Annotated in this window: 53 protein-coding genes and 1 riboswitch (2 of these 54 only partly in view); of the genes, 32 read left to right on the top strand and 21 right to left on the bottom strand. The window is 72.0% G+C overall.

What is annotated here, in order from left to right:
* A protein-coding gene (locus tag AB0I66_RS13335) for a hypothetical protein (RefSeq protein ID WP_363207952.1) crosses the window boundary here: on the bottom strand, positions 1-364 show its 5' portion. The gene continues 422 nt to the left of window position 1, outside the view; 364 of the gene's 786 nt are visible here — the first part of the coding sequence; it begins with the start codon at positions 362-364; its stop codon lies beyond the left edge, outside the window.
* A 265-nt stretch (positions 365-629) separates the two neighbouring features.
* Between AB0I66_RS13335 and AB0I66_RS13340 the strand changes: the two genes are divergently transcribed.
* Positions 630-1,520 carry a neutral zinc metallopeptidase gene (locus AB0I66_RS13340; protein WP_363207953.1) on the top strand — a complete coding sequence of 297 codons (891 nt, stop codon included), beginning with the start codon at positions 630-632 and terminating at the stop codon, positions 1,518-1,520.
* Positions 1,521-1,536: 16 nt separating this feature from the next.
* On the opposite strand, the gene AB0I66_RS13345 is transcribed toward AB0I66_RS13340, so the two are convergent.
* The 3 genes from AB0I66_RS13345 to AB0I66_RS13355 all read right to left on the bottom strand — a co-directional run bounded on the left by AB0I66_RS13345 (position 1,537) and on the right by AB0I66_RS13355 (position 4,982).
* Entirely contained in the window at positions 1,537-2,868 is a 1,332-nt protein-coding gene (locus AB0I66_RS13345; protein WP_363207954.1) for a hypothetical protein, read from the bottom strand.
* A 208-nt stretch (positions 2,869-3,076) separates the two neighbouring features.
* Positions 3,077-4,213, bottom strand: coding sequence for an alpha/beta fold hydrolase (locus AB0I66_RS13350; protein ID WP_363207955.1), 1,137 nt, complete (start codon positions 4,211-4,213; stop codon positions 3,077-3,079).
* A 91-nt stretch (positions 4,214-4,304) separates the two neighbouring features.
* Positions 4,305-4,982, bottom strand: a complete 678-nt coding sequence (locus tag AB0I66_RS13355) for a class II aldolase/adducin family protein (RefSeq protein ID WP_363207956.1) — start codon at positions 4,980-4,982, stop codon at positions 4,305-4,307.
* 116 nt (positions 4,983-5,098) lie between these two features.
* Here AB0I66_RS13355 and AB0I66_RS13360 point away from each other — a divergent pair, with 116 nt between their 5' ends.
* The 5 genes from AB0I66_RS13360 to AB0I66_RS13380 all read left to right on the top strand — a co-directional run bounded on the left by AB0I66_RS13360 (position 5,099) and on the right by AB0I66_RS13380 (position 9,211).
* A complete protein-coding gene (locus tag AB0I66_RS13360; protein ID WP_363207957.1) occupies positions 5,099-5,839 on the top strand; it encodes a lysozyme in 741 nt (246 codons plus the stop codon).
* Between the two features lie 191 nt (positions 5,840-6,030).
* Positions 6,031-7,305, top strand: coding sequence for an inorganic phosphate transporter (locus tag AB0I66_RS13365; protein ID WP_363207958.1), 1,275 nt, complete (start codon positions 6,031-6,033; stop codon positions 7,303-7,305).
* Positions 7,306-7,317: 12 nt separating this feature from the next.
* Positions 7,318-7,551 carry a hypothetical protein gene (locus AB0I66_RS13370; RefSeq protein ID WP_363207959.1) on the top strand — a complete coding sequence of 78 codons (234 nt, stop codon included), beginning with the start codon at positions 7,318-7,320 and terminating at the stop codon, positions 7,549-7,551.
* 227 nt (positions 7,552-7,778) lie between these two features.
* On the top strand, positions 7,779-8,633 hold the full coding sequence (locus AB0I66_RS13375) for a helix-turn-helix transcriptional regulator (RefSeq protein ID WP_363207960.1): 855 nt from the start codon (positions 7,779-7,781) through the stop codon (positions 8,631-8,633).
* 41 nt (positions 8,634-8,674) lie between these two features.
* On the top strand, positions 8,675-9,211 hold the full coding sequence (locus tag AB0I66_RS13380) for a hypothetical protein (protein ID WP_363207961.1): 537 nt from the start codon (positions 8,675-8,677) through the stop codon (positions 9,209-9,211).
* Between the two features lie 234 nt (positions 9,212-9,445).
* On the opposite strand, the gene AB0I66_RS13385 is transcribed toward AB0I66_RS13380, so the two are convergent.
* On the bottom strand, positions 9,446-9,787 hold the full coding sequence (locus AB0I66_RS13385) for a DUF397 domain-containing protein (protein WP_363207962.1): 342 nt from the start codon (positions 9,785-9,787) through the stop codon (positions 9,446-9,448).
* A gap of 151 nt (positions 9,788-9,938) precedes the next feature.
* Positions 9,939-10,082: riboswitch (cobalamin riboswitch) on the top strand.
* Positions 10,083-10,188: 106 nt separating this feature from the next.
* Between AB0I66_RS13385 and AB0I66_RS13390 the strand changes: the two genes are divergently transcribed.
* From AB0I66_RS13390 to cobI, 7 genes are read left to right on the top strand one after another with little or no spacing between them, the layout of a single operon-like run.
* On the top strand, positions 10,189-11,130 hold the full coding sequence (locus AB0I66_RS13390) for a cobalamin biosynthesis protein (protein WP_363207963.1): 942 nt from the start codon (positions 10,189-10,191) through the stop codon (positions 11,128-11,130).
* Complete coding sequence (locus AB0I66_RS13395; RefSeq protein WP_363207964.1) at positions 11,127-12,635, top strand: cobyric acid synthase; 1,509 nt, start codon at positions 11,127-11,129, stop codon at positions 12,633-12,635. The genes AB0I66_RS13390 and AB0I66_RS13395 overlap by 4 nt, the downstream gene beginning before the upstream one ends.
* On the top strand, positions 12,632-16,306 hold the full coding sequence (cobN, locus tag AB0I66_RS13400; RefSeq protein ID WP_363207965.1) for a cobaltochelatase subunit CobN: 3,675 nt from the start codon (positions 12,632-12,634) through the stop codon (positions 16,304-16,306). The genes AB0I66_RS13395 and cobN overlap by 4 nt, the downstream gene beginning before the upstream one ends.
* 46 nt (positions 16,307-16,352) lie before the next feature.
* Positions 16,353-18,413, top strand: coding sequence for a putative cobaltochelatase (locus AB0I66_RS13405; RefSeq protein WP_363207966.1), 2,061 nt, complete (start codon positions 16,353-16,355; stop codon positions 18,411-18,413).
* Entirely contained in the window at positions 18,413-19,021 is a 609-nt protein-coding gene (gene cobO, locus AB0I66_RS13410) for a cob(I)yrinic acid a,c-diamide adenosyltransferase (RefSeq protein WP_363207968.1), read from the top strand. The genes AB0I66_RS13405 and cobO overlap by 1 nt, the downstream gene beginning before the upstream one ends.
* On the top strand, positions 19,015-20,364 hold the full coding sequence (locus AB0I66_RS13415; RefSeq protein ID WP_363207969.1) for a cobyrinate a,c-diamide synthase: 1,350 nt from the start codon (positions 19,015-19,017) through the stop codon (positions 20,362-20,364). Before cobO ends, AB0I66_RS13415 begins: the two co-directional genes overlap by 7 nt.
* Positions 20,361-21,110: a precorrin-2 C(20)-methyltransferase gene (cobI, locus tag AB0I66_RS13420; protein WP_363207970.1), complete on the top strand. Its 750-nt coding sequence runs from the start codon at positions 20,361-20,363 to the stop codon at positions 21,108-21,110. The genes AB0I66_RS13415 and cobI overlap by 4 nt, the downstream gene beginning before the upstream one ends.
* Before the next feature lie 17 nt (positions 21,111-21,127).
* Here the strand turns inward: cobI and AB0I66_RS13425 are convergent, their stop codons facing one another.
* Positions 21,128-21,856 carry a ZIP family metal transporter gene (locus AB0I66_RS13425; protein WP_363207971.1) on the bottom strand — a complete coding sequence of 243 codons (729 nt, stop codon included), beginning with the start codon at positions 21,854-21,856 and terminating at the stop codon, positions 21,128-21,130.
* A gap of 91 nt (positions 21,857-21,947) precedes the next feature.
* Here AB0I66_RS13425 and cobM point away from each other — a divergent pair, with 91 nt between their 5' ends.
* The 5 genes from cobM to cobC are packed head-to-tail and all read left to right on the top strand — an operon-like array spanning position 21,948 to position 27,852.
* Positions 21,948-22,772 carry a precorrin-4 C(11)-methyltransferase gene (gene cobM / locus AB0I66_RS13430; RefSeq protein ID WP_363207972.1) on the top strand — a complete coding sequence of 275 codons (825 nt, stop codon included), beginning with the start codon at positions 21,948-21,950 and terminating at the stop codon, positions 22,770-22,772.
* A complete protein-coding gene (cbiE, locus tag AB0I66_RS13435) occupies positions 22,769-24,037 on the top strand; it encodes a precorrin-6y C5,15-methyltransferase (decarboxylating) subunit CbiE (protein ID WP_363207973.1) in 1,269 nt (422 codons plus the stop codon). The genes cobM and cbiE overlap by 4 nt, the downstream gene beginning before the upstream one ends.
* Positions 24,034-25,833 (top strand): precorrin-3B C(17)-methyltransferase, encoded by a 1,800-nt coding sequence (gene cobJ / locus AB0I66_RS13440; RefSeq protein ID WP_363207974.1) that lies wholly within the window; start codon positions 24,034-24,036, stop codon positions 25,831-25,833. Before cbiE ends, cobJ begins: the two co-directional genes overlap by 4 nt.
* The gene (locus tag AB0I66_RS13445) at positions 25,830-26,780 is read left to right on the top strand and encodes a sirohydrochlorin chelatase (RefSeq protein ID WP_363207975.1); all 951 of its coding nucleotides are present in this window, start codon (positions 25,830-25,832) and stop codon (positions 26,778-26,780) included. The genes cobJ and AB0I66_RS13445 overlap by 4 nt, the downstream gene beginning before the upstream one ends.
* On the top strand, positions 26,764-27,852 hold the full coding sequence (gene cobC, locus AB0I66_RS13450) for an Rv2231c family pyridoxal phosphate-dependent protein CobC (protein WP_363207976.1): 1,089 nt from the start codon (positions 26,764-26,766) through the stop codon (positions 27,850-27,852). Before AB0I66_RS13445 ends, cobC begins: the two co-directional genes overlap by 17 nt.
* A 177-nt stretch (positions 27,853-28,029) precedes the next feature.
* On the opposite strand, the gene AB0I66_RS13455 is transcribed toward cobC, so the two are convergent.
* Positions 28,030-28,968 (bottom strand): SCO1860 family LAETG-anchored protein, encoded by a 939-nt coding sequence (locus AB0I66_RS13455; protein ID WP_363207977.1) that lies wholly within the window; start codon positions 28,966-28,968, stop codon positions 28,030-28,032.
* A 319-nt stretch (positions 28,969-29,287) separates the two neighbouring features.
* Between AB0I66_RS13455 and AB0I66_RS13460 the strand changes: the two genes are divergently transcribed.
* Entirely contained in the window at positions 29,288-30,151 is an 864-nt protein-coding gene (locus tag AB0I66_RS13460) for a 2-phosphosulfolactate phosphatase (RefSeq protein ID WP_363207978.1), read from the top strand.
* Positions 30,152-30,187: 36 nt separating this feature from the next.
* Here the strand turns inward: AB0I66_RS13460 and AB0I66_RS13465 are convergent, their stop codons facing one another.
* Complete coding sequence (locus AB0I66_RS13465) at positions 30,188-31,279, bottom strand: amidohydrolase family protein (protein WP_363207979.1); 1,092 nt, start codon at positions 31,277-31,279, stop codon at positions 30,188-30,190.
* 100 nt (positions 31,280-31,379) lie between these two features.
* On the opposite strand from AB0I66_RS13465, the gene AB0I66_RS13470 reads away from it, so the two are divergent.
* From AB0I66_RS13470 to thpD, 5 genes are all read left to right on the top strand, one after another.
* Entirely contained in the window at positions 31,380-32,483 is a 1,104-nt protein-coding gene (locus AB0I66_RS13470) for an aminotransferase class V-fold PLP-dependent enzyme (protein ID WP_363207980.1), read from the top strand.
* A 466-nt stretch (positions 32,484-32,949) separates the two neighbouring features.
* Entirely contained in the window at positions 32,950-33,543 is a 594-nt protein-coding gene (gene ectA, locus AB0I66_RS13475) for a diaminobutyrate acetyltransferase (protein WP_363207981.1), read from the top strand.
* A gap of 74 nt (positions 33,544-33,617) precedes the next feature.
* Positions 33,618-34,889, top strand: coding sequence for a diaminobutyrate--2-oxoglutarate transaminase (gene ectB, locus AB0I66_RS13480; RefSeq protein ID WP_363207982.1), 1,272 nt, complete (start codon positions 33,618-33,620; stop codon positions 34,887-34,889).
* Positions 34,890-34,942: 53 nt separating this feature from the next.
* On the top strand, positions 34,943-35,347 hold the full coding sequence (locus AB0I66_RS13485; RefSeq protein WP_361826232.1) for an ectoine synthase: 405 nt from the start codon (positions 34,943-34,945) through the stop codon (positions 35,345-35,347).
* Between the two features lie 101 nt (positions 35,348-35,448).
* Positions 35,449-36,348, top strand: a complete 900-nt coding sequence (gene thpD, locus AB0I66_RS13490; RefSeq protein ID WP_363207983.1) for an ectoine hydroxylase — start codon at positions 35,449-35,451, stop codon at positions 36,346-36,348.
* Between the two features lie 102 nt (positions 36,349-36,450).
* Here the strand turns inward: thpD and AB0I66_RS13495 are convergent, their stop codons facing one another.
* The gene (locus AB0I66_RS13495; protein WP_363207984.1) at positions 36,451-37,518 is read right to left on the bottom strand and encodes an alkene reductase; all 1,068 of its coding nucleotides are present in this window, start codon (positions 37,516-37,518) and stop codon (positions 36,451-36,453) included.
* A gap of 126 nt (positions 37,519-37,644) precedes the next feature.
* On the opposite strand from AB0I66_RS13495, the gene AB0I66_RS13500 reads away from it, so the two are divergent.
* A complete protein-coding gene (locus tag AB0I66_RS13500; protein WP_363207985.1) occupies positions 37,645-38,148 on the top strand; it encodes a MarR family winged helix-turn-helix transcriptional regulator in 504 nt (167 codons plus the stop codon).
* An 89-nt stretch (positions 38,149-38,237) separates the two neighbouring features.
* Here AB0I66_RS13500 and AB0I66_RS13505 read toward each other — a convergent pair whose 3' ends face one another.
* From AB0I66_RS13505 to AB0I66_RS13530, 6 genes are all read right to left on the bottom strand, one after another.
* On the bottom strand, positions 38,238-39,257 hold the full coding sequence (locus tag AB0I66_RS13505; RefSeq protein WP_363207986.1) for a maleylpyruvate isomerase family mycothiol-dependent enzyme: 1,020 nt from the start codon (positions 39,255-39,257) through the stop codon (positions 38,238-38,240).
* Complete coding sequence (locus AB0I66_RS13510) at positions 39,257-39,928, bottom strand: sigma-70 family RNA polymerase sigma factor (RefSeq protein ID WP_363207987.1); 672 nt, start codon at positions 39,926-39,928, stop codon at positions 39,257-39,259. Before AB0I66_RS13510 ends, AB0I66_RS13505 begins: the two co-directional genes overlap by 1 nt.
* 36 nt (positions 39,929-39,964) lie before the next feature.
* A complete protein-coding gene (locus tag AB0I66_RS13515) occupies positions 39,965-41,011 on the bottom strand; it encodes an aminotransferase class V-fold PLP-dependent enzyme (RefSeq protein WP_363207988.1) in 1,047 nt (348 codons plus the stop codon).
* A 70-nt stretch (positions 41,012-41,081) separates the two neighbouring features.
* Positions 41,082-41,780 carry a DsbA family oxidoreductase gene (locus AB0I66_RS13520; RefSeq protein WP_363207989.1) on the bottom strand — a complete coding sequence of 233 codons (699 nt, stop codon included), beginning with the start codon at positions 41,778-41,780 and terminating at the stop codon, positions 41,082-41,084.
* A 77-nt stretch (positions 41,781-41,857) separates the two neighbouring features.
* Positions 41,858-42,337, bottom strand: coding sequence for a GNAT family N-acetyltransferase (locus tag AB0I66_RS13525; protein ID WP_363207990.1), 480 nt, complete (start codon positions 42,335-42,337; stop codon positions 41,858-41,860).
* Between the two features lie 35 nt (positions 42,338-42,372).
* On the bottom strand, positions 42,373-43,377 hold the full coding sequence (locus AB0I66_RS13530) for a helix-turn-helix domain-containing protein (RefSeq protein ID WP_363207991.1): 1,005 nt from the start codon (positions 43,375-43,377) through the stop codon (positions 42,373-42,375).
* Positions 43,378-43,448: 71 nt separating this feature from the next.
* Between AB0I66_RS13530 and AB0I66_RS13535 the strand changes: the two genes are divergently transcribed.
* Positions 43,449-44,816, top strand: coding sequence for an MFS transporter (locus AB0I66_RS13535; protein ID WP_363207992.1), 1,368 nt, complete (start codon positions 43,449-43,451; stop codon positions 44,814-44,816).
* A gap of 114 nt (positions 44,817-44,930) precedes the next feature.
* Here the strand turns inward: AB0I66_RS13535 and AB0I66_RS13540 are convergent, their stop codons facing one another.
* Both AB0I66_RS13540 and AB0I66_RS13545 read right to left on the bottom strand, forming a co-directional pair.
* Positions 44,931-45,539, bottom strand: coding sequence for a DUF1349 domain-containing protein (locus tag AB0I66_RS13540; protein ID WP_363207993.1), 609 nt, complete (start codon positions 45,537-45,539; stop codon positions 44,931-44,933).
* A 5-nt stretch (positions 45,540-45,544) separates the two neighbouring features.
* Positions 45,545-47,074: an aldehyde dehydrogenase (NADP(+)) gene (locus tag AB0I66_RS13545; protein WP_363207994.1), complete on the bottom strand. Its 1,530-nt coding sequence runs from the start codon at positions 47,072-47,074 to the stop codon at positions 45,545-45,547.
* 134 nt (positions 47,075-47,208) lie between these two features.
* On the opposite strand from AB0I66_RS13545, the gene AB0I66_RS13550 reads away from it, so the two are divergent.
* The 6 genes from AB0I66_RS13550 to AB0I66_RS13575 all read left to right on the top strand — a co-directional run bounded on the left by AB0I66_RS13550 (position 47,209) and on the right by AB0I66_RS13575 (position 53,033).
* Positions 47,209-47,979, top strand: coding sequence for an IclR family transcriptional regulator (locus tag AB0I66_RS13550; protein ID WP_160504308.1), 771 nt, complete (start codon positions 47,209-47,211; stop codon positions 47,977-47,979).
* Between the two features lie 20 nt (positions 47,980-47,999).
* Positions 48,000-48,470 carry a GNAT family N-acetyltransferase gene (locus AB0I66_RS13555; protein WP_363208661.1) on the top strand — a complete coding sequence of 157 codons (471 nt, stop codon included), beginning with the start codon at positions 48,000-48,002 and terminating at the stop codon, positions 48,468-48,470.
* A gap of 104 nt (positions 48,471-48,574) precedes the next feature.
* Positions 48,575-49,549, top strand: coding sequence for a hypothetical protein (locus AB0I66_RS13560; RefSeq protein WP_363207996.1), 975 nt, complete (start codon positions 48,575-48,577; stop codon positions 49,547-49,549).
* Positions 49,546-50,826 (top strand): histidine kinase, encoded by a 1,281-nt coding sequence (locus AB0I66_RS13565; RefSeq protein WP_363207997.1) that lies wholly within the window; start codon positions 49,546-49,548, stop codon positions 50,824-50,826. The genes AB0I66_RS13560 and AB0I66_RS13565 overlap by 4 nt, the downstream gene beginning before the upstream one ends.
* Positions 50,827-50,831: 5 nt before the next feature.
* On the top strand, positions 50,832-51,491 hold the full coding sequence (locus tag AB0I66_RS13570) for a response regulator transcription factor (RefSeq protein ID WP_363208662.1): 660 nt from the start codon (positions 50,832-50,834) through the stop codon (positions 51,489-51,491).
* A gap of 93 nt (positions 51,492-51,584) precedes the next feature.
* Positions 51,585-53,033 carry a penicillin-binding transpeptidase domain-containing protein gene (locus AB0I66_RS13575; RefSeq protein ID WP_363207998.1) on the top strand — a complete coding sequence of 483 codons (1,449 nt, stop codon included), beginning with the start codon at positions 51,585-51,587 and terminating at the stop codon, positions 53,031-53,033.
* Between the two features lie 47 nt (positions 53,034-53,080).
* On the opposite strand, the gene AB0I66_RS13580 is transcribed toward AB0I66_RS13575, so the two are convergent.
* From AB0I66_RS13580 to AB0I66_RS13595, 4 genes are all read right to left on the bottom strand, one after another.
* Positions 53,081-53,818 carry a hypothetical protein gene (locus AB0I66_RS13580; protein WP_363207999.1) on the bottom strand — a complete coding sequence of 246 codons (738 nt, stop codon included), beginning with the start codon at positions 53,816-53,818 and terminating at the stop codon, positions 53,081-53,083.
* Positions 53,815-54,177 (bottom strand): PadR family transcriptional regulator, encoded by a 363-nt coding sequence (locus tag AB0I66_RS13585; RefSeq protein ID WP_363208000.1) that lies wholly within the window; start codon positions 54,175-54,177, stop codon positions 53,815-53,817. Before AB0I66_RS13585 ends, AB0I66_RS13580 begins: the two co-directional genes overlap by 4 nt.
* 2 nt (positions 54,178-54,179) lie before the next feature.
* The gene (locus AB0I66_RS13590) at positions 54,180-54,938 is read right to left on the bottom strand and encodes a CPBP family intramembrane glutamic endopeptidase (protein WP_363208001.1); all 759 of its coding nucleotides are present in this window, start codon (positions 54,936-54,938) and stop codon (positions 54,180-54,182) included.
* Between the two features lie 154 nt (positions 54,939-55,092).
* Positions 55,093-55,493, bottom strand: partial view of an HAD family acid phosphatase gene (locus tag AB0I66_RS13595; protein ID WP_363208002.1) — the 3' end only. It continues 412 nt past the right edge of the window; only the last 401 of its 813 coding nucleotides appear in the window; its start codon lies beyond the right edge, outside the window; its stop codon occupies positions 55,093-55,095.

The following is a 55,493-nucleotide window of genomic DNA, read 5'->3' on the forward strand; positions in this document are numbered from 1 at the left end:
CGCGCACGGTGTCGGTGACCATGCCGTCGCTCCAGAGCGCCACGGCGTGCCCGGGGACGGGCAGCAGCGCGAGCGGGCGTTCTCCCGCACGGCTGTAGGTCCAGCGGGGGCGCCCGGTCGCCGGGTCGTACGCCTGGACGGCGCGGCCCCTGGTGCGGAGCTCGGGGGCCGGTGCGCCGCCGTCCACGCGCGCGTGGACGGTGAGGTGGTCTCCGTAGGGGGCGGGTCGCGAGTGGTGGGCCGCGGTGATGAGCGGCAGGGCCAGCAGGCCGAGGATCACCGGGAGGGCGAGGCGGGAGCCACGGCGGGCGGGCGCCGGTCTCACGGGCCCGCATCCGGACACCTCGAACGGCACTACGGACACGCACGCCCCCCTCTTCGGCACATCTGCCGCTCTTCGGCACATCCGCCGGTACCTCTGCCCGTGGGACAGGCGCAGAGCGTAGCGGCGGTGTCACCGTGCGGCCCCGGGCGACGGCCGCGACACGTCGCACCGGGCGGCGAGCGTCCCCCGTTCGGACCTCCGTCCGGCGCCGCGCAGGGTGGGGCATACCAGGATGAAGACGCCGACATCTCGGCACAGGGCGGCGCGACGCCGTCCCGGATGCGAGGCAGAGGGTGGTGCGCCCATGCAGTTCGACGACGACGCCGATCTGGACACGTCCGAGGTACAGGACGTGCGGGGCAGCCGGATCCCCGGCGGCAAGGCGACGGTCGGCGGCGGCGTCGCGGGCCTGATCGCGCTGCTCCTCGGCCTGTTCTTCGGTGTCGGACCCGACCAGCTCGGCCTCTCCTCCGGCGACGAGGAGCCGGCCGCCACCTCCTCGTCCCTCGCGCAGGTGCAGCAGAGCTGCCGTACGGGGGAGGACGCGAACGCCAAGGACGACTGCCGCATGGTCGCCGTGGTCAACAGCGTCCAGGACTACTGGCGCCCCGAGTTCCGCCGCAGGGAGGGGAGCTACTCCCCCGCGCCGACCGTCCTCTACTCCAGCCGGGTGGGCACGGCCTGCGGCGCCGCGTCGTCGGCGGTCGGCCCGTTCTACTGCCCCGGCGACCGGAAGGTCTATCTGGACCTGGGCTTCTTCGACGAGCTGCGGACCAAGTTCGGCTCCAGCGGCGGCCCCTTCGCGCAGGCCTACGTAGTGGCGCACGAGTACGGGCACCACGTGCAGAACCTGATGGGGACGCTGCAGCGCTCCCAGGACGGGCGCACGGGACAGAACAGCAACGCCGTGAAGGTGGAGCTGCAGGCCGACTGCTACGCGGGCGTCTGGGCGCGGCACGCGACCCGTACCCCCGACGACAGGACGGGCAAGCCGCTGATCACCAGCCTCACCGACGCCGACATCCGCGAGGGCCTGGACGCGGCGGCCGCCGTGGGCGACGACCGCATCCAGGAGAAGTTCCAGGGCCGGGTCACCCCCGAGTCCTGGACGCACGGCTCGGCCGAGCAGCGCCAGCAGTGGTTCTACCAGGGCTACCGGACCGGCGACATGGCGCAGTGCAACACCTTCCGGTGAGCCGCGGGCCCGGGTCTCAGGAGCCGCCGGTGTGCACCTGGAAGGCCGCCCTGCGCACGGCCTTGGCGAGCGCGGGGTCCGGGTGGGCCGCGGCGAGGGCGACCAGGACCTGGACCGTGCGGGGGTGGCCGATGCGGCGCACCTCGTCCAGGAGCGCGGGCACCGTGGGCTGCACCGCGGACTCCAGGTGGCGTACGAGGAGGTGGGTCTCCCCGTGGTCGGCGACGGCTGCGGCGGTGTCCACCCACAGCCACGTCGACTCGTCCCGCGTCAGGACGAGGTGGACGTCCTCGGGGTCGGCGCCCTCCTGCTCGGCCAGCCAGATCAGGGCGTAGGGCCGCAGCGGGGTCTCGTCCACGACGGCCCGCACCTCCGCCTCGGCCGGGGCGCCGACCACCCGCAGGGCCTCGAAGGCGAGGCCGCGCAGGAGGGCGTCCTCGCCACGGGCGGCGTCCAGGAGCTCGGTGACGGCGCTGCCGACGGGCCGGGCGGCGAGCCAGGCGCGGTACTCGGAGCGGGCCGCGTTCGGGCGCAGGCGCGCGCAGCCGCGGAGCATGTCCTCGGCGGCCTGCTCGATGTTGCCCGCCGGGCTCTGCGCGGCCACGCAGATCTGCTCCAGCTTGACCCAGACCGCCCAGCTGCCGAGCGGCGTGAGCGTGGCCTGCCCTTCGGCGTACGTCAGCGCGCCGACGGCGGCCAGGCCGCGCAGCGCCCAGTCCAGGAGGGTGGCCAGGGCCGGGGTCTCGGCCGGGTCGACCGGCTCCGGCTCGGGCTGCGGGCCGTAGGGGATCTCGCAGCGTTCCGTGCGCAGTTCGGTCACGCGCTGGTCGAGGAGGTCGAGGAGCTGCGGGACGGGCACGGGGCCCGCGGAGAGCTGCAGCAGGGTGAGGAGCTGCGGCATGGCCTCGACGGTCTCGGCCACGGTGGCGGGCGCCAGCTCGCGCGAGGCCGCGTGCGTGAGCGACCAGGCGTCGAAGAGGGCGACCCAGCCGCGCAGCACGGCGGCGTCGTCACGGTCCCAGGCACGCAGCCGCCAGCCGGGGCGCGCGCTGTCGCCGTGCACCTCGATGAGTCCCGCGAGCCGTGCGGTGTCCCAGTCGGCACGGACCTGATCCGGGGTCAGTGCCAGCTCGGCGGCGGCGCGTTCGGCGGTGGCGGCGGAGAGGGTGCCCTTGCCGTCGGGCGTCGGCCCTCCGCGGCTTGGCCCCGGGCGCAGGGACGCGTCGGCCCAGCGCGCGACCCGCACGGCGTCGGCGAGGCGCTTGCGTGCCATCCGGGCCAGCTCGCCGGGGGCGGGTGTGCCCTCGGGAGGCCGGGGCGCGGGACGGCGCGCACGCTGCTGCGTCATTGCGCCGGGGGCGGTCAGGGGTCGCGCTGTGCCCCGCTCCACCCCCGCTCGCCTCTCGGCCCTGGGGGACTGAGCGCGGACGAGTCGGAGCCTTGAGTCGCGCGGGATACGGGACGTCACGGGAGCAGTCTTCCTGTTGACGGTCCGAAAACCCAAACGGAATGCTTGCGCAAGGCTCCGGAGCGCTGCCCCAGGGGGCTTTCGCGCGCTACATGAGGGGCGTGAGGAAGCGCCGCAGCGCCTCTTCGTAGCCCGCGGGGTCGGCGTTCCACATGGCGCCGTGGGGTGCATCCGGAACGGTGTGGAGAGTGACCAGTTCGGGCCGCCTGTCGGCCAGTTGACGGGAGAGCCCCCAGGGGGCGATCACGTCGTCGGGGCCGTGGAAGAGGAGCGTGGGGACCTTGAGCACCCCGGGGTCGGCGGCCTCCAGAATGCGGTCGCCGCGCAGGCCCGTGCGGCCCTGGGCGGCGCGCACCGCGAGCGGCAGGAGGGCGCCCGGCGTGCGGCGGGCCGCGGCGAGCGCGCGCAGGGTGGTCTCCCAGTTCAGCACCGGGGAGTCGAGGACGAGTCCGCTGATCCGGTCGCGCAGGGCGGAGTACGCGGCGGCGTGCAGGGCCATGGCGCCGCCGGTGGACCAGCCGTGCAGGATCACGTTCCGGGCTCCGTTGCGCACGGCGTAGCGGATGGCGGCGTCCAGGTCGCGCCACTCGGTCTCGCCGAGGTGGCCGAGGCCGTCCGGGGAGCGGGGTGCGCCGAGGTCGCCCCGGTAGGCGAGGTCGAGCACCGGGAACTGCTGGTGGTGCAGGAAGTCCATGACGACCATGGGGTGCTCGCGGGTGGTCCCGAGGCCGTGCACGGTGATCACCCAGGTGTCCCGGATGCCCGGCACGAACCAGGCGGGCAGGCCGCCGAGTTCGCCGGGGATGTCGACGTCCGCGTGGTCGATGTCCAGGGCGGCGTGCGGGTCGCCGATGTGGACCTGCGGGGTGAGCCAGACCTTCGCCCCGGGTTCCAGGGAGCCGTGCGTGACGCGCTCGAGGCGGCGTACGACGGTGTCCGCCGCGTGCGGCGCGGCGTCCAGGACGGGGCCGATCACGGCATGGCTGCCGTTGCCGCTGAGGCCGTACGTGCCCGGGCGCAGGCTCGCGAGGGCACGGGTCAGGGTGATCTGGCCGGCGGCCGTGGAGTGGACCGTGAGGCGGGGCTCGGTCGGCAGCGGCCGGCCGGCCGGAGCCTTCAGGGCCGCGTTGCTGGCGAACCGGCCCGCGGCGACGGCGGCTGCGCCGCCCACGAGGGCGGTGGTGACGGCGGTGACGGCCGTTGCCGTCGCTTTGGCTTGGCGCACCTGCCCAGTGTCCGGCCCTGGCCCGCCTTGGGCCAGTGGGCGGGGCCCGCGGGGTGATGTCACTTGGCCCGCGGAGCCGCACGGCGATGCGTCACCGTTGGCCGTAGCCCCGCAGCCTGTCCTCGACTTCCCTCAGCTGGCCCGTGGACAGGAGGGTCGGGGCGTGGCCGGGGACGGAGCTCGCCGTGAGCCAGAGGCGTGCCATCCACTCCAGCTGCGCCGTGCGGTCGTACGCCTGGTCCAGGGTGTCCCCGTAGGTGACGGTCCCGTGGTTCTGCAGCAGGCAGCCCGAGCGGTCCCTGAGGGCCCGCAGCATGTTCTCGGCCAACTCGTCCGAGCCGTAGGGCGCGTACCGGGCGACGCGGACCGGGCCGCCGAGGGCGGCCGTCATGTAGTGGATGGGCGGGAGCTCCGGGACGAGGGTGGAGACGGCGGTCGCGTGCACCGCGTGGGTGTGGACCACGGCTCCGGCGTACGTGGTGCGGTAGACGGCGAGGTGCATGGGCAGTTCGCTGGTCGGGGTGAGGTCGCCGAAGAGCCGGTTGCCGTCCGTGTCGACGCCGATGGCGTCCCGCGGGGTCAGGCGGTCGTACGGCACGCCGCTCGGGGTGACCAGGATCGTGCCGCCGACGCGCACCGAGACGTTGCCCGACGTGCCGACGACCAGGCCGTCCGTCACCGTCCTGCGGGCCGTCGCCACCAGCTCGTCCCAGGCCCGCTCGATCGCGTCGTGCCGGACCTCGCCCCGCTCTTTCCGCTGCTCCGTCATGCCGTGATCCTGCCAGCAGCGGCGCCGACACGGGCCGGCCCGCGGTCGACCGGTGTGCGGCGGACTTCCACTAACCTCTGGGTGATTTGTCCCGCACGTCGCCATCCGGGGGAAATATGGCCCGTGACCGCACACCGTCCCACCGTCGCGCCCGCGTCATCGCGGCCTCCGTGACGGCTCTGGCCCTCGGGGCCGCCGCCCTCGCCGAGATTCCGGTTTCGGCTGCGGGCAAGCCGCGAGGACACGACGTCTCCTCGCACCAGAAGAACGTCGACTGGCAGCAGGCCAGGAGCAAGGGCGCGCAGTTCGTCTACGTGAAGGCCACCGAGTCCCACACGTACCGCAGCCCCTCCTTCCGGCGGCAGTACGACGGCTCCCGCGCGGCGGGCCTCCTCCGCGGCGCGTACCACTTCGCACTGCCGGACAAGTCCTCGGGCAGGAGGCAGGCCGCGTACTTCATGGAGCACGGAGGGCGCTGGCGGGCGGACGGCCGGACGCTGCCGCCCGCGCTCGACATCGAGCACAATCCGTACGGGCCACGAAAGTGCTACGGCCTCGGCAGCGCCCGCATGGTCGACTGGATCAAGGCCTTCAGCGGCGAGGTGAAGCGGCAGACGGGCCGGCGTCCGGTGATCTACACGACCACCAAGTGGTGGAACGCCTGCACGGGCGGCAGCCGGGTCTTCGGATCGGATCACGCGCTGTGGCTGGCGCGCTGGGCGTCGACGCCGGGAGCGCTGCCCAAGGGCTGGTCGCGCCTGACCGTCTGGCAGCACGACAACGCCGGCGCGCTGCCGGGTGATCAGAATCTCTTCAACGGCTCGGCGAACACGTTGCGGAGCTTCGCCCGTGGGTAGCCGGGTACCTCGGGGAGCCCTGATTCCGGGCCTTGTGACGCCCCTCAGGGCGATCGTCGCCGGCGCCCCGGAAGAACCGGAGTGGCGGTGCCCCGCATTGGGTCACCGCACGGCCCGACCCAGTTCACTTTCCGTTCACTCAGCTTGCCTACGTTCCACTTGCCACTGACGTCCAACAGAAGCCTGGGTAAATGGAACACATCACGCTTCTCCTCGGGATCGTGATCGTTACCGCTCTCGTGTTCGACTTCACGAACGGTTTCCACGACACGGCCAACGCGATGGCGACCACCATCTCGACTGGCGCTCTCAAGCCCAAGACGGCGGTGGCCATGTCCGCCGTGCTGAATCTCGTCGGCGCTTTCCTCTCCGTCGAGGTCGCCAAGACGATCTCCGGAGGGATCGTCAACGAGGACGGACTGAAGACAGAGGTGATCTTCGCGGCGCTCGTCGGCGCGATCCTCTGGAATCTGCTGACCTGGCTGGTGGGCCTGCCCTCCAGCTCCTCCCACGCACTCTTCGGCGGCCTCATCGGCGCCGCGGTCATGTCGATGGGCTGGTCGTCGATCGACGGCGGCACCGTCGTGACCAAGATCCTGCTCCCCGCGATCGCCGCGCCCCTGGTGGCCGGTCTCGCCGCGACGCTGGCCACGCGCCTGACGTACCGCATCGGGCGCAACACCGAGACCAAGGCGACCGCCAAGGGCTACCGCGTCGGCCAGATCGCCTCCGCGGGCCTCGTCTCGCTGGCCCACGGCACGAACGACGCGCAGAAGACCATGGGCATCATCACGCTCGCCCTGGTCACCGGCGGTGTCCTGAACCCGGGCGCCAACCCCCCGATGTGGGTCATCGTCTCGGCCGGTGTCGCCATCGCGCTCGGCACCTACCTCGGCGGCTGGCGCATCATCCGCACCATGGGCAAGGGCCTCACCGACCTCCAGCCGCAGCAGGGCTTCGCCGCCCAGACCAGCGCAGCGACGGTCATCCTGGCCTCCTCGCACCTGGGCTTCTCGCTCTCCACCACCCAGTCCTGCTCCGGCGCCGTGATGGGCGCGGGCCTCGGCCGCAAGGGCGGCGTCGTCCGCTGGTCCACGGCGACCCGCATGTTCGTCGCCTGGGGCCTGACGCTGCCGGCCGCCGGTCTGGTCGGCGCGGGCGCGGAGTTCCTCACCAAGCAGGGCCCCTGGGGCGTCGCGGTGACCGCCGCGCTCCTCGTGGCCGGCTCGGCCGTGATCTGGGTGCTCTCCCGGCGCAACGCCGTCGACCACACGAACGTCGCCGACGACGAGATCGGCGGCCCCGCCGCCGACGAGCCCGCCGGCGTCGTGACCACCGCGATGGCCGCCGTCACACCGCCCCCCACCGGGTCGGCCGTGGCGAACGCGGACGTCGACTTCGTCAAGGCCACCATCGCGGCCCCGACCAGCACCGTGGCGGACCCCGCCCGGCCCGCCACGGTGTAAGGAAGAGTCAGCATGGACATCGACTGGGCAGCCCTCGGCTCCGTCTTCGGAGTCAGCCTCGCGGTGACGGTGGCCCTGGTGGGCCTGTTCACCCTCGGCATCGTCGGCCTCTCCAAGCACGAGGCGGCCACGTCCGGCGCCTCATCGGCCACGGGCGGCGCCGCGGCGGCACGCACGGGCGCGTACGCGTGCTTCGCGCTCTGCGCGGCGGCCGTGGCGTACGGGATCTATCTGATCGTCGCCTGACGGCGAATCGAGCTGGCACATAAGCCGGGTGGGACGCACCTCATGGTGCGTCCCACCCGGCTTTTGCGTGTCCGCGCGCCCCCTCATTCACGCGAACGAGCGCATGCGATGCGGCGAAGTGACATATGGCATAATGGCATCAGGCTGTCTGCTAGCGTCGGCTGCACATATGGCTCTCTGCCTTATGTCATCAATCGAAACAGCCGCGACGACAGCGAGGAGCCACCATGCCGAGGGATGTCGACCCGAGCTTGAACCGCCGCAGGCTTCGCATCGCACTGCGCAAGGCGCGCGAGGCCGCGAAGCAGTCACAGGGCCATGCCGCCCAGGCCCTCGACTGGTCACTTTCAAAGATCATGAGGATCGAGCAGGGAACGGTGAGCCTCTCGGTCACCGACCTGCGCGCCCTGCTCCAGCAGTACGGGGTGACGGACCCGGCGCTCGCCGCGGAGCTCGAAGACGCCGCCCGCGGTTCCAAGGGGCCGAGCTGGTGGGCCCAGTACCACGACGTCATCGGCCCGCAGTTCAGTCAGTACTTGGGATACGAGAGCGCCGCCGCATCCTTTCGCACGTACAACCCGATCATCGTCCCCGGCCTTCTGCAGACGGACGATTACGCGATGGCGCTCCTCGCCCCACGCGTCGACGAGGCACGGGCGCGGCGGATCGTGGAGCTGCGGACAGCGCGCCAGGAGCGCGCTCTGGAAAGCGAGAACCCACCGTGGACGTTCTTCGTCATCGACGAGGCCGCACTGCACCGCCAGGTCGGCGGGTCACGCGTACAGCGCGCCCAGCTGCAGCACCTCATCACCATGTCCGAACGCCCGAAGGTGTCCCTGCAGGTACTGCCCTTCACCGCAGGCGCCCACTACTCCACCCTGAGCAGCTTCATCCTGCTCGGATTCTCGGACGACGAGGACCTGCTCTACCTGGAAGCCCAAGGAAACCAGTCAATCCGTGACGACCACGAGCTGATCGTGAGCCACCAGGAGTGCTTCGAGTCCCTCCGCGAGATCGCGTACAGCGGAGACAAGGCGATCTCCCTGATCCAGCGGATCAGGGAAGGCATCGACAGCAGCTGATCTGCCGGGCACGAGGAGCCCGGGGAGCGAGGAGGGGCCATATGCCCGCGTTGCGAGAGTGGTGGCGGGGGATCCTCACGGCCATCGGGCAGGCACCGTGGCGCAACACCGGCACGGCTGGTGCGCAGGGTGCGGGTGCGGGTGCGGCTCCTGTCGGACCCTCGGCGGGCGCCCCCGCCCCCGGCCGGTCACCGGCCGACGACCCCACGTACAACCAGCTCGTCCGCGAGGCGATGACCAACCCGTTCGGTGCGCTGGTGATGAACATGCTGGATCACAACCGCACGGAGGACCACGCCCGGCTGTACCGAACCAAGATCCGCAACTGCACCGGCTGCATAGTCGTCCTGCTGCTCGCGCTCGCCGGAATGCTCATCCTTCTGAGCGCCCTGAACCTGACGGGTTTCTGGACGGTCTTCTCGGTGATCAGCGGCGTCATGGCCCCCGTGGTCGCACTGAGCCGTCAGCTGTCCAAACTGCTCTCGGAGACCGGGACGGCCACGCCGACGCTCGGCGACGACCGCCGGGCCGTGGTGCCCGCCCAACGTCCCGAGCCTACGGCCGACGACCGTTCCTGAGATCGGCGGACCCCCACCACAACCCTACGGACACCGCGGTCACCGCAGCCGCGAAACCCCAGGTGGCAAGTCGCGCGGCCGTACTCTCCACCAGCAGGGAAACCACCGCACCCACCAGGGCCGCCGCCGCGCCGAGCAGCACACACACCACCGCGGCCACAACCGCCGGAGTCCTACGCCTCTCCCCGTGCCCGCCGCGCGCCAACTGCCGTAACTCGGCGAGATGATGCTCAGTCATCCTGCTCCCCTTCCCTCTCCCCCCGCGCCGACGAGGGCGCTCAGGAACGCCTGCCAGCGCTCAACGGAGAAGACGACGCGTGACCCTGACGGGTTCTGCGAATCACGGACGACCACCGCCTTCCGCACGAAAGCGACTTCGACGCAGTGTCCAGAATCCCCGCTGTAGCTGCTCCTGCGCCAGAGGCACCCAGATGAACTTCCATCGGCCACGCCGACCTCCCCCTGCCAGAAAGCCGGCGTCCCTCGACGCAAGTCCGTGTCGTCATTCTTCGCCCACGCCGCTGCACGATAGTGCCGTGATCTTGCGGGGCCCAGCGGACCCCCGTGAACCACCACAGCACGTCACGACCCGGGCCCAACCACTCGCGGACCGCTCTCTGGATGTCGTGTCCCAGTCTAGGAAAGTTCAATTTCGGAGCCTAGGGAAAAACCGGTCCCATGTGGGCCTCCGCACACTCTCCCGTCCCAGGTCAACGGCAAGTTGACGGGCGTTCGTGGGCGTGGTGGACTGCCGGAGCCAATACGGCAGCAGGAGAGGAAGCCGGTGTGAATCCGGCGCGGTCCCGCCACTGTCATCGAGGAGCTGACTCCTCGGAAGCCAGGAACTCTCGCCGCCGATCACGTCGAACCAGGGCGCGGACACCCTGAGTGAGGACATATCGCCATGCGCGGCCGCCCGTTGCCGGACCAGTTCCCGAGCGTGAGCTCACTTCTCGGCACAGCGACCGGCTGAAGCCATGCGTGCCGATCGCGACTTCGCGTACGGCGCCGCCGCCGGCCTTCTCGGTGATCTGTTCCTCGGCGATCCTCGTCGCGGGCATCCGGTCGCCGCGTTCGGGCGGGCTGCCGGTGCCGTCGAGCGTGTCCTGTGGCGTGACCACCGCGGGTGGGGTGCCCTGCACGCCGTGGTGTGCGTCGGGGGCGCGGCAGGCGCCGCCGCTCTGTTCTCTTCTCTTGTACGTGACTCACGCGCCGCGTCCGTCGCGCTGACCGCCGCCACCACCTGGGCCGTGCTCGGCGGGACCTCGCTCGGGCGTGAGGCGCGGGCCGTGGGCGGGGCGCTCGCCGCCGGGGACATCGAGGTGGCCCGGGAGCGGCTGCCGCATCTGTGCGGACGTGATCCGCAGGCCCTGGACGCCGACGGCATCGCGCGGGCCGTGGTGGAGTCCGTCGCCGAGAACACGTCCGACGCCGTGGTGGGCGCCCTGGTGTGGGGGGCCCTGGGCGGCGTGCCGGGGCTCGTCGCCTTCCGCGCCGTCAACACGCTCGACGCCATGGTCGGGCACAAGTCCGCGAAGTACCGGCGCTACGGGTGGGCTTCCGCCCGGCTCGACGACGTACTGGGGTGGCCGGGCGCACGGCTCACCGCCGTGCTCGCGGCGGCCGCCGGGGACGCGCCGCAGGGCGCCGTGCGCGCCTGGCGCCAGGACGCCGCCAAGCATCCGAGCCCCAACGCCGGGCCCGTCGAGGCCGCCTTCGCGGGGGCGTTGGGCGTACGGCTCGGGGGGACGCTCTCGTACGCGGGGCGCGTGGAGCACCGGCCGGTCCTGAACGGCGGCGGGCGGGGCGTGCAAGTCGCCGACATCGAGCGGGCCGTGAAGCTGTCGCGGCGGGTCGGTCTCCTTGCTCTCGGGGTCGCCGCGGCCGTGAGCACCATACGGAAAGGCAGGGCCTCATGAGTGGTGGACTCCTCGTCGCGGGAACCACGTCCGACGCGGGCAAGAGTGTCGTCACCGCGGGGATCTGCCGGTGGCTGGCCCGCAAGGGCGTCTCCGTCGCGCCCTTCAAGGCGCAGAACATGTCCCTCAACTCCTTCGTCACCCGCGAGGGCGCCGAGATCGGGCGCGCTCAGGCCATGCAGGCGCAGGCCGCCCGGGTCGAGCCGACCGCGCTGATGAATCCGGTGCTGCTCAAGCCGGGCAGCGACCGCAGCAGCCAGGTCGTCCTGATGGGCAAGCCCGTGGGCGAGATGAGCGCGCGCGGCTACCACGGAGGGCGGCAGCAAGCGTTGTTGTCGACCGTCGTGGGATGCCTGGAGGAACTTCGGGGCAGCTATGACGCCGTGATCTGCGAAGGCGCGGGCAGTCCCGCCGAGATCAATCTGCGGCGTACGGACATCGTGAACATGGGGATCGCGCGGGCCGCCCGCTTCCCCGTGGTCGTGGTGGGAGACATCGACCGCGGGGGCGTGTTCGCCTCCTTCTTCGGGACGACGGCGTTGCTGAGCGCCGAGGACCAGGAGCTGGTCGCCGGATATCTCGTGAACAAGTTCCGGGGCGACGTCTCGCTGCTCGAACCCGGGCTCGACATGCTCCACGGGCTCACCGGGCGGCGCACGTTCGGTGTGCTGCCGTTCCAGCACGGCCTCGGCATCGACGAGGAGGACGGCCTGCGGGTCTCCCTGCGGGGTGCCGTACGGGAGTCCGTCGTCGCTCCCCCGGTCGGTGAGGACGTGCTGCGGGTCGCTGTGTGCGCCATTCCGCTCATGTCGAACTTTACGGACGTGGACGCCCTGGCCGCCGAACCCGGCGTCGTCGTGCGGTTCGTGGACCGGGCCGAGGAACTCGTCGACGCCGATCTCGTGGTCGTGCCCGGCACGCGCGGCACCGTGCGCGCCCTGGAGTGGCTGCGCGAGCGCGGCCTCGCCGACGCCATCGCGCGGCGGGCCGCCGAGGGGCGGCCCGTCCTCGGGATCTGCGGCGGCTTCCAGGTGCTCGGGGAGCACATCGAGGACGACGTCGAGTCGCGGGCGGGAGCCGTGGACGGGCTCGGTCTGCTGCCCGTGCGCGTGCGCTTCGAGCGCGAGAAAACCCTCGCGCGGCCCGTCGGCACGGCCCTGGGCGAACCCGTCGAGGGGTACGAGATCCATCACGGTGTCGCTCAAGTCCTGGGCGGGGAAGCCTTCCTGGACGGCTGCCGCGTGGGCGAGGTGTGGGGCACGCACTGGCACGGCTCCCTGGAGTCCGACGCGTTCCGGCGCCGCTTCCTCACCGAGGTCGCCCGCGCCGCCGGGCGCCGCTTCGTGCCCGCGCCCGACACCAGTTTCGGCGTCCTGCGCGAGGAGCAGCTCGACCTGCTCGGCGACCTGATCGAAGAACACGCGGACACGGACGCGCTGCTCAGCCTGATCGAGACCGGCGCACCCGCCGGTCTCCCCTTCATCGCACCGGGGGCACCTTCATGACCGTTCTGCTTCTGTCCACCGCCGACACGGACCTTCTTGCCGCCCGTGCCTCCGGCGCCCCCTACCGCATCGGCAACCCGACCCGGGTCGACGCGCAGGCCGAGCTGCCCGCGCTGGTCGAGGGCGCGGACATCGCCGTCGTACGCCTGCTCGGCGGCAAGCGGGCGTGGGAGGACGGGCTCGCGGCGCTGAAGGCGGCCGGCATCCCGACGGTGCTGCTCGGCGGTGAATCCGTGCCGGACGCGGAGCTGATGGCGGAGTCGACCGTGCACGCGGGGTCCGTGGCGGAGGCGCTGCGGTACCTCGTCGAGGGCGGCACGGAGAACCTGCGTGAGCTGGCGCGGTTCCTCAAGGAGGACGTCCTCGCGGCAGGGCACGCGCGCTCCGGTGACGCCCACGAACGGCAGAGCGCCGAGCCGCGGAAGATGCCCGAGTACGGGGTGCACGGCACACGCGCGTACGTCGAGGGCCGGCCGACCGTGGGTGTGCTCTTCTACCGGGCGCACCAGCTCTCCGGCAACACCGGCTTCGTCGACACGCTGTGCGACGCGATCGAGGCGCGCGGCGCCAACGCCCTTGCCGTGTACTGCGGTTCGCTGCGCGGCGCCGACTCCGGCCTGTACGAGATCCTCGGGAAGGCGGACGCGCTGGTCGCCACCGTCCTCGCGGCGGGCGGCACGCACGCCTCGGGGGCGAGCGCGGGCGGTGACGAGGAGGCCTGGGACATCGGCGCCCTCGCCGACCTCAACATCCCTGTCCTGCAAGGACTTTGCCTGACCTCGTCGCGTGCCACGTGGGACGCGTCGGACGCCGCGCTCTCCCCCATGGACGCGGCCATGCAGGTCGCGATCCCCGAGTTCGACGGCCGCATCATCACCGTGCCGTTCTCCTTCAAGGAGCAGGGCCCCGACGACGTACCGGTGTACGTGGCCGACCCCGAGCGCGCCGCCCGCGTCGCCGGAATCGCCCTGCGCCACGCCCAGTTGAAGCACAAGCCGAACGCGGAGAAGAAGCTCGCCCTGGTCTTCACCGCGTACCCGACCAAGCACGCGCGCGTCGGCAACGCGGTCGGCCTGGACACCCCCGCGTCGGCAGTGCGTGTGCTCGACTCCCTGCGGGACGCCGGGTACGTCGTCGAGGGCCACCCGGACAACGGCGACGAACTGATCCACCGGCTCATCAACGCCGGTGGCCACGACGTCGAGTGGCTCACCGAGGAGCAGCTGGCCGCCGCCCCCGCGCGCGTGCCGCTCGCCGACTACCGGGCGTGGTTCGACACGCTGGACCCGGAGCTGCGCGACGGCATGCTGGAGGCGTGGGGCGAGCCGCCCGGCAACCTGTACGTGGACGGCGACGACATCGTGCTCGCCTCGCTGCGGTTCGGGAACGTCGTCGTGATGATCCAGCCGCCGCGCGGCTTCGGCGAGAACCCGATCGCGATCTACCACGACCCCGACATGCCGCCCTCGCACCACTACATGGCGGCCTACCGCTGGCTGGAGATGTCCTTCGGCGCCGACGCAGTCGTCCACATGGGCAAGCACGGCACGATGGAGTGGCTGCCGGGCAAGGGCCTCGGCCTGAGCGGTGGTTGCGCCCCGGACGCGGTGCTCGGCGAGCTGCCGCTGATCTACCCGTTCATCGTGAACGACCCCGGCGAGGGCACCCAGGCCAAGCGCCGCGGGCACGCCACGGTGGTGGACCACCTGGTGCCGCCGATGGCGCGCGCGGACACGTACGGGGACCTGGCGAAGCTGGAGCAGCTCCTCGACGAGTACGCGCTGGTCAGCGACCTGGACCCGACGAAGGCCCCCGCCGTGCGTGCGCAGATCTGGACGCTGGTGAAGGCCGCCGAGCTCCATCACGACCTGCACGTGGACGAGCAGCCCGACGACACCGCCTTCGACGAGTTCGTCATGCACATCGACGGCTATCTGTGCGAGATCAAGGACGTGCAGATCCGCGACGGCCTGCACATCCTGGGCGGTGGCCCCGAGGGCGAGGCGCGCGTCAATCTGGTGCTCGCCGTCCTGCGGGCCTCCCAGGTGTGGGGCGGTCAGGCCAACGCCCTGCCCGGCCTGCGGGCCTGCCTGGCCGAGCACTTCGGGCTCAGCGAGAAGGAGCTGCTCGCCGAGCCGGGCGCGGCGGTGAAGGTCGCGGACGGCCTGACGTCGCTGGTCGACGGGCCCGCCCGGACCGGCGCGGACGCACTGGACCTCCTTGAGCAGCTGTGCCGCCGCCTCGCCGAGGGCATGGAGGAGCGCGGCTGGGAGCTCGGCGCGGTGCGTGAGCTGGTGCGCGAGACCGTCGGTGTCGAACTGCCGCCCGCCGTGGCCGTGTTGGGCTTCGCCTGCGAGGAGGTCGTGCCGCGGCTCGCGCGGACGACCGACGAGATCGGGCACATCCTGCGGGCGCTCGACGGCGGCTATGTCCCGGCCGGGCCCTCCGGGTCGCCCACGCGCGGACTCGTGAACGTGCTGCCGACCGGCCGCAACTTCTACTCCGTCGACCCCAAGGCGATTCCCTCGCGGCTGTCCTGGGAGGTCGGCCAGGCGCTCGCCGACTCGCTGATCGCCCGCTATCTGGCGGACACCGGCGCCTACCCGAAGTCGGTCGGCCTGACCGTGTGGGGCACGTCGGCGATGCGCACGCAGGGCGACGACATCGCGGAGATCCTGGCGCTGCTCGGCTGCCGTCCCGTGTGGGACGACGCGTCCCGGCGCGTGACGGGCTTCGAGATCGTGCCGGTGGAGGAGCTCGGCCGGCCGCGCATCGACGTGACCGTACGGATCTCCGGGTTCTTCCGGGACGCGTTCCCGCACGTCGTCGGCCTGATCGACGACGCGGTGCGGGCCGTGGCCGAGCTGGACGAAGCCCCGGAGTCCAACTACGTGCGGGCGCACGCCGACGAGGACACCGCCGAGCACGGTGACCGGCGCCGGGCCACCTCCCGGATCTTCGGCTCGAAGCCCGGGGCCTACGGCGCGGGCCTCCTTCCGCTGATCGACGCGCGGAACTGGCGCAGCGACGCCGACCTCGCCGAGGTGTACGCGGTGTGGGGCGGCTACGCCTACGGGCGCGGGCTCGACGGCAAGGCCGCGCGCGGCGACATGGAGACCGCGTTCCGGCGCATCGCCGTCGCCGCGAAGAACGTGGACACGCGCGAACACGACCTGGTGGACGCCGACGACTACTTCCAGTACCACGGCGGCATGGTCGCCATGGTGCGGCACCTCACGGGCGAGTCCCCCGAGGCGTACGTCGGCGACTCGGCGACCCCCGACCAGGTGAAGACGCGGACCCTGGGCGAGGAGACCCACCGCGTCTTCCGGGCCCGCGTGGTCAACCCCCGCTGGATGGCGGCCATGCGGCGCCACGGCTACAAGGGCGCCTTCGAGATGGCCGCCACCGTGGACTACCTCTTCGGGTACGACGCGACCGCGGGCGTGGTCGACGACTGGATGTACGAGAAGCTCTCCGCCGAGTACGTCTTCGACCCCGAGAACCGGGAGTTCATGCAGAAGTCCAACCCCTGGGCGCTGCGCGGCATTTCGGAGCGACTGCTCGAAGCGGCCGAGCGTGGTCTGTGGGCCGAGCCGGACGCGGGGACGCTGGAGCGGCTGCGGGCCACCTACCTGGAGCTAGAGGGCGATCTTGAGGGGGACGGGTGAGGCCCGCCGCCCCCTGCCCCGCCCCGGAACACGCAATGGAGGCCTTGTGAGTACCCCCTATCCGTTCACCGCCCTCGTCGGCCAGGACGACCTGCGGCTCGCGCTGCTGCTCAACGCCGTGTCGCCCGCCGTCGGCGGTGTCCTCGTACGCGGCGAGAAGGGCACCGCCAAGTCCACCGCGGTGCGCGCCCTTTCGGCGCTGCTCCCGCAGGTGCCCGTCGTGGCCGGCTGCCGGTTCTCCTGTGACCCGGCCGCTCCCGACCCCGCCTGCCCCGACGGCCCGCATGACGCGGGCGGGGCCTCCGTGCGGGACGCGCGGATGGTCGAACTGCCCGTGGGCGCATCCGAGGACCGCCTGGTCGGGGCCCTCGACATCGAGCGGGCGCTCGCCGAGGGCGTCAAGGCCTTCGAGCCCGGCCTGCTCGCCGACGCCCACCGCGGCATCCTCTACGTCGACGAAGTGAACCTGCTGCACGACCACTTGGTGGACCTGCTGCTCGACGCCGCCGCCATGGGCGCCTCGTACGTCGAGCGCGAGGGCGTCTCCGTGCGCCATGCCGCGCGGTTCCTGCTCGTCGGCACCATGAACCCCGAAGAGGGCGAACTGCGGCCGCAGTTGCTCGACCGGTTCGGGCTCACCGTCGAGGTCGCCGCGTCGCGCGAGACCGATCAGCGGGTCGAGGTCGTACGGCGACGGCTCGCGTACGACGACGACGCGGAGAGGTTCGCCGCGCGGTGGCACGACGAGGAGGCCGCGCTGCGCGGCCGGATCGTCGCGGCGCGCGCGCTGCTCCCCCAAGTGCGGCTCGGCGACGGCGCGTTGCGGCAGATCGCCGCCACCTGCGCGGCCTTCGAGGTCGACGGGATGCGGGCCGACATCGTGATGGCGCGTACGGCGACCGCCCTTGCCGCGTGGGCGGGACGCGAGGACGTGCTCGCGGAGGACGTGCGCCAGGCCGCGCTCCTCGCGCTGCCGCACCGGCGCCGGCGCAACCCCTTCGACGCGCCGGGGCTCGACGAGGACAAGCTCGACGACACGCTGGAGCAGTCCGCGGGGGACGACGAGGGCGACGGCGGGGACGACGACCCCGACGGCGGCGGCCCTGACGGGGGCGGACAGCCGCCGCAGGACGGACCCGACGCGCCTGACACCCCTGAGTCGCCTGAGACCTCCGAGGCTCCTGAGACCCCTGAGGCTTCTGACGGCGAGGCCGGGCAGGACGACGACGCCTCCCCCGAGCAGTCTCCGGCAGCCGGCGGCGGCGAGCAGCAGCCCGTGCGGGCCGCGGAGCCGTTCCGCACCAAGATGCTGAGCGTGCCCGGCCTGGGCGAGGGCGCCGCGGGGCGGCGCTCGCGGGCGCGGACCGAGCACGGGCGGACCACCGGGGCCCGGCGGCCTCAGGGGGCGCTCACCAAGCTGCACCTGGCGGCCACCGTGCAGGCGGCGGCCCCGCATCAGCGGGCACGCGGGCGCTCCGGGCGGGGGCTCGTCGTACGGCGTGACGATCTGCGGCAGGCGACACGGGAGGGGCGTGAGGGCAACCTCGTGCTCTTCGTCGTGGACGCCTCCGGGTCCATGGCCGCGCGGCAGCGGATGAGCGCCGTGAAGGGCGCGGTGCTCTCGCTGCTCCTCGACGCATATCAGCGGCGGGACAAGGTCGGCCTGGTCACTTTCCGGGGGTCCGACGCGGAGGTGGCGCTGCCGCCCACGTCGTCCGTCGACGCGGCTGCCGCCCGCCTGGAGACGCTGCCCACGGGCGGACGTACGCCGGTCGCGGCCGGGCTGCTCAAGGCGCACGAGGTGCTGCGGGTGGAGCGGCTGCGCGATCCGGCGCGGCGTCCGCTGGTGGTGGTCGTGACGGACGGCCGGGCCACGGGTGGCGTGGAGCCGGTGGCCCGAGCGGGGCGTGCGGCGCGGCTCTTCGGGGCCGCGGGGATCGCCTCGGTGGTCGTGGACTGCGAGTCGGGGCCGGTACGGCTCGGTCTCGCGGGGCAGCTCGCGGGTGAGCTCGGCGGGACCGCCGTGACGCTCGACGAGCTGCGGGCGGAGTCCATCGCGGGGCTCGTCAAGGACGTTCAGGGAACTCGTACAAGGAGCGTGGCCTGATGCCTCAGGGACAGCCGAGCATGGTGCCGGACGACGGGCTCACCACGCGTCAGCGGCGCAACCGCCCGCTGGTGTTCGTGCACACCGGGATCGGCAAGGGAAAGTCCACCGCCGCCTTCGGGCTCGCGCTGCGGGCCTGGAATCAGGGGTGGCCCATCGGGGTCTTCCAGTTCGTGAAGTCGGCGAAGTGGAAGGTCGGCGAGGAGAACGCCCTCAAGGTCCTCGGGGCGTCCGGCGAGGGCGGGTCCGTCGACTGGCACAAGATGGGCGAGGGCTGGTCGTGGATCCAGCGCGCGCCGGCCGAGGGCGAGCAGACCAACGAGGACAAGGCCCGCGAGGGCTGGGAGCAGGTCAAGCGGGACCTCGCCGCCGAGACGTACCAGCTGTACGTCCTCGACGAGTTCGCCTACCCCATGCACTGGGGGTGGATCGACGTGGACGACGTCATCGAGACGCTCCGGGCGCGCCCCGGGAACCAGCATGTCGTCATCACGGGGCGCAACGCGCCTGCTGAGCTCGTCGAGTTCGCCGATCTCGTCACCGACATGTCCAAGGTCAAGCATCCGATGGACGCCGGGCAGAAGGGCCAGAGGGGCATCGAGTGGTAGCTCGGCTTGTGGTGGCCGCGCCGTCTTCCGGGAGCGGGAAGACGACCGTCGCCACGGGGTTGATGGCCGCGTTCGCCGCGGCCGGGCTCGCCGTGTCCCCGCACAAGGTGGGGCCCGACTACATCGACCCCGGGTATCACGCGCTGGCCACGGGCCGGCCCGGGCGGAACCTCGACGCCTTCATGTGCGGGCCCGAGTTGGTCGCGCCCCTTTTCGCCCATGGGGCGCGGGGGTGCGATCTCGCCGTGGTCGAAGGCGTCATGGGCCTTTACGACGGGGCCTCCGGGCAGGGCGAGCTCGCCTCCACCGCGCAGGTGTCGAAGCTGCTGCGGGCGCCGGTGGTGCTTGTCGTGGACGCTTCTTCGCAGTCGCGGTCCGTTGCCGCGCTTGTGCATGGGTTCGCCTCGTGGGATCCGGAGGTGCGGATCGGGGGCGTGATTCTGAACAAGGTGGGGTCTGCGCGGCATGAGGGGTTGCTGCGGGAGGCCCTTGATGAGTCGGGGGTCCCGGTCCTCGGGGCGCTGGGACGCGCCCCGCAGGTCCAGGCTCCGTCGCGGCACTTGGGGCTGGTGCCGGTCGCCGAGCGGCGGGCCGAGGCGTTGGAGTCTGTTGCGGCGTTGGCCGCCCGGGTCCGCGAGGGGTGTGACCTGGATGCGGTTCTCGCGCTGGCGCGCAGTGCGCCTGCGTTGTCGGGTGACACGTGGGATCCGGTTGCGGTGGGGGCCAATAGTCGTCCCCTGGTCGCCGTCGCCGGTGGGGCCGCCTTTTCCTTCTCCTATGCGGAGCACGTCGAGCTGCTGACCGCCGCCGGGGCCGATGTCGTCACCTTTGATCCGTTGCGGGATGAGCAGCTGCCGCCCGGCACCGCCGGGCTCGTCATCGGGGGCGGGTTCCCCGAGGTGTACGCGCCGGAGCTCTCGGCCAACGAGCCGTTGCGGAAAGCCGTTGCCGAGCTGGCGCTGAGCGGTGCGCCCGTGTCCGCCGAATGTGCCGGACTGCTGTACCTGACGCGGGAGTTGGACGGGAAGCCGATGTGCGGGGTCCTTGACGCGCACGCACGGATGTCCGAGCGGCTCACGCTCGGGTACCGCGACGCCGTGGCCGTGTCCGACAGTTCCCTGGCCGTCGCCGGGACCCGGATGCGCGGGCACGAGTTCCACCGCACCGTCGTCGAACCGGGCGCCGGGGCGGTCGCCGCCTGGGGGATGCATGCTCCTGAGCGGCGCCTCGAAGGCTTCGTACAACAAGGCGTGCACGCGAGTTACCTGCACACGCATTGGGCCGCCGAACCCGGTATCGCCCGTCGGTTCGTAGAGAGGTGCAGAGGATGGGCAGCAGCATGAGCAGCAAGCTGGTCGGGGTCGGCGTCGGTCCCGGAGACCCCGAGCTCGTCACGGTCAAGGGCGTCAACGCGCTGCGTGCCGCCGCTGTCGTCGTCGTACCCGTCATGGCCGCGCCCGACGGCACGGACGGCGGCGAGCGCGGGCGCGCCGAGTCGACCGTGCTGCACTACGTCCCCGAGGACAAGGTCGTACGCGTCGTGTTCGCGCTCAACGAGCGCAGTGACCGGCAGCGCCGCGAGGCCGCCTGGGACGCCGCCGGTGAGCGGGTCGCCCAACTGCTGCGCGAGCACGGGTCCGTGGCGTTCGCGACGATCGGCGACCCCAACGTCTACTCGACGTTCACCTACCTCGCGCAGACCATCGCGGAGCTCGTGCCCGGCGTCGAGGTGGAGACCGTGCCCGGCATCACCGCCATGCAGGACCTCGCCGCGCGCAGCGGCGCCGTCCTCACCGAGGGCACCGAGCCGCTGACACTGGTGCCGGTGACCGCGGGCGCCGCCGTGCTCAAGGACGCGCTCGCCGGGCCCGGCACGGTCGTCGCGTACAAGTTCGGCCGGCTCGCCCACGAGGTGGCCGCCGCGCTGCGGGAGACCGGGCGGACCGAGGACGCGGTGTGGGGGTCGGCCCTGGGGCTGCCCGAAGAGTCCATCCAGGGAGCCGCCGAACTCGGCGACGCGCCGCTGCCGTATCTGTCCACCCTCATCGCTCCCGCACGGCGCGAGAGCGGCCGGGGCGGGAAACTGTGACACCCTCCGCGGCCGCCTCACTCCGCGATGCCCACCACCAGCCAGATGAACGCCGCCCCGGCCACCGTGCACAGCAGCGTCGAGCGGGCCGGGTGCTCGTGATGGGCCTCCGGCAGGATCTCCGCGGCGGCCAGGTAGAGCAGCGCTCCGCCGAAGAACCCCAGATATCCGCCGAGCAGTTGCTCCGGGATGGTGAACAGGAGCGTCGAGGCGGCGCCAAGGACGGGGGCCACCGCGTCCGCGAAGAGCATCGCGAGGGCCTTGCGGCGGGCGTTCCCGTACAGGCTGGTGATCGTGTACGTGTTGAAGCCGTCCGCGAAGTCATGGGCGACGACCGCCAGGGCCACCGCCGCGCCCATGCCGCCGCCCACCTGGAAGGCAGCGCCGATCGCGATGCCGTCCATGGCGCTGTGCCCGACCATCGCGCCGGCCGCCGTCAGGCCCACCTGAGGGACCCGGCCGTTGTGTTCGTCCGCCCCGTGCGCGGCGTGCCTGCCCGCGAGGAGGCGCTCCACCAGGTGCGCGGCGAGGAAGCCCGCGACGAACAGGAGCAGCGCCGCCGGTACGCCGAAGACCGGGGTGCCCGAGGCCTCCAGCGCCTCCGGCAGCAGGTCGAGGCCGACCACGCCGAGCATCAGACCGCCCGCGAGCCCCAGCACGAGGTGGCGCCGGTCAGTGACCCGCTGGGCCGTCCAGCCGCCCACCAGGGTCATCACGAAAGCGCCGAGCGCCACGAACACCGCCATGCGCCCTTGCTAGCCGATTGACCCCCTGCCCCGCACATCCCGCGCGGGGCGACACCACTGTTTTTCTGTTTCGTACGAGAGGAACCCACCCATGGCCGACGCCGAAGCCACCACCGGCAAGGTGACCTTTGTCGGGGCAGGGCCCGGCGCCGCCGACCTGCTCACCTTCCGTGCCGCCCGGGCGATCGCGGACGCCGATGTCGTCATCTGGGCCGCCAGCCTCGTCCAGGCGGCAGTTCTCGAACACGCGCGTGAAGGCGCAGAGATCCTCGACTCGGCGACGATGTCACTCGAAGAGGTGGTCTCCGTGTACGAGCGGGCCGCCGCCGAGGGCCTGAAGGTCGCCCGTATCCACTCCGGTGACCCGGCCCTGTGGGGCGGCACGCAGGAGCAGGTCGACCGGTGCGCAGGCATCGGCGTGGAGACCGAGATCGTGCCCGGCGTCTCGTCGTTCTCGGCGGTCGCGGCGATCGCCCAGCGCGAGCTGACGATCCCCGAGGTCGCGCAGTCCGTGATCCTCACCCGGCTCGGCGGCGGCAAGACGCCGATGCCGCCCGGCGAGGAGGTGCGGGAGTTCGCGCGGCACGGCACGACGATGGCGCTGTTCCTCTCGACGGCGCGCAGCGGCCAGCTGGTGCGGGAGCTTCTGGAGGGCGGCTATCCGACGACCACGCCCGTCGTCATCGCGTACCAGGTGACGTGGCCCGAGGAGCTCGTGCTGCACTGCACCATCGAGACCCTCGAGGAGACGGTCAAGGAGCACAAGCTCTGGAAGCACACCCTTTTCCTGGTCGGTCCCGCCCTCGCCGCGCACGGCACCCGCTCGCACCTCTACCACCCGGGCCACTTCCACGGCTTCCGCAAGGCCGACCCGCAGGCGCGGGCCGCGCTACGCGCCGAGAAAGCCACTTCATGATCACCGTCGTCGGTACGGGCACGGGGGCGCCGCTCGACGCGGCGGCCCTGGACGCCGTGCGCGCCGCGGGGCTCGTGGTGGGCGCCCGGCGGCACATCGACGCCGCCGAGCTGCCGCCGGGGACGGCCCGGGTGGTGATGGGGCCGCTCGCCCCCGCGCTCGACGCGATCGAGGAGCAGCTGGCCAAGGCGGAGGGGGTGGCGGGCGGCGGTGTCGTCGTGCTCGCCTCCGGGGACCCGGGGTTCTTCGGGATCGTTCGGGCGCTCGCCGAGCGGTTCGGGTCCGCCGCCCTTGACGTCCGGCCCGGTGTCTCGTCCGTCGCCACCGCCTTCGCGCGGGTCGGGCTCCCGTGGGACGACGCGGTGGTGGTGAGCGCGCACGGACGCGATCCGCGCACCGCCGTGAACGCCTGCCGCGCGCACCCCAAGGTGGCCGTCCTGACCGGCCCCGGCAGTGGTCCCGCCGAGCTCGGCGCCGAGCTGATGCGCCGCGCCGACACCCGTGCCCTCGTCGTCGCGTCCAGCCTGGGCGACCCGGAGCACGAGCACATCGAGCGGGTCACCCCGGCCGAGGCCGCGGGCCGCGACTGGGGCACCGCGGTGAGCGTCGTGCTGTGCCTGGACGAGGAGCGGGCCCTCGCGCCCGTACGCACCGTCGCGGGCCCCCGCCTCTCCCCCACCCGATGGGCCCTGGACGAGGACGAGTTCACGCACCGGGACTCGATGATCACCAAGTTCGAGGTGCGGGCGCTCGCCCTGGCCCGGCTCGGGCCGCGCACCGGTGACCTCGTGTGGGACATCGGCGCCGGTTCGGGCTCGGTCGCCGTGGAGTGCGCGCGGTTCGGCGCGGCCGTCGTCGCCGTGGAGAAGACCGCCGACGGGGTCGAGCGGGTGCGGGCCAACGCCGCCGCGCACGGTGTCGACGTACGCGCGGTGCACGGGGCGGCGCCCACCGTCCTCTCGGATCTCTCGGACCCGGACGCCGTGTTCATCGGGGGCGGCGGCCGTGAGCTGCCCGCCATAGTGACCGCGTGCGCGCGGCGGGCGCGGCGGACCGTCGTGGTCGCCATGGCGGCGATCGACCGGGTGCCCGCGGTCCGGGCCGCGCTGAGCGGCGCCGGGTACGACTGCGACGGCGTGCTGCTGCAGTCGTCGCGGCTCGCGCCGCTGCCCGGTGAGGTCTCGCGGCTCGCCGCGGCCAACCCGGTCTTCCTGGTGTGGGGCACCCGCCCCACACCATCCTTGTCTGAAGGAGAAGTGCAGTGATCGGCCTGATCTCCGCCACGTCGGCGGGCGGCGCGGCACGCGACCGCGTCGCCGCGGCGTGGCCCTCGCGGACGCGGGTGTACGAGGGTCCCGTGCGGGAGGCCGTGGAGCTGGCCTTCGCGGAGTGCGACCAAGTGGTGTGCTTCCTCGCCACCGGCGCGGTGGTGCGCCTCGCCGCGCCGCTCCTGCGGGGCAAGGACGTCGACCCGGGTGTCGTCTGCGTCGACGAGGCGGGGCGTTTCGCCGTCGCCCTGCTCGGCGGACACGAGGGGGGCGCCAACGCGCTGGCCCACGAGGTGGCGGACATCCTGGGGGCCACGCCGGTCGTGACGACGGCGACCGATGCCGTGGACGTGCCGGGTCTCGACACGCTCGGCCTGCCGGTCGAGGGGGATGTCGCCGGGGTCTCCCGCGCGGTCCTCGACGGCGAACCGGTCGCTCTGGACGCGGAGTTCACCCATCCGCTGCCTCCACTGCCGTCCAACGTCACGCCTCGGCAGGGGCAGCGGCAGCCGGGCGGGCCGGTCATCCGGGTGACGGACCGGGTCCTCGAACTCGGCCCGGGTGAAGTCGTGTTGCGGCCGCCGTCCCTCACCGTGGGCGTGGGAGCCAGCAAGGACGCCCCCGCCGACGAGGTCTTCGGGCTCATCGAGGACACCTTGCGCGACGCGGGACTCTCCCCCGCGTCCGTCGCCGCGCTCGCGACCGTCGACGCGAAGGCCGGGGAGCCCGGCATCGTCGAGGCGGCGGCGCGGCTCGGGGTGCCGGTCGTGACGTACGCGGCCGGCGAACTGGCCGCTGTCGACGTCCCGAACCCCTCCGACGCGCCGCTCGCCGCCGTCGGTACGCCCTCGGTGGCGGAGGCCGCCGCACTGCGCGGCGGCGGTGAACTCCTCGTGCCCAAGCGGAAGTCGGCGCCCGAGGGCCGTGCGCCCATGGCCACCTGCGCGGTGGTGCGCCGCACGCCTCGCGGGCGACTGGCCGTGGTCGGGCTCGGCCCCGGCGCACGCGATCTGCTGACGCCGCGCGCCCGCGAGGAGCTGCGCAGGGCCTCGGTCCTGGTCGGCCTCGACCAGTACGTCGACCAGATCCGCGACCTGCTCAGGCCCGGCACGAAGCTCATCGAGTCGGGTCTCGGCGCCGAGGAGGAGCGGGCCCGTACCGCGGTCGCCGAGGCCCAGAAGGGGCAGGCGGTCGCACTGATCGGCTCCGGTGACGCGGGCGTGTACGCGATGGCGTCGCCCGCGCTCGCCGAGGCGAGCGACGACATCGACGTCATCGGGGTGCCCGGCGTGACGGCCGCGCTCGCCGCGGCGGCGATCCTGGGCGCGCCGCTCGGCCACGACCACGTGTCCATCAGCCTGTCCGACCTGCACACCCCGTGGGAGGTCATCGAGCGCCGGGTGCGCGCGGCGGCCGAGGCGGACATCATCGTCACCTTCTACAACCCGCGCAGCCGGGGCCGCGACTGGCAGCTCCCGAAGGCCCTGTCGATCCTCGCGGAGCACCGCGAGCCCACGACGCCCGTGGGTGTCGTGCGCAACGCGTCCCGCCCGGACGAGTCGGCGCGCCTGAGCACGATCGCCGAACTCGACCCGGCGGTCGTCGACATGATGACGGTCGTGACCGTCGGCAACACCGCGACCCGCGAGATCGCGGGCCGCATGGTGACCCCGCGCGGCTACCGCTGGCAGCACGCGGACCCCGCGGACGCGGGCCCCGCGGACGTGGAGCGGGTCAGCCACGGCGCCGCCGAGAACGCAACCATCACCGAAGCATCCAAGGAGTCCCAGTGACCACCCCGCCCGCACTGCTCATCGCCGGACACGGCACCCGTGACGACGCCGGGGCGGCCGCCTTCCGGGACTTCGTGCAGGAGCTCGCCCGCCGCAACCCCGAACTCCCGGTCGCCGGCGGCTTCATCGAACTGTCCCCGCCGCCGTTGGGCGACGCGGTGTCCGACCTCGTGGACCGGGGCGTCAAACGTTTCGCGGCGGTCCCCCTGATGCTGGTGTCCGCCGGGCACGCCAAGGGTGACATCCCCGCGGCGCTCACCCGCGAGAAGGAGCGCCACCCCGGCATCTCGTACACCTACGGCCGCCCGCTCGGCCCGCACCCCTCGCTCCTGAAGGTCCTGGACCGCCGCCTGGACGAGGCGCTCGGCGGCTCGGCCCGCACGCCCGAGGACCGCGCGGACGTCACGGTGCTGCTCGTGGGCCGCGGTTCGACCGACCCGGACGCCAACGCGGAGGTGCACAAGGCGGCGCGGCTCCTGTGGGAGGGGCGCGGCTACGCGGGCGTGGAGACGGCGTTCGTGTCGCTCGCGGCGCCGGACGTGCCGTCGGGCCTGGACCGTTGTGTGCGGCTTGGCGCGAAGCGGATCGTGGTCCTGCCCTACTTCCTCTTCACGGGCATCCTGCCGGACCGGGTCCGTCAGCAGACGGAAGGCTGGGCGGCGGCGCACCCCGAGACCGAGGTCCTCTCGGCGGACGTGATCGGCCCCGAGGAGGAGCTGCTCGACCTCGTCATGGAGCGCTACCGGGAGGCGGTCAAGGGCGACCTGCGGATGAACTGCGACTCCTGCGTCTACCGCATCGCCCTGCCCGGCTTCGAGGACAAGGTGGGGGCGCCGCAGCAGCCGCACTTCCACCCGGACGACGACGGGGACCACGGACACGGGCACGGTCATGGGCATGGGCATGGGCACGGCCACCACCACGGTTCGCATGCGCACTCCCACTGAGGGCCGCACTCCCACTGGGGGCACGTACGAGGGCGGGCCGGACCTGCGGCATCACGGGGATGCCGAGGTCCGGGGCACCGCCGGCCTCACCGACCTCGCGGTGAACGTCCGCTCGGACACCCCTCCTGCCTGGCTGAAGCGGCACATCGCCGCCTCGCTGGACGGCCTCGCGGCCTATCCGGACGGCCGGGCGGCGCGGCAGGCGGTGGCCGAGCGGCACGGCGTGACGCCGGACCGGGTGCTCCTCACGTCGGGCGCGGCGGAGGCGTTCGTGCTGCTCGCCCGCGCGCTGAAGGTGCGCAGGCCGGTCGTGGTGCACCCGCAGTTCACCGAGCCGGAGGCGGCGCTGCGGGACGCGGGGCATGAGGTGGGGCGGGTGCTGCTCCGGGAGGAGGACGGTTTCCGTCTCGCGGGGGCGAAAGTCCCCGAGGACGCCGACCTGGTCGTGATCGGCAACCCGACGAACCCGACATCGGTCCTCCACCCGGCCGCCTCGATCACCGAACTGGCCCGACCTGGGCGGGTGTTGGTGGTGGACGAGGCGTTCATGGACGCGGTGCCGGAGGAGCGGGAGGCGCTGGCGGGCCGCACGGATGTGCCCGGTCTCGTCGTCCTGCGAAGCCTCACCAAGACGTGGGGTCTGGCGGGGCTGCGGATCGGTTACGTCCTCGCCGACCCGGAGACGATCGCCTCCCTGTCGCGGGCGCAGCCTCTGTGGCCGGTGTCTTCGCCCGCCCTCGCGGCGGCGGAGGTGTGTGTGGCTCCTGCGGCGCTTGCCGAGGCGTCGGCGGCGGCGGTACGGGTGGCTGCTGACCGGGCCCATCTCCTGCGCGGGCTACGGGAGTTCGCCCCCTTTGGGGTGAGGGTCGTCGAGCCTGCGGAGGGGCCCTTCGTGCTCTTTCGGGCGCCTGGGGCCGCGGGCCTGCGGGAGCGGTTGCGGGAGCGGGGGTTTGCCTTGCGGCGGGGGGACACGTTTCCCGGGCTGGGGGCTGATTGGCTCCGGGTGGCGGTGCGGGATCGGGGGACTTCGGATGGGCTTTTGGGGGCGGTGCGGGGGTTGTTGGGGGGGTAATTTCCCCAACCCCACCCCTTCCCGAAAACTCGCTCTGGCGCGAGGGCCTTAAACGCCGGCCGGGCTGAACCACTCAGCCCGGCCGGCGTTTGAGGCCATCTTGTACGGGGTCTGGGGCGGAGCCCCAGTTTCGGGAAGGGGTGGGATTGGGGAGAGCCCCGCAGGGACCGCCCTACCTCACACCTTCCGCCCCCGGCGAGTCATCGCCACCGCCCCGCCCCCCGCGGCGAGAAGCAAGGCCCCGCCCGCCACCAGATACGGCGTGGACGAATTCCCCCCGGTTTCCGCGAGATTCGCCTCGGCCGGCTTCTCCGCGACCGGCTTCTCCCCCGCACCCCCCTGCGGCTTCACCGGAGCCGATGCCGAAGCCGAAGGCTCAGGCTTGGCAACAGCAGTGGGAGCTTCGCAGGACGCCCCCGCCAACGTCACCGTCCCCTCCACCTCCGCCACATTCAGCTTCAGGGGATTCACGGACACCGTCAGCTCCAGCGCGGACGCCGCAGCCGTACGCGACGTCGTATGGGTCTTGGACAGGTCGAGCCGCACCTCACCGACCCCCGGCACCTTCACCTGGGTCGTGCCCCCGGCCGACAGCGTGACCTTCTTGCCGAGCACCGTCACGCCACCCAGCAGATTCGCCTCGGCGACCGGCCGCTTGCCCGCCTCGCAGACCGCCTTGGACGTCACCTGGTCGACCTCGATCAGGGAAAGCAGCGGCAGGCCCGGCACATGCACCTTCGCCCGCGCGATGTTGCTGTACCCCTCCGCCCTGCCCTTCTCCGCGGTCGCCTTCGCGGTGGCCACGTCGGCCCGCAGCACGCTGAACGGCTGCCCGCCGTTGACCCCGTCAAGCGCGGCGGTGAGCGCGGTCTTGTCGGCGTTGGCCGGCGCCTGCACTTCGTTGAGCGAGACCTTGAGCGGGACGTTCAAGGTCTTGTTGAGCAGGGAGACGTCGAGCCCGGTGCGCAGCACGACGGCGTTCGCGCGGCCCTTGTCGCCGCCCGTCGCCGCGGCGGGTCCCGCGGTGGCGAGCGCCGCGGGACCCGCGACGAGCACCGTGGCGGTGGCGATCACGCCGAGACGGCGTGCGGGCAGGCGGAAGGCGTTGCTGTTCAAGGTGGTGGAACCCCCACAAGAGTTACGGAGTCGCCGGCGGCCTCGCGCTTCGCTGGATGGGGACATCGCATGAGCACGACACCGGCAACATCGACAGAGGGAATCTTTACGCACTGAGAGTGAATAGCCAGCGACGAAGCGTGAGTTCACTCCAAAGGGAGGTTTCCGCCCTTGCTTTCGAATCTTGCGGCACGGGCGTTCCCCCGAGTCACCCGGGCAACTCCCTGGCTCGAACACGCCGGTTGACGCCGACGCCGTGGCCGAATGATGTCCAACGAACCGAGGCCCTTGTGCGTAACGCTCCGTCAATATGAGTCCCATGGGACGGACGAGGCACGACCGTGGTGATCAGTGGTCCGCGCAGGGCGAGTACGCGGTGCGGTTCGAGTGGGGGCCGGAGGGGGCTCGGCGACTCATGGCGGGCGGGGACGTGGTCTGCCTGGTCGTGGTCGACGTGCTGTCGTTCACGACGGCGGTGTCGGTCGCCGTGGAGGCGGGGACGAAGGTCTTCCCTTACGCGTGGCGGGACGAGAGTGCCGTCGCCTTCGCGCGCGAGCGGGACGCGGCCCTTGCGGTCGGGCGGCGCGGGGTGACCGAGGGGTCCCCGTGGTCTCTCTCCCCGGCCGCCCTGCGCCGGGCCCCTTTCACGCCCCGTCTCGTGCTGCCCTCGCCCAACGGTTCGGCGATCGCCGCGGCGGCGGGCGCCTCCGGGGTGGTGGTAGCGGGGTGCCTCAGGAACGCGGCGGCCGTGGGGAGTTGGCTGGCCGGGCAGGGGTACGGGCGACCTGACCGGCCGGTCGCCGTCGTTGCCGCCGGCGAGCGGTGGGGCGACGGGAGTCTGCGTCCCGCCCTGGAGGATCTGCTGGGGGCGGGGGCGGTGATCTCCGCGATCCAGGAGGCGGAGCTCTCACCGGAGGCCTCGGTGGCGGCCGCCGCGTACACGTCGTGCACAGACGTCGCCTCGGCCGTCGCCGACTGCGCGTCGGGGCGGGAGCTGGTGAGCCAAGGCTTCGCGGCGGATGTAGCGGTGGCCGTGGAACTGGAGGCTTCGGAGGGGGTGCCGGTACTGGTGGACGGGGCGTTCTTCTCCCCCACCCCGCCCCTTCCCGATACTGGGGCTCCGCCCCAGACCCCGCTCCTCAAACTCCCCCAGACTCCGTCCGGGGGGACCCACAGGGGCTGAAACGATCAGCCCCTGAAACGGCGACCAAGAAGCCCCCTAGCCCACCACTCTCCCGTTCAGCACCACCCTTCGCGGCGCGGCCAGTACCCCCACGTCCTCCCGCGGATCGGCCCCGTACACCACCAGGTCCGCCGGTGCGCCCTCCACCAGGCCGGGGCGTCCCAGCCAGGACCTCGCTCCCCAGGTCGTCGCCGACAGGGCGTCCACCGCCGGGATTCCGGCGAGCCGCAGCTCGGCCACCTCGGCGGCGACCAGGCCGTGGGCCAGTGAACCGCCCGCGTCGGTGCCCGCGTACACCGGCACGCCCGCGTCGTACGCGGCCCGCACCGTGTCGTAGCGGCGCTCGTACAACCGCCGCATGTGCCGCGACCACTGGGGGAACTTCGACTCGCCGCCGTCGGCGAGCTGCGGGAACGTCGCGATGTTCACCAGGGTCGGGACAATGGCGACGCCCCGCTCGGCGAAGAGCGGAATGGTCTCCTCGGTCAGTCCGGTGGCGTGCTCGATGCAGTCGATGCCCGCCTCGACCAGGTCCCGCAGGGAGTCCTCGGCGAAGCAGTGCGCCGTCACCCGCGCGCCCAGGCGGTGCGCCTCCGCGATCGCCGCCTCCACCTCGGGCCGGGGCCAGCACGCCGTCAGGTCCCCGGCGTCGCGGTCGATCCAGTCGCCGACCAGCTTGACCCAGCCGTCACCGCGCCGGGCCTCCTGGGCGACGTACGCGACGAGGTCGGACGGCTCGATCTCATGGGCGTAGTTGCGGATGTAGCGGCGCGTGCGCGCGATGTGGCGGCCCGCTCGGATGATCTTGGGGAGGTCGTCGCGGTCGTCGATCCAGCGCGTGTCGGACGGTGAACCCGCGTCACGGATCAGGAGGGCGCCGATCTCGCGGTCGGTCAGCGCCTGCTTCTCCGCCACCTCCGGCTCCACCGGGCCGTGCGCGTCCAGGCCCACATGGCAGTGCGCGTCGACCAGGCCCGGGAGCGTCCAGCCCTCGATCGTCGTGACGTCCGCCGGCCGCGACGGGCGGTCGTACGTCACCCGGCCCCCGACCACCCACAATTCGTCCCGGACCTCGTCCGGGCCGACGAGCACCCGCCCCTTCACGTGCAGCACCGTGTGATCGCTCATGTACAGCAGCTTAGGAGCCTGTCGGTACGCTCGGTCCGGCAGCCCGAACGAACTCGTGAGCGAAGTGAGCAGCGAAGTGAGCAGCACCGGTACGACACACGTGACGACGCATCCATTCCTTGACCTGGCCCCCTTGAGTGCCCGGCACTTCGCCTCCATCGAGGAGCGCGTCGCCGGCCTGCTCTCCACCGAGCAGGACGTCGTGATCATGCAGGGCGAGGCGCTGCTGCCCCTGGAGGGCTGCATCCGGGGTGCGGCCCAGCCCGGCACGACGGCGCTGAACGTCATCACCGGCCCGTACGGACAGACCTTCGGGAACTGGCTGCGGGACTGCGGCGCGACCGTCGTCGATCTCGCCGTGCCCTTCCACACGGCCGTGACCGCCGAGCAGGTGCGCGAGGCCCTGGCCGCGCACCCCGAGATCGACTTCGTCTCGCTCGTGCACGCCGAGGCGGCGACCGGAAACACCAATCCCGTCGCCGAGATCGGTGAGGTCGTCACCGAGCACGGCGCCCTCTTCATGCTCGACGCCGTCGCGTCGGTGGCCGCCGAGCCGCTGCTTCCGGACGCGTGGGGCGTGGACTTGTGCGTGATCGGCGCGCAGAAGGCGATGGGCGGCCCGGCGGGTGTCTCGGCCGTCTCCGTGAGCGAGCGGGCCTGGGCGCGCCTGGCCGCCAATCCGCGGGCGCCGCGCCGCTCCTACCTCTCTCTCCTGGACTGGAAGGAGCGCTGGATCGACGGCGGCAGGAAGGCACTCCTGCACGCGCCCGCCCAGCTGGAGATGCTTGCCCTCGAGGCGTGCGTGGAGCGCATCGAGGCGGAGGGTCTTGACGCGCTGACGGCACGGCACGCCACCGCCGCCGCGGCCACGCGCGCGGGCGCGCTGGCCCTGGGCGGCGGTCTGACCCCGTACGTCCACGAGGCGCGGGACGCCGCTCCGGTCGCCACGACCCTGCGCGCCCCGGAGGGTGTCGACGCGTCGGCGCTCGTCGCAAAGGCGCTCGCCGCGGACCCGGTGCTTCCGCTGGTCGCCGGTGGTGGCGCCCTCGCCACGGAGATGATCCGGGTGAACCACTACGGACCGGACGCGACCCGTGGCGTCGTGCACGCCTCGCTGGCCGCACTGGGTGCCGCGATGGGCGAGGCCGGCCTCACCGTCGACCTCGAAGCGGCCCGGAGCGCGGTGACGGACGCCTGGCGGTAGGCGGGCGTAGGGGGGCGGGCGGCGCCGCTCTGCAGCATCTGGCGCAGGTGAAGCGCAACCGCGATCAGGCGGGGCGCTTCACCCCGGGCCTGAGGCGCACGTGCGAGCAGGAAGTGGTCGTAACGGGGCCGTAAATACTCTACGTAAATTCACGGACGAATTCCCACCGCTTCTTTATCCACTTTATCAGCACAGCTTCCCGTATTCTTCTGCCCGCTTTCCGGAGACCTAAACACTAAGGTTTCGACAACACGAAGTCTCACAATCCGGACATGCTTCGAGGGAGTTACGGTTCTGTGACGTACTCCACATCGCGCCCGTTATGTGCCGTACGACCCCATCAAATCAGGCCAAACTGCCGAGGTTTCCTGCGGGCGCGCACCCCCGCGTGATAACACATCGAACGTTCTTACGTAACCCCTCCCGCCGATGCAATTCGAGAAATTGCTCGGTAAATTCAATCCGCATGACCGCTGCACAAGCCGATCTACCGACCGACCTGCTAGCGAATTCCCTGGAAATGCCCGAGGGGTTGCGCCTCGACACCCCCGACGTCGCCGACGGTGCCGCCATCTGGCGCATCGCCCGCGACTCGAAGGTGTTGGACCTCAACTCCTCGTACAGCTACCTGCTGTGGTGCCGTGACTTCGCGGCGACCTCCGTGGTGGCCAGGGACGCGAACGGTGAGCCCGCCGGGTTCATCACCGGCTACATCCGGCCCGAGCGGCCGCGCACCCTGGTGGTCTGGCAGGTGGCCGTCGACCAGGCGCACCGCGGCCGCGGCCTTGCCGGTGCGCTGCTCGACGGTCTCACCGCCAAGGTCGCCGCCGACCGGGAGCTGGTCTCGGTCGAGACGACCATCACGCCGGACAACGCACCGTCCCAGCGGCTTTTCACCTCGTACGCACAGCGCCACGGAGCGTCGGTCGAGCGCACGGTGCTCTTCGACGCCGGGCTCTTCCCCGACGAGGGGCACGAGCCCGAGGTCCTGTTCCTCATCGAGCCGATAGCCCAGACCGGGAAAGTCGCGCAGATCGAACCGGTCGAGCCGGTCGGCTGAGTTCCGCCGATCCCCCCACGCACCACCTGTCACCCCCCACCTCCCAAGTCTTTCCATCTCCCAGGAGATCTGCTGTGACCATCACCCAGCCCGACCTGAGCGTCTTCGAGACCCTGGAGTCGGAGGTGCGCAGCTACTGCCGCGGTTGGCCCACTGTCTTCGACCGTGCGCAGGGCAGCCGCATGTTCGACGAGGACGGCCACTCGTACCTCGACTTCTTCGCCGGGGCCGGCTCGCTCAACTACGGCCACAACAACCCGGTCCTCAAACGCGCCCTGATCGACTACCTGGAGCGCGACAGCGTCGTCCATGGCCTCGACATGTCGACGACCGCCAAGCGCGCGTTCCTGGAGTCGTTCCAGAACATCATCCTGCGCCCCCGTGACCTGCCCTACAAGGTCATGTTCCCGGGCCCGACGGGCACCAACGCCGTCGAGTCCGCGCTGAAGCTGGCCCGCAAGGTCAAGGGCCGCGAGTCGATCGTGTCGTTCACGAACGCCTTCCACGGCATGTCGCTCGGCTCGCTCGCCGTGACCGGCAACGCCTTCAAGCGCGCCGGCGCCGGCATCCCGCTGGTGCACGGCACGCCGATGCCGTTCGACCACTACTTCGACGGCAAGACCCCCGACTTCATCTGGTTCGAGCGTTTGCTCGAAGACCAGGGCTCCGGCCTCAACCAGCCCGCCGCCGTGATCGTCGAGACGGTGCAGGGCGAGGGCGGCATCAACGTCGCCCGCGCCGAGTGGCTCCGCAAGCTCGCCGACGTGTGCGAGCGCTGGGACATGCTGCTCATCGTCGACGACATCCAGATGGGCTGCGGCCGCACCGGCGCGTTCTTCTCCTTCGAGGAGGCGGGCATCACGCCGGACATCGTGACGGTGTCCAAGTCCATCAGCGGCTACGGCATGCCGATGGCCCTGACGCTGTTCAAGCCCGAGCTGGACATCTGGGAGCCGGGCGAGCACAACGGCACCTTCCGCGGCAACAACCCGGCGTTCGTCACGGCCGCCGCCGCCCTGGAGACCTACTGGTCCGACGGCCCGGCCATGGAGAAGCAGACCCGTGCCCGTGGCGAGCAGGTCGAGGAGGCCTTCGCCGCGATCGCCGACGAGAACCCCGGCGCCATCAAGGAGTACCGCGGCCGCGGCCTGGTCTGGGGCATGGAGTTCATCGACAAGGCACGTGCGGGCGCCATCGCCAAGCGCGCCTTCGAGCTCGGTCTGCTGATCGAGACCTCCGGCCCCGAGAGCGAGGTCGTCAAGCTCCTCCCGGCGCTGACGATCACCGCCGACGAGCTGGACGAGGGACTTCGTACGCTCGCCCGCGCGGTGCGCGAGACCGCCTGAGCGGCCGCAGGGCCGCGTCCTCACCCCCGTAAGAGAAAAGGAACCAACTCACCGTGATCGTCCGTTCGTTCAAGGACATTGAAGGCACCGACCGGCACGTGAAGTCCGCGTCCGGCACCTGGGAGAGCAAGCGCATCGTCCTCGCCAAGGAGCGGGTGGGCTTCTCGGTCCACGAGACCATCCTGTACGCGGGTACGGAGACGTCGATGTGGTACGCCAACCACATCGAGGCCGTCGTGTGCACCAAGGGCGAGGCCGAGCTGACCGACGACACGACCGGCGAGAAGTACACGATCACGCCGGGCACCATGTACCTGCTCGACGGGCACGAGAAGCACACGATGCGGATCAAGGAGGACTTCCACTGCATCTGTGTCTTCAACCCGCCCGTCACGGGTCGTGAGGACCACGACGAGAACGGCGTGTACCCGCTGCTCACGGAGCCGGAGCCGGCCTAGCCGGAGCGCACACCCAGAATCTCCCCCGCCGCCCTCTTCCTCTGGGCGGCGGGGGTGTACATCCCGGAAAGGGCCGTACGAGAGGAGAGGCAGGCAACACCATGACCACCGCACCCGAACGCACCGCCGATCTGTACCCGACCCGAGGCACCGAAGAGGTCCTCATCGAGCGCAAGGACCCCGTCGTGTGGTCCGAGCCGGGTACGCCGGGGCCGATCACGGCCGACGAACTGGCGGGGTTCGACCGGGACGGATTCCTGGCGATCGACCAGCTCATCACCCCTGACGAGGTGAGCGTCTACCACGCGGAGCTCTCGCGGTTGATCGACGACCCCACGATGCGGGCGGACGAGCGCTCGATCGTGGAGCCGCGCTCCCAGGAGATCCGCACCATTTTTGAGGTGCACAAGATCAGCGAGCTGTTCGCGAAGCTCGCCGCCGATCCGCGCGTGGTGGGTCGGGCCCGTCAGATCCTGGGTTCCGACGTGTACGTCCACCAGTCCCGGATCAACGTCAAGCCCGGCTTCGGGGCCTCGGGGTTCTACTGGCACTCCGACTTCGAGACCTGGCACGCCGAGGACGGACTCGCGAACATGCGGACCGTCTCCGTCTCCATCGCGCTCACCAAGAATCACGACACCAACGGCGGCCTGATGATCATGCCGGGGTCGCACAAGACGTTCCTCGGCTGTGAAGGCGCCACACCGAAGGACAACTACAAGCGGTCCCTGCAGATGCAGGACGCGGGCATTCCCTCGGACGAGACGCTCACCAGCCTCGCCTCGGACTACGGCATCCGGCTCTTCACCGGTGAGGCGGGCTCCGCGACCTGGTTCGACTGCAATGCCATGCACGGTTCGGGGGACAACATCACGCCCTTCCCGCGCAGCAACGTCTTCATCGTGTTCAACAGTGTGGAGAACACGGCGGTGGAGCCGTTCGCGGCGCCGGTCCGGCGGCCGGAATACATTGGGGCTCGGGACTTCACCCCGGTGAAGTAAGCAGTCTCGTACGCGAGTTGGCCCGGCACCTGGGGGTGCCGGGCCACACTTGGTTCTTGGCTCTTGCCTCTTGCTTCTTGGCTCTTCGGGGCTCTTTGGGGCCTACAGCGCCGGGTAGTCCGTGTAGCCCTTCTCCGTGCCGCCGTAGAAGGTGGCCGGGTCGGGCGTGTTGTACGGGCCTTCGGCCTTGAGGCGGGCCGGCAGGTCGGGGTTGGCCAGGAACAGCGCGCCGAACGCGATGACGTCCGCGGTGCCGTCCTCGACGAGGGCGAGCGCGTCGGGCCCGGTGGATCCCTCGGTCGCGGGGTTCAGGATGAAGGGCCCGTTGAAGCCCTGGCGCAGGGTGGTCACCAGGTCGCGGATCGGCCCCACCTCCATGACGTGCAGGTAGGCCAGGTCCAGCGCGCTCAGCTCCTTCACCAGGGAGGTGTACGTCGCCTCGAGCTCGTCCTGCGGCTCGGAGATGTCGTTGAAGGGGTTGCCGGGCGAGAGGCGCAGGCCGGTGCGGGCGGCGCCGATCTCGGCGGCGACGGCCCTGGCCGTCTCGACCGCGAAGCGGATGCGGTTCTCCGGGGTGCCGCCCCATTCGTCGGTGCGCTTGTTGGAGCCGGGCGCCAGGAACTGGTGGATGAGGTAGCCGTTGGCGCCGTGCAGTTCGACCCCGTCGAAGCCCGCGTCGATGGCGTTGCGGGCGGCGGTCACGAAGTCGGCGATGGTCGCGCGGATCTCCTCGCCGGTGAGCTCGCGGGGCGTGATGAAGTCCTTCGGGCCCTCGGCCGTGTAGACCTGCCCCTGGGCCGCGACGGGCGAGGGGGCCACGTTGACCAGGCCGTCGGGGAGCAGCACGGGGTGGCCGATGCGGCCCACGTGCATGATCTGGGCGAAGATCCGGCCGCCCGCGGCGTGCACCGCGGAGGTGACCTTGCGCCATGACTCGACCTGCTCGTCGGAGTGCAGGCCAGGGGTGTCGGGATAGCCCTGACCGACCGGGGAGGGCTGGATGCCCTCCGTGATGATCAGGCCGGCCGATGCGCGCTGGGCGTAGTACTCGGCGGTGAGCTCCGTGGCGGTGCCGCCCTCGCCCGCCCGGCTGCGGGTCATGGGGGCCAGGGCGATGCGGTTGGCGAGCGGGGTGCCCGCGAGGTCGAGGGAGTCGAACGCGGTGGTCATCTGATGCCCCCAGGGGAAGGTTATTGGTCGGCCAAGTAATTCAACCGGACGCCACTGTAACTCATTCCTTGGCCGACCAAGCTAATCTTGTGGAACACCACCGCCGACCCCACCGCTGGAGCTCCGATGAACGACGCCGACCCCGCCTGTACCGAGCTCCCCACCGCCGCGCGGCAGGGGCCCGTCAGCCACACCGTGAGCCGGGTCGCCCGGCTGCACCGGATCGCGGCGGGCAAGGCGCTGAAGGGGCTCGGGCTCTATCCCGGCCAGGAGTTCGTGATGATGTACCTCTGGGACGCGGGGCCCGTACGGCAGTCGGAGCTCATCAGGGCGGTCGACCTGGACCCGTCGACGGTCACGAAGATGCTGCAACGCCTCGAACAGTCAGGGCATGTGCGCCGCCGTCCCGATCCGGACGACCGGCGGGCCGTCCTGGTCGAGGCCACGGACGCGAGCTGCGGGCTCCTTGCGCAGGTGGAGCGGGCCTGGGGCGAACTGGAGACCCACACGCTGGCGGGCCTGGACGGGACGGAGAGGGCAGAGCTGGCGCGACTCCTGGGCAAGGTGGAGACCAACCTGTGCACAGAGACGGCGGACTGCCCCCTGGAGGCGCGGGGCGGCGGCGCGTAAGGGCCTCACTGCCGGGCACCCCGCGCGGGACCGCCCCGGAGGCGTGGGGCGCGGGCGCGGAAGGGGCCGGAGCTTTTTTGGGACGGAGATCAGAGCCAGGCCAGGGAAGCCGCCCGGGTCAGGACGTGCTCCGCGGTGACCTCGCTGCCAAAGACTCCGCGAGGCACCACCGCGGGGTCCCTTCGCCCGCCCATGAGCAGGCAGAAGTCCACCGGGTCGAGGACCAGCTCCGCGCTCACCGGCTCCGCCCCGCTGCCCAGGATCCAGGACATCTCGCCGCCCTCTCCCGCGACGGTCAGCGCGACGGCCGGCGCCTTGGAACCCAGGGCCAGCTCCAGGGTCCGTACGGCAAGACGCACCAGCTGCCAGAGGTGCGGGGTGCGCGGCGGCGGCACCGGCAGGTCCAGGGCCCTGCCGATGTCGTCCGTGTGCACCCACGCCTCGAAGGCGCGGACCAGGAAGTGGTCCGAGAGCGGCAGCCGGGCCCCCATCAACTTCGTTGCCCATCCGGCCAGTTCGACGTCGTGCGCCTCGGGTGAGGAGAGCAGATCGGCCGCCTGGGCCTGCCAGGAGTCCACGGTCTGTGCGGGCGTGCGGGCCCGCTCCCGGGCGAGCACCCTTTCCGTGCGCGCCGCCCACGCCACACGCCACGGCGTCCCGTCCACGCCGTCGCACGGCCCCGGCGCGCGCAGCCCGAGCCGCACGGCCAGCGGCTCGTCCGCGGCCAGCAGATGCGCGACCGTGTCGTGCGCGTCCCAGTCGTGCACGACCGGGGTGTCCCACCGCCCGTGCTCGTCCATCTCCCGAAGCAGCGCCCGGAGCCCGGCCACGGCAGCGGCGTACGGAGCGGCGTGCGAGGCCGTGCGCGGGGCCGCGGTGCGGGTGCGCAGGGCCAGGCCGAGGACGCGGTCCCGTCCCGCGGGGGCGGGCCCGTCGGAGAGGGGCGGCCCGTCCAGGTGGCGCACTGTCGCCCGCAGCCGTCCCGCCTCGGCCGCGCAGGGGTCGCAGTCGGCCAGATGCGGGGCGACCGTATGCTCGTCGCCCGGCATGAGCGCGCCGAACGCCCAGGCCCCGAGAAGTTCACGTACGGCTTCGTGATCCGTGGTCATCACGTGCCTCTTTCGCCTGGAGCTTCGGCAAGTGCCGGGTCAGCTGGGTTGGACGGGGCCGGTGGGTCCGGCGGGTCAGGTGGATCGGCCAGGGCTTCGGCCAGCCGGCGCAGGGCCGCCCGTAATCGGGTCTTGGCCGTGCCCTCCGGGATGCCGAGCTCCACCGCCGCCTGACGGTAGGTACAGCCCGCGAAGTACGCGAGGTGCACCACCTGGCGCTGCGGGAGCGGGAGTCTCGCCAGGGCCGAATGGAGGAGCAGGGAGCGTTCTCGTGCCATGACCACGTCTTCCGGGGGCGGGTCCGGGGTGGGGATGGTGTGCAGGGTCGCGTCGTCGGCGTGCGCCGCCTTGCGGTGGCGCTCCTCGCCGCGTACCCAGTCCACCGCCCTGCGATGCGCCAGCATGCACAGCCAGGTGCGCAGACTGCCCCGCCTTGCGTCGAACGCGTAGGGCCGCGACCAGAGATGGGCGAAGACCTCCTGGGCCACGTCCTCCGCCGCGGCAGGGCTGCGGGTGACGCGTGCCGCGACGCGGTGGACGAGGGCTCCGTACGTGTCGTAGACCTCGGCGAGCGCCGTCTCGTCGCCGTACACCAGGCGCTGATGCAGACCGGTGTCCGGATGGGGCTGCTGAGCCACTGACACCACCGCCTCGTGAGGCCACCCCGTCATGCCTTCCTAGTGCCCCGCCGCCCTGCGCGCCAGGGTTCAGCCGGAGAGCACGTCGAGGATCCGGTCCACATCCGCCTCGGTGTTGTACAGATGGAACGAGGCCCTCAGGTGTCCCGCCCGTGCGGAGGTGATGATGCCGGCCCGGCTCAACCGCTCCTCGCTGTCGGCCAGTCCGGGTACGGAGACGATGGGGGACGCACCGGGCACCGGCTCATGGCCCAGCTCCGCGAGCCCGGCGCGATAGCGGGCCGCCAGCGCCGTGTCGTGGGCGTGGACCGCGTCGATGCCGGTCTCCTCCAGAAGGGCGAGCGCCTGGGCCGCGCCGTGGTAAGCGAGGAAGGCGGGGGGTTCGTCGAACCGGCGTGCATCGGGGGCCAGTTGGGAGAGCGGGCCATAGGTGGCGTTCCAGCTCTCCGCCGCCGCGAGCCAGCCGCCGTGCAGCGGGACGAGGGACTCCTGCGCCTCCTCGCTCACCGTCAGGAATGATGTGCCGCGCGGGCAGAGCAGCCACTTGAAGGCGCCGGTGACGGTGTAGTCGTACAGGCCCGCGTCGAAGGGCAGCCAACCCGCGGCCTGTGTCGCGTCGTTGAGGGTACGGGCGCCGTGGGCGGCGGCGGCCTCGCGCACCGCCGTGTCGTCGGCGATCCGGCCGTCGGCCGACTGGACGACGGAGTACACGACGAGGGCGGTGGTGGGGCGGATCGCCTCGGCGAGGTCTTCGAGCGGCGCGAAGCGGATCTTGAGGTCGCCGCGCACCACGAAGGGGTTGATGATCGAGCTGAAGTCCCCCTCGGGGAAGAGGACTTCGGACCCCGGCCGCTGCGCCGCCGCGACAAGACCGGCGTGCACCGCGACCGATCCACCGTTGGCCACGCGCGCGTGCGGCACTCCGACGAGCCGCGCGAAGGACTCACGGGCGGCCTGCACGATCCCGAAGTCACCCGAGCCGCCGCGTCTGCCGGAGCCGTTCTCGGCCGCGAGGCCCTGGATCGCCTCGACGGCCCGGGCCGGCAGCAGCCCGCAGCTCGCCGTGTTCAGATACGTCGACGTGGGCGCGAACTCGGCGCCGTTGATGTTCCCCATGGGATCAACTCTCGCGCCCCTGCGCGCCCACGTCCATCGACGATGTGTGGAGTGGTCCGCTCAGCGTCGCTTACACGTCGCAGCCGTCGGGGCCGCAGGCGGCGCCGTCCGCGAGCGTGGTGAGCGGCGAGCGGCTGCCCCACGCCTGCTCCAGGGCCTGCGCGAAGACGTCGGCGGGCTGGGCGCCGGAGACGCCGTACTTCCGGTCGAGGACGAAGAACGGCACGCCGTTCGCGCCGAGCTCGGCGGCCTCGCGCTCGTCGGTGCGTACGTCGTCGGCGTACCGGGAGGGATCGGCGAGCACCGCGCGGGCCGCGTCCGCGTCGAGACCGGCCGCGACCGCGAGCTCCACGAGCCGCTCGTCGTCGTCGAAGACGGAGCGCTCCTCGGCGAAGTTGGCGCGGTACAGGAGTCCGAGCAGCTCGTCCTGCCTGCCCTGCTCCTTGGCGAAGTGCAGCAGGCGGTGCATGTCGAAAGTGCTGCCGTGGTCGCGGCCCTCGGTGAGGTAGTCGAGGCCTTCGGACGAGGCGTTCACGCCGAGGTTCCGCTCGGCCTCCTGGGCCTGCTCCTCGCTCAGGCCGTACTTCTTGGCGAGCATCGGGATCACGAGCCCGCTGTCGCCCTTGGCGCGCGAGGGGTCGAGCTCGAAGGAACGGTGCACCACCTCGACGTTGTCGCGGTGCGGAAAGGCGGCGAGTGCCTTTTCGAAGCGTGCCTTGCCGACATAGCACCAGGGACAGGCGATATCGGACCAGATCTCGACGCGCATGTGACTAGCTCTCTTCAAATCGAACGGTAGTGCGGAGGGTCCCTCCGGTCAGTTGAAGAACGTACGACTTGCCCCGCTCATTCCCCGGCCGGCACGGAGAACCGCATCCGCAGATGTGTGTCTGCGCCGTCGGCGGCCTCCGCCTCCTGCCAGCCATGGCGGGCGTAGAAGGCCTGGGCCCGCGTGTTCTCGCGATGGACGTCCAGGGAGGCCTCCCGGATGCCGTCGGCCCGCCACTCCTCCACGCACGCGGCGTGCAGCGCCGCGCCGACCCCGGCGCGCCAGTGGTCGGGGTCGACGTGGAACTGGAAGAGCGTCACGGTGTCCGCCGCCTCGCCATCGGGCGTACGGAACGAGGCGAGGCCCACGATCCGGCCCTCGCGGACCGCGCACAGCACATGCCCGCCGCGCCGCTCGATGCCCGCCCGCCACAGCGCCGTCCCGTCGACGGCCGCGCCCGGCAGCCCCTCGGGGTAGTACGTGGCGCGGGCGCGGGCATGCAGGGCCGCGAGGGCCGGGGCGTCGGCGGTGAGGGCACTGCGTATGACGGTCGGCATCACGGTCCGCATCGTCGTGGGGAGTACTGAGTGGATCACGCTGCCATAGACGTGTTCCTGGAGCCCTGAGTTCCGAGGCGGCTGAACTGGGTGCGGTAGGCGCTCGGGGTGAGCCCGGTGCGGCGCACCAGGTGGCCGCGGAGCGAGTCGGCGGTGCCGAGCCCGCAGGCCTCCGCGACCCGGTCCATGGAGAGCCTCGTCGTCTCCAGGAGCTCCTTGGCCCGCTCGATGCGCTGGTGCAGGAGCCACTGCAGCGGGCTCACCCCGCTCTCCGCGTGGAAGCGCCTGGTGAGGGTGCGCACGCTGACGCCCGCGTGCCGGGCGAGGTCGGTGAGCGTGAGCGGCTCGTCGAGATGGCGCATGGCCCAGCCCCGGGTGTCGGCGCAGGCGGTGCCCCGCTCGGGCGGCAGCGGGGTCTGGGTGAACTGGGTCTGGCCGCCGGGCCGCACGGGGGCGACGAGTGCGGCTCTGGCCACCTCGTTGGCGACGGCCGCCCCGTAGTCGGTGCGGATGACGTGCAGGCACAGGTCGATCCCCGCGGCGTACCCGGAGGACGTCATGACCTGCCCGTCCTCCACGTAGAGGACGTCCCCCTTGAGGTCGAGCGCCGGATAGCGGCTGCGCAGCTCCTCGGCGAGCTGCCAGTAGGTGGTGGCGCTGCGCCCGTCGAGCAGGCCCGCCTCCGCGAGCACGAAGGCGCCGCTGCAGATGGAGGCGATGCGCCGGCCCGCGTCGGCGGCCTCGCGGACGGCGGCGACGGTCCGGGGGTCGGGTTCGTAGCGGTGCCCGGTGCCCGCGACGAGGAGGGTGTCGGCGTCGCGTACGGCATCGAGCCCTTGCTCCACCTGAAGGCTGAGCCCGCCCGTGGTGGCGACGGCGCCCGGCTCCGGGGTGCAGACGACCACCTCGTAGCCGGGTCCGCCGGCCACCTCGACCCTCCCGAAGAGCATCTCGGGGATCGCGAGATTGAACATCGACACAGGTGAGGGCGCGATGACGGCGACGCGGTGCGGCCGGTGGGCGGACGGCGGGCAGGGCATGGCCAGAACCTCCGGAGGTATGGCATTCAGGCCACTACTGTAGCCGCGCCGCCGTCAGCAGACTCATGGACATGGCAACGAACTCCCTCTCCCGAAGCTCCCGTTCGGCGGGCTCGCCCCGCAAGGACCACGCCTCCCCCGGCCTCACGCTCACCGCCGCCATGCTCGGCTTCGCCCTCATCACGCTCGACGCTTCCGTGGTGAATGTGGCGCTCCCCGCGATCGGGGACTCCCTCGGCGGCGGCATGACCGGCCTCCAGTGGGTCGTGGACGCCTACACGCTCGCCTTCGCCGCTCTGATGCTCTCCACCGGGGCGCTCTCCGACCGGATCGGTGCGACCAGGGCGTACGCGATCGGCATCACGGTGTTCACGGCCGCCTCCGTGGCATGCGGGCTCGCGCCGTCGCTGCCCGTGCTGATCGGCGCCCGGGTGGTGCAGGGCGTGGCGGCCGCCGTGGTCCTGCCCGCCTCGCTCTCCCTCGTACGCCAGGCCTACGCGGACGCGGCCAAGCGGGCGCGCGCGGTGGCCATGTGGGCGGCGGGCGGTTCGGTGGCGGTGGCCCTGGGTCCGGTCGCGGGCGGTGCGCTGACCACGGCGTGGGACTGGAGCGGCATCTTCTTCATCAACGTCCCGCTGGGCGCGGTGGCGCTGGTCCTGCTGCTGCGGGCCCCGCGCTCGGAGCGGCGGCCCGCGCCGCTGGACGTGCCGGGCCAGCTGCTCGCCGTCCTGACGCTGACGGCCGTGACCTTCGCGGTCATCGAGGGCGGTACGACGGGTCTGATCGCCCTGGTGGTCGCGGTGGCGGCGGGTGCGGTGTTCCTGCGGACGGAGGCCCGGCAGACGCATCCGGTGGTGCCTCTGGGTCTCTTCCGTGACCGGACGGTGGCGATCACCGTCGCGGCCGGGGCCGCGTGCAGCGTCGCCTTCTACGGCCTCGTCTTCGTCTTCAGCCTCTTCTTCCAGGAGGTGCAGGGGCGTTCGGCGCTGTGGGCCGGGCTGATGTTCCTGCCGATGACCGGGCTCATCGCGGTCACGAACGTCGTGGCGGGGAAGCTGGCGGCGCGGGTCGGGCCGCGGCTCCCGATGCTGGTGGGGCAGGCGGTCGCCGTACTGGGGCTTCTCGCGCTGCTGTTCGCCGACGCGTCGACGCCCGCGCTCGGCCTGGCGTTCCTCATGGTGCCGCTGGCGCTGGGCTGCGCGCTGACGATCCCGCCGCTCACCGCGGCCATGATGGAGGCGGTGCCGGCCGACCGGGCGGGTCTGGCCGCGGGGGTCCTCAACTCGGCCCGGCAGGTGGCCGGGGGCCTGGGGATCGCGGCCTTCGGAAGCCTGCTGGCCGGGGACTTCGTCTCCGGGATGCGGGTGAGCCTGCTGACAGCGGCGGGACTGCTGGCGGCTTCCGGGATTGCGACGCTGGGGCTGCGGCGGGGGCGCTGAGCTTTCCCCGACCCCGCCCCTTCCCGAAAACCCGCTCCGGCGCGGGGGCCTTGCGTGCCGTCATCACCGGCTCCGCCGAGTTCGTCCTCAAGCGCCGGACGGGCTGAAGCGGTCCTACGAACCGTCCCTCAGGCCCTGGGGCCAGTTCGGACGGAACTCGATCCCGTCGTACGTCACCACGCACCCCTCCCCCACCGGCGACTGCGCCATGAAGCCGACCAGGGCCGCACCCGCCGCCTTCTCCTCGCCCAGCGAGAAGATCCGCACGAACGTCCAGCGCTTGCCGTCCAGGGAAGCGTGGAAGGCGAACGCCGACCCCGTGCGGCTGATCCGGAGCCAGACGCTGCTGCCGTCCACCACGAACGCGTTCGCGTCGTCGGAGCGACCGCGGGTGACGACCGTGCAGACCGTCGCCTCGTCCGGCGACCGCTCCAGGCAGAGCTTGGCCCACTCCCGGTCACCCACGTGCAGATACAGCACGCCCGCGTCGAACGCCGCCGCGAAACCGACCGTCACCCGCGCGATCAGCTGGAAGTCGCCCTCGGGGGCGCCGAGCAGGCGAGGCGCGTCCGACGCGGGGTCGAGCGCCTCGCCCGTCGGCGGCACGAAGCGGTCCTGCCGGGCGCCCGCCCAGCCGGTGAGCACACCGTCCTCGTACGACCAGTTGCCGTCGGGGCCGTACGTGCGCAGGGAGAAGGGCAGTTCGGGGATGTTGACGTCCATGGACGTCAGTGTTCCAGGCGCCCTTCGTAGCGACGCGGGAGCCCCAGCGGGTTCTCGTCCCGCAGCTCCGGCGGGAGCAGCGCGGCGGGCGTGTTCTGGTACGCGACAGGGCGCAGCCAGCGCTCGATCGCCGTACCGCCCACGGAGGTGGAGGTGGACGTCGTCGCGGGGTACGGCCCGCCATGGTGCTGTGCGGGCGCCACCGCGACGCCGGTCGGCCAGCCGTTGACCAGCAGACGCCCGGCCAGCGGCGTCAGTTCGGCGAGCAGCGCGGCCCCGCGCCCCTCGCCCGCGGCCTCCTCGGCGGACAGCTGCACCGTGGCCGTGAGGTTGCCGGAGAGCCGGGTGAGGGCGGCGGTGATCTCCGCGTCGTCCTCGTAGCGCGCGACGACCGTCACCGGCCCGAAGCACTCCTCCAGGAGCAGGTCGTGCTCGCCCTCAGAGGCGAGCTTCGCCGCGGGGACCGTCAGGAAGCCCGCGCTCACCGTGTGCTCGCTGCCCGCGCCCGGCGTGACCGGCGCGTCCACGTCCGGCAGTTCGACGCGCTCGCGCACGCCCGCCACGAAGTTGTCCCGCATCCGGTGGTCCAGGAGCACCCCGGCCTCGGTGTCGCTGACCGCCTCCGTCAGGGACTTCAGGAGCCGGTCGCCGCCCGCACCGGCCGGCGCGAAGACCAGGCCGGGCTTGACGCAGAACTGGCCGACGCCGAGCGTCATCGAGCCCGCGAGACCGGCGCCGATCTCCTCGGCGCGCTCGACGGCCGCGGCCTCGGTCACGACGACCGGGTTGAGCGAGCCGAGCTCTCCGTGGAAGGGGATCGGCACGGGGCGCGCCGCCGCCGCGTCGAAGAGGGCGCGGCCGCCGCGGATGGAGCCCGTGAAGCCCGCGCCGGACACGAGCGGGTGCTTGACGAGCTCGATGCCCGCGTCGAAGCCGTGCACGAGGCCGAGGACGCCCTCGGGGATGTCGTGCCGGGCGGCGGCCCGCCGCAGCGTCGACGCCACCAGCTCGGAGGTGGCCGGGTGGTCCGGGTGCGCCTTGACGACCACGGGGCAGCCCGCGGCGAGCGCGCTCGCGGTGTCGCCGCCGGGGACGGAGAAGGCGAAGGGGAAGTTGGACGCGGAGTAGACGGCCACGACGCCCAGCGGGATCTTGTAGCGCCGCAGGTCGGGGATGGGCGGCGTGGCGCTGCTGTCGGGGTGGTCGATGACGACGCCGAGGAAGCCGCCCTCGTCGACGATGTCCGCGAAGGCCCGCAACTGGTAGCAGGTACGGGCGAGTTCACCGGTGAGCCGGACGGGACCGAGTGCGGTCTCCGCGTCCGCGGCCTCCACCAGATGGTCCTTGGCCGCGTCGAGCAGTTCGGCCGCGGAGCGCAGGAAGGCGGCGCGTACGCCGCGGTCGGCCAGGGCGTCCTTGGCGGCCAGGGCGGCGCGCACCGCCTGGTCCACCTCCTGGACTGTGGCTTCGACCGCAACCTGTTCGCGCTGCTTCCCGGTTCGGGGGTCGACACTCCAGACTGGTGCTGCTGCCACCGCGGGGTCCTCCAGAGGTGATGCCACAGATGTGCTGCCACCCACCTGGGCTGTTCGATATGCTGAACGCTGTCTCCGATGATGAACCGGAGACTTCGGAGACTATTTCTCGTCGAACTAAGGGGTCAAGGGCGATGTCGGCTGGCGAGACTGGCGGGGCACAGGTCAAGTCCGCTGTGCGGACGGTTGAGTTGCTGGAGTATTTCGCGGGACGTCCCGGAATGCACTCTTTGGCCGCCGTCCAGGAAGCCGTCGGTTACCCCAAGTCCAGCCTCTACATGCTCCTTCGTACGCTGGTGGAGCTCGGCTGGGTCGAGACGGACGCGACCGGCACGCGGTACGGGATCGGGGTGCGGGCCCTGCTCGTCGGCACGTCGTACATCGACGGTGACGAGGTCGTGGCGGCGGCGCGGCCGACGCTGGACCGCCTCTCGGACGACACCACGGAGACGATCCACCTGGCGCGCCTGGACGGCACGAACGTCGTCTATCTGGCCACCCGCCAGTCGCAGCACTACCTGCGGCCCTTCACGCGGGTCGGCCGCCGCCTCCCGGCGCACTCGACGTCCCTGGGCAAGGCGCTCCTGGCCACCCACACCGACGAGCAGGTCCGCAAGATGCTCCCGGAGACGCTGCCCGCGCTGACCGAGCACACGATCACCGACCGCGAGAAGCTGATCGAGGAGCTGCGCACGGTCCGCGAGCAGGGCTTCGCGGTGGATCGCGAGGAGAACACGCTCGGCCTGCGCTGCTTCGGCGTCGCGATCCCGTACCGCACGCCCGCGCGGGACGCGATCAGCTGCTCCGTGCCGGTGGCGCGGCTGACGCCCGCGCACGAACAGATGGTGAAGGACGCGTTGTTCGACGCGCGGGACCGGCTGACACTGGCGACTCGTAGGCTTTGAGCATGGTGAGCACAATGAGCATGGATGTCACTCTGCGCCCCGTGCACGACAGTGATCTGCCGGTCTTCTACCGGCAGATGAACGATCCCGAGTCGAGCCACCTCGCCGCGTTCACGTCGCCGAAGACGGCGGACCGGACGCTCTTCGAGGCCCATTGGAAGGGAATCCGGGAGTCGGCCGACGTCGTGGTGCGCACGGTCCTCGCGGACGGCGACGTGGTGGGCAACGTCTCGGTGTACGGCGAGCCGGGCGAGCGCGAGGTCACGTACTGGATCGACCGCTACTACTGGGGCCGGGGGCTCGCCACGGCGGCCTTGCGTCAGCTCCTCGCGGAGGTTCCCGAGCGCCCGCTGTACGCCCGTGCGGCGGCGGACAACGTGGGGTCGCTGCGGGTCCTGGAGAAGTGCGGCTTCCGGGTCACGGCCCGCGCCAGCGGCTTCGCGCACGCACGGGGCGAGGAGATCGCGGAGGACGTCCTGCGGCTGGAGTAGGCCCGCGCTCCGGGACCGGAGCGCCCGCCCCTCCCCCGCACGGCGGACCCGGATCATCGCCTGGCAGGAGGTGCCCGGGTCCCCCCGCCGGAAGGCTGGGGCGCATGAGACAGGCCCTGCGCACCGCCGCCATCCTCGCCGCCCTGCCGTACCTCACCCTGAAGATCGCGTGGATCTCGGGAAGCCACATCGGCATCCCCGAGGGCAGCAGCCTCCTCGAGCACCGCACCACCATGATCTTCGCCAACGGCCTCACCCTGCTGATGGACGCGAGCGTCATCGTCCTCGCGCTGCTCCTGACCCGCCCCTGGGGCCTGCGCACCCCCGCCTGGCTGCTCGCGTTCCCCATGTGGGCCGCCACCGGCCTTCTCACGCCGATCATGGCCGGGTTCCCGCTCCAGCTCCTGGTCAAGGCGCTCGGCGGCAGCGTCAACAACCCCTCACAAGGCAGCAAGGACAGCGGCGCCTTCCTCCACGAGTGGGTCTTCGGCGTCGTCTACGGCGGCTTCATCCTCCAAGGCCTTGCCCTCGGCGCCCTGTTCGTCCTCTACGCGCGCGACCGGTGGGGCCACGTGTGGCGGGGCCTCGTCCGGGAACTGCCCGGGACGACCGGCCGTCGGAGCGCCCCCCGAAGTGTCGCCCTCACCGCCGCCGTCCTCGCCCTCGCGCCCCTGGTCATGCACCTTCTCTGGATCACCGGCTCCACGGCCGGCCTCACCGAGGCGCGGATCGACGAGCGCACGACCGACTTCTACGTGCTCGAAGCGATGGACATGGTCTACCTCGGCTCCGCGGTCGCCGGAGGTCTGCTCCTCACCTTCCGGCGGGCTCCCGCACTGCCCGTCAAGGTGCCGCTCGCCCTGGCCTGGCTCGGCTCGGGCGCGGTCGCCTGCTGGGGCGGCTGGCTGCTGTTCGCCTCGGTCCTCGGCGAGGACGACCTCGCCCGGCAGCCGACGGCGGCGATGCTCCTGACCTACTCTGTCCAGATGATCGTCGGGGCACTGGTGGCCACCCTCGGAGTGGTCTTCTTCAAGGAGCGGGCGGGCGCGGCCGTCCGTGCCCCGCGGCAACCGGCGTGAGGACACTCGCGACAGCCCTCCCGGCCCTGTTCGGGCGCCGGACGCGGCGCCGGTGGATCCATCTGATCCTCGGTGGCGCGCTCGCCATGCCGTACGTCTTCGTGGGCTCCGTCGTGGTCGGACCGCTGCTCGGCGAGGACAACGTGTTCGGCTCGCTCACCTCCCAACTCACCGCGTTCGCGGTGGGGTTGCCGCTCGCCGCGATCACCGCGCTCTTCCCGCTCACCCGGCCCATGTCGGTGGCCGCGGTGCGCGCGCTGTGCGACGTGCCGGGCGACGCGCTCGCCGACGGGCCCGCACGGTCCCGGCAGGCACGCGGACGCACCGTCGCGTGGTTCACGCTGCACCTCGGGTTCGGCGGGGTCATCAGCGGGATGTCCCTCGCCCTGCCGCCGTTCGCCGCGGTGCTGATCGCGCTGCCGTTCGCGGCGGCGCTGCGGGGCAGCCGGGTCGGGATGCCCGAAGTCTTCGACGAGGGCTGGATGCTGGCCCTCTGCCCGCTCATCGGGATCCTCTCCCTCGTCGCGCTCGCGGGGTGCGCGGCGGCGGCCGGGGGCCTGCTCGCACGCTGGGCGCCCGAACTCCTCGGGCCCTCGCCCGCGGACCGGCTCGCGGCGGCCGAGCAGCGCGCCGCCGACCTCGCCGTACGCAATCGCCTCGCCCGGGAGCTGCACGACTCGGTGGGCCACGCCCTGAGCGCGGTCACGCTCCAGGCGAGCGCCGCCCGCAGAGTCCTGGACCGTGACCCGGAGTTCGTCCGCGAGGCGCTTGCCGCCATCGAGGAGACGACCCGGCGCACGGTGGGCGAACTCGACGCGGTGCTCGGGGTGTTGCGCGAGGGCGGCGGCGACCGGACGAGTCCGACCGCCCCCGCCCCGACGCTCTCGGCCGATCTCGACGGGCTCCTCAAGCGCACCCGCGCGGGCGGCCTGCGGGTGAAGGCCACGGTCGACCTCGGCCCCGAAGGACCGGACGCCCTGCCCGCGATGGTGTCCCGCGAGGCGTACCGCATCGTCCAGGAGAGCCTGAGCAACGCACTGCGGCACGCGGGCCCCGACGCCCCGGTCACCCTGCGGATCGCCCTTGACGGCACCGACCTGGAAATCCTCGCGGAGAACCCGCTGCCCCACGGCGCCCCCGCCTCCCGCCCCGGCGGCGGCCACGGCCTGCGCGGCATCACCGATCGCGCCCGGCTCCTTGGCGGCACCGCCGACGCGGGACCGGCGGACGGCAGCTGGCGCCTGCACGTACGACTCCCCCTGAAAGGACCCGCATGACCGAGATGTCCGCCGGCCCCATCCGCATCGTGCTCGCCGACGACGAACGCATGGTGCGCACCGCCCTGCGCGTCATCCTCTCCGCCGAGCCCGATCTGGAGGTCGTCGGCGAGGCGGCGAGCGGCGCCGATGCGGTGTCCGTCGTGCGCGAGCTGCGGCCCGACGTGGTGCTCATGGACGTACGCATGCCGGAGATCGACGGCATCCGGGCCACGGAGCAGATCCTGCGGACGCAGGAGGAGCCGCCGCTCATCGTGGTCGTGACGACCTTCGAGAACGACTCCTACGTGTACGAGGCGCTGCGGGCCGGCGCCTCCGGGTTCCTGCTCAAGCGGGCCGACGCGGACTCGCTCGTACAGGCGGTGCGACTCGTCGCGCGCAGCGACTCGCTGCTGTTCCCCGCCGCGGTGCGCGCCCTGGCCGCCGAGCACGCGCGCGCCAGGCCCGCGCCGCCGGCCTGGGTGGGCAGGCTGACGGGGCGCGAGAGCGAGGTGCTGCGGCTGATGGCCGCGGGCCTGACCAACGCGGAGATCGCGGGGCGGATGGGCGTGGGCCCGGCGACGGTGAAGACGCACGTGGCCTCGGTCCTCGCCAAGACGGGGGCGCGGGATCGCACGCAGGCGGTGATCGCGGCGTACGAGGCGGGCTTCATGAACGCCGACTGAGTCTCTGGCCGTGGCGCCCCCGCAGTATGAGGAATCTCTAAGAAACCCGGCAGAACGGAACGAATGCGTCCGCGCCGCTCGTCCTTTTACGGGATGAACAAGACGATCAGGCACGCCTCGGTCTTCACGCTGCTGCTCGTCGTCGCCCTCCTGGTGCGGGCGACGTGGGTGCAGTTCTACGACTCGAAGGCTCTCGCGGACGACAAGCTGAACCGGCGCAACGCGATAGAGCAGTACGCGAACCCGCTGGGCGACATCATCGTGGGCGGTGCGGCCGTCACCGGCTCCGAGCGGACGAAGGGCGGCGACCTCAAGTACAAACGCACGTACAAGGACGGTGATCTGTACTCGTCCGTCACGGGCTACAGCTCGCAGGTGTACGGGGCCACGCAGCTGGAGGGCATCTACAAGGACGTCCTCGACGGCACCGACAACCGGCTGAAGAACCCGCTGGACACCGTGACGAACAAGCGCGCAGACCCGGGTGACGTGGTCACGACGATCGACCCGGCGGTGCAGAAGGCCGCGTACAAGTCGCTCGGCGACAAGAAGGGCGCGGCCGTCGCCGTCGACCCGAAGACGGGCAAGATCCTCGGCATGGTGTCGACGCCCTCGTACGACCCCTCGGACATCAGCGGTTCCACCGACTCCAAGGAGTGGCAGGCGCTCCTGAAGGACGAGGACAAGCCGATGGTCAACCGCGCGCTGCGGCAGCCGCTGCCGCCCGGTTCGACGTTCAAGCTGGTCGTCGCGGCGGCGGCCCTGGAGGACGGGCTCTACGGCTCGGCGGACACCGGGACCGACAGCCCGAACCCGTACACGCTGCCCGGCACGCGCACGGTCCTGAAGAACGAGAGCGCGAGCGCGCCCTGCGAGAACGCCACGATCCGTACGGCGCTGCAGTACTCGTGCAACAACGTCTTCGCGAAGATGGCCGTCGACCTGGGCCAGGACAAGGTCAAGTCGATGGCCGAGAAGATGGGCTTCAACACCGACAAGCTGGACGTGCCGGTACGCGCCTCCGAGAGCGTGTATCCGTCCGACATGGACAAGGCCCAGACGGCACTGACCGGCATCGGCCAGTTCGACGTCACGGCGACTCCGCTGCAGATGTCGATGGTCTCGGGGGCGATCGCCAACGGCGGCGAACTGGTGTCCCCGCACATGGTGTCCCAGATCACCGACTCGAACGGCGACGTGCTCGACTCGTTCGACGACGCGGACTCCGAGCGCGTGATGAGCGAGAGCACGGCGAACCAGCTGCAGTCGGCGATGGAGACGGTCGTCGAGAAGGGCACGGGCACGAACGCGCAGATCAGTGGCGCGGACGTGGGCGGCAAGACGGGCACGGCCCAGCACGGCGAGAACAACAGCAAGACGCCGTACGCCTGGTTCACCTCGTACGCCAAGGGCAGCGACGGCAAGGAGGTCGCGGTGGCGGTCATCGTCGAGTCCTCGGACGCGGCGAGGTCGGAGGTCAGCGGCAACGGCCTGGCGGCACCGATCGCGAGGGCGATGATGTCGGCGGCGCTGAAGTCGTGACGGAAAGGCCGCGGGGTGCCGATGAACGTGACGGCACCCCGCGGGGGTCAACGGCGCGAGCGCCAGACCTGCCAGCTCCACAGGGCGGCCAGGGGGAACAGGGCCCCCGCCAAGATCCCGGCGGCGAAGCCGAGGCCGCTGCTCGCCTCGCCGTCGTCCAGGGCCACCATCAAGCCCGCCAGGACGACGACCACTCCGGCGGCGATCACCAGCAGGGCGAACTTGCGGCTGAGGAACCACCGCCGCCCCGGCGCGGGCGGCGGCGACCCCACCTCCGCCCCCGGCCCGAGGCTCGCAGCCAGCGGCCGCTTGAACCACGCGTAGACGATCCAGTTCCCGCAGGCCTCCCAGCCGTCGGGAGCCAGCCGCTCGTCGAGCCCCTCACGCCCCCGCGTGACCAGCTCACGGCGGTACTCCCAGCGCTGCGGCCGCTCCAGGTCACGGTGGCTGACGAAACGGCCGAGCGCGTCGACCCGTTCCATCTCCCACCCCTCGTCGCCGAAGCGGTTGAGCAGCTCCTCGTCGACGTACGTGTCGGCGGTCCACCGCCACGTCTCGACGTGCGCCCCGGGGGCGTCGGGCCGCTGCGCCCCGGCCGGTGCCAGTTCGCGGGCGAACTCGTCGACCGAGCCGAACTCGGCCTCCGGGTCGGCCCCGTCCGACTCGTCCAGGTGCGCGCCGAGATCCGCGACGGTGGCCTCGATGCGGTCGGCGGGCAGCCCGAGTTCCCGCAGCCGGTCGGCGAGGTCGAGGAGGTAGCTGTCGCGCACGTAACCCTCGTTCATCGCACACCCGCCTTCGCGAGGACCTCACGCACGGAGCCGTCGAAGGCGAGCCACAGCCCGCCCTGCTCGCCGAGCGTGGCGCGGCCGTCGTCCGTAAGGGAGTAGTACCGCCGGCCCGGGCCCTTCTCGGTGGCCCGGAACTCGGCGGCGACCAGGCCCGCCTCTTCGAGGCGGTTGAGCACGGGGTAGAGCGTGCCGCCCTTGATCTGGCCGAAGCCGGCGGCGCCGAGCAGCTTGGCGATCTCGTACCCGTAGCTCTCGCCGTCGGTGAGGCTCGCGAGCACGAGCAGGTCCAGCACGCCCTTGAACCAGCTGGCCCGGCGGTCGGTCTTCGCGCCGCCGGAGGCGGGTGCGGTCATGGTCAGCTGCCCTTCGGGGTCGGCGCGTACGTCGGCACGGAGCCGATCGGCTCCGGCTCGGGGAGCGTCAAGTCCCTCACGGAGAGGGCGATGTGGATGGCGACGGGCAGCAGCAGGCTGCCGGTCGACACATAGAGTCCGGCGAACAGCGCCCCGACGAGGCCGAAGGCGATGACGCCGCTGCGGCCCTGGTAGATGCCGGCGACGGCGTACACGAGCGCCGAAAGTGCCGCTGCCACATAGAGGTTGAGGCCGAGCACACCGACGGCGAAGGCGATCAGGAGCCCGCGGTAGACCAGCTCGGCGCAGATGCCGTCGGTGACGGCGACGGCGATCGCCAGGCGGCGCTCCTTGGCCGTGCGCGGCAGCATCGCCTTGATGGAGGCGAGCCCCGGCACGTTCCTGCCGCCCGCGGCGAGGGCGCGCATCTTGCGTCCGGACACCACCGTGACCGCGCCCATCGTGACGATGACGACGACCGTGGTCACCGGCGACTCGGGCGCCACGATGCCGAGGTCGGCGGCGGCCATGGCCGGCGAGAGCAGCAGGACCACCGCGGCGAGCGCGGCGAGGACCCACCAGAAGACGAGGACGAAGGTGAAGTAGCCGACGAGAGCGCCTGGTTCGGTGTCGCGGCGGCGGGCGAGCGAGCCGTAGAGACGGCGGCCGAGCCAGGGCTCACCGAACAGCAGATAGGCGCCGAGCACGGCGGTGACGGCCGTGGAGGCGGCCGAGAACTCCGGCGAGAGCGAGGCGGTCATGGTGGGGTCCCCCTTCCCGAAGGGGCCGGGCGACGCGTGCCGCACGGCCCCATGAGCATGTGAGCTACCTAGACCGTAGAGCGACCTAGTCAGGAATGCAACCTATCTAGTTATGCCGAGCTTCATAGGCGTGACCGCCGGGGGGCACCCGGAACTACTCCACGAAGTACGTCGGGTTGGGCAGCTTGTACGTCTTGTCCGCGTATCCGCCCGCGAGGTCGGACACCTGGTCGCCGAAGCTGCCGACGATGTTGTAGCCGGTCGACTCGATGTGCCTGCGGGTCCCTTCCTTGAACTGCACGGTGGTGCACTCCCACTTGGCGGGCGTGGCGCAGCCGCTCAGGTAGGCGGGCGGGGCCGTCTTGTTCTTGGTGAAGACGTGGGTGGTGTCGAGCTGCGTGTCGTACCCCGCCCCGGCGAGGTTCGTGACGGCGCCCTCGCGCTGCGACTCGCTCAGACCGGTGAGGAAGAAGACCTCGACACCCTTGCTCTTGGCGTACGTGACGAGTTCGGGCATGCCGAAGACGGCGGGGCGCTTGGCCGCTTTCACGTACG

The sequence above is a fragment of the Streptomyces sp. NPDC050439 genome, assembly GCF_040655335.1.
Classification (GTDB): domain Bacteria; phylum Actinomycetota; class Actinomycetes; order Streptomycetales; family Streptomycetaceae; genus Streptomyces.

Bases quoted from the DNA above. Each gene is read 5' to 3' on its own strand.
- AB0I66_RS13540 (WP_363207993.1), bottom strand. From the start codon at position 45,539: ATGGACGTCAACATCCCCGAACTGCCCTTCTCCCTGCGCACGTACGGC.
- AB0I66_RS13590 (WP_363208001.1), bottom strand. From the start codon at position 54,938: ATGACCGCCTCGCTCTCGCCGGAGTTCTCGGCCGCCTCCACGGCCGTC.
- ectA (WP_363207981.1), top strand. From the start codon at position 32,950: ATGACCGCTGCACAAGCCGATCTACCGACCGACCTGCTAGCGAATTCC.
- AB0I66_RS13380 (WP_363207961.1), top strand. From the start codon at position 8,675: ATGCCCGCGTTGCGAGAGTGGTGGCGGGGGATCCTCACGGCCATCGGG.
- AB0I66_RS13395 (WP_363207964.1), top strand. From the start codon at position 11,127: ATGAGTGGTGGACTCCTCGTCGCGGGAACCACGTCCGACGCGGGCAAG.
- AB0I66_RS13360 (WP_363207957.1), top strand. From the start codon at position 5,099: ATGGCCCGTGACCGCACACCGTCCCACCGTCGCGCCCGCGTCATCGCG.
- AB0I66_RS13575 (WP_363207998.1), top strand. From the start codon at position 51,585: ATGAACAAGACGATCAGGCACGCCTCGGTCTTCACGCTGCTGCTCGTC.
- cobI (WP_363207970.1), top strand. From the start codon at position 20,361: ATGAGCAGCAAGCTGGTCGGGGTCGGCGTCGGTCCCGGAGACCCCGAG.
- AB0I66_RS13570 (WP_363208662.1), top strand. From the start codon at position 50,832: ATGTCCGCCGGCCCCATCCGCATCGTGCTCGCCGACGACGAACGCATG.
- AB0I66_RS13535 (WP_363207992.1), top strand. From the start codon at position 43,449: ATGGCAACGAACTCCCTCTCCCGAAGCTCCCGTTCGGCGGGCTCGCCC.
- AB0I66_RS13375 (WP_363207960.1), top strand. From the start codon at position 7,779: ATGCCGAGGGATGTCGACCCGAGCTTGAACCGCCGCAGGCTTCGCATC.
- AB0I66_RS13425 (WP_363207971.1), bottom strand. From the start codon at position 21,856: ATGGCGGTGTTCGTGGCGCTCGGCGCTTTCGTGATGACCCTGGTGGGC.
- AB0I66_RS13390 (WP_363207963.1), top strand. From the start codon at position 10,189: ATGCGTGCCGATCGCGACTTCGCGTACGGCGCCGCCGCCGGCCTTCTC.
- cbiE (WP_363207973.1), top strand. From the start codon at position 22,769: ATGATCACCGTCGTCGGTACGGGCACGGGGGCGCCGCTCGACGCGGCG.
- cobO (WP_363207968.1), top strand. From the start codon at position 18,413: ATGCCTCAGGGACAGCCGAGCATGGTGCCGGACGACGGGCTCACCACG.
- AB0I66_RS13465 (WP_363207979.1), bottom strand. From the start codon at position 31,279: ATGAGCGATCACACGGTGCTGCACGTGAAGGGGCGGGTGCTCGTCGGC.
- AB0I66_RS13345 (WP_363207954.1), bottom strand. From the start codon at position 2,868: ATGACGCAGCAGCGTGCGCGCCGTCCCGCGCCCCGGCCTCCCGAGGGC.
- AB0I66_RS13365 (WP_363207958.1), top strand. From the start codon at position 6,031: ATGGAACACATCACGCTTCTCCTCGGGATCGTGATCGTTACCGCTCTC.
- AB0I66_RS13585 (WP_363208000.1), bottom strand. From the start codon at position 54,177: ATGACCGCACCCGCCTCCGGCGGCGCGAAGACCGACCGCCGGGCCAGC.
- AB0I66_RS13495 (WP_363207984.1), bottom strand. From the start codon at position 37,518: ATGACCACCGCGTTCGACTCCCTCGACCTCGCGGGCACCCCGCTCGCC.
- AB0I66_RS13555 (WP_363208661.1), top strand. From the start codon at position 48,000: ATGGATGTCACTCTGCGCCCCGTGCACGACAGTGATCTGCCGGTCTTC.
- cobC (WP_363207976.1), top strand. From the start codon at position 26,764: ATGCGCACTCCCACTGAGGGCCGCACTCCCACTGGGGGCACGTACGAG.
- AB0I66_RS13355 (WP_363207956.1), bottom strand. From the start codon at position 4,982: ATGACGGAGCAGCGGAAAGAGCGGGGCGAGGTCCGGCACGACGCGATC.
- AB0I66_RS13550 (WP_160504308.1), top strand. From the start codon at position 47,209: ATGTCGGCTGGCGAGACTGGCGGGGCACAGGTCAAGTCCGCTGTGCGG.
- AB0I66_RS13340 (WP_363207953.1), top strand. From the start codon at position 630: ATGCAGTTCGACGACGACGCCGATCTGGACACGTCCGAGGTACAGGAC.
- AB0I66_RS13460 (WP_363207978.1), top strand. From the start codon at position 29,288: ATGGGACGGACGAGGCACGACCGTGGTGATCAGTGGTCCGCGCAGGGC.
- AB0I66_RS13500 (WP_363207985.1), top strand. From the start codon at position 37,645: ATGAACGACGCCGACCCCGCCTGTACCGAGCTCCCCACCGCCGCGCGG.
- cobN (WP_363207965.1), top strand. From the start codon at position 12,632: ATGACCGTTCTGCTTCTGTCCACCGCCGACACGGACCTTCTTGCCGCC.
- AB0I66_RS13560 (WP_363207996.1), top strand. From the start codon at position 48,575: ATGAGACAGGCCCTGCGCACCGCCGCCATCCTCGCCGCCCTGCCGTAC.
- thpD (WP_363207983.1), top strand. From the start codon at position 35,449: ATGACCACCGCACCCGAACGCACCGCCGATCTGTACCCGACCCGAGGC.
- AB0I66_RS13515 (WP_363207988.1), bottom strand. From the start codon at position 41,011: ATGGGGAACATCAACGGCGCCGAGTTCGCGCCCACGTCGACGTATCTG.
- AB0I66_RS13510 (WP_363207987.1), bottom strand. From the start codon at position 39,928: ATGACGGGGTGGCCTCACGAGGCGGTGGTGTCAGTGGCTCAGCAGCCC.
- AB0I66_RS13520 (WP_363207989.1), bottom strand. From the start codon at position 41,780: ATGCGCGTCGAGATCTGGTCCGATATCGCCTGTCCCTGGTGCTATGTC.
- AB0I66_RS13370 (WP_363207959.1), top strand. From the start codon at position 7,318: ATGGACATCGACTGGGCAGCCCTCGGCTCCGTCTTCGGAGTCAGCCTC.
- cobM (WP_363207972.1), top strand. From the start codon at position 21,948: ATGGCCGACGCCGAAGCCACCACCGGCAAGGTGACCTTTGTCGGGGCA.
- AB0I66_RS13505 (WP_363207986.1), bottom strand. From the start codon at position 39,257: ATGACCACGGATCACGAAGCCGTACGTGAACTTCTCGGGGCCTGGGCG.
- AB0I66_RS13530 (WP_363207991.1), bottom strand. From the start codon at position 43,377: ATGCCCTGCCCGCCGTCCGCCCACCGGCCGCACCGCGTCGCCGTCATC.
- AB0I66_RS13580 (WP_363207999.1), bottom strand. From the start codon at position 53,818: ATGAACGAGGGTTACGTGCGCGACAGCTACCTCCTCGACCTCGCCGAC.
- AB0I66_RS13525 (WP_363207990.1), bottom strand. From the start codon at position 42,337: ATGCCGACCGTCATACGCAGTGCCCTCACCGCCGACGCCCCGGCCCTC.